The organism is Pseudomonas sp. SF2 (genome assembly GCF_036858055.1).
Classification (GTDB): domain Bacteria; phylum Pseudomonadota; class Gammaproteobacteria; order Pseudomonadales; family Pseudomonadaceae; genus Aquipseudomonas.
Genome location: NZ_JAMBDI010000031.1, coordinates 1 through 55,798 on the forward strand (window position 1 = coordinate 1; position 55,798 = coordinate 55,798).

The following is a 55,798-nucleotide window of genomic DNA, read 5'->3' on the forward strand; positions in this document are numbered from 1 at the left end:
GCGGGCAAGCCCGCTCCCACACGGACCGCGCAGGATCAGAAGTCGTCTTCGACTTCGCCATCCTTGACCTTGAACTCGCGGTTCTGCAGGTAGGCATTGCGAATGAAGATGTACTTGTCACCCTGGATCAGCTTCTCGGCCGACAGCAGGTCGGCGCGGGTGTCGATGATGTCCAGGGCGAAGATCGAGTTGCGCGTCGGCACATGGTCGATGTAGCGGTAGGGTTCGGTGTAGGTGTCCGGGTACTTGGCCACGCCGTCACGCACGGTGCTCGGCCCCAGCAGCGGGATGACCACGTACGGGCCGCTCGGCACGCCCCAGTAGCCGAGGGTCTGGCCGAAGTCCTCGTCGTTGCGCTGCAGGCCCATCTTGGTGCCCACGTCGAAGAAGCCGCCCAGGCCGAAGGTGGTGTTGACGATCAGCCGCGCCGTGTCCACGCCCGCCGCATGGGGCTTGAACTGCAGCAGGTCGTTGGCCAGGTTGGTCACGTCACCCAGGTTGCGGAAGATGTTGTGGATGCCATCTTCGAGGAACTGCGGGGTGACCGCCTGGTAGCCCTTGGCCAATGGCTTGAGGGCATAGGTGTCGAGGGTATCGTTGAACCGGAAGATCGGGCGGTTGACCGCTTCCCAGGGATCTTCCTCGGTGGCGGCCTGGGTGGCTGCCACGGGCGCCAGCAGCATGCTGGCGCAGACACAGGCCTGGGTGACTCGTTCGATCACACTGGCACCGATCCTACGCATAGGTGTTTCTCCATCGAATTTCTCGGCCGCAAGCGCAAACGGGTCGCGCTGCTGTACGGCGGCAGTATAGAGGCTTGCGGGCTGATAAACAGCTTTACACATCTCTGCTCAATATTTTGTGAACAACTGTTGCGCGGCGCCCGCTGTCACAGGGTGGTAACAATCGCCGAATAGCCTGCGGACTATTTGAGGGAAGTTGCCATGGACGCTGCACCCGCCTTCACCGCTGTGCTGTTCGGCTTGCGCGGCTGCCTTGTGCAAGCCGCCAATGGTGGCGCCCCCTCCCCCGCACCCGGCGCCCTGGCCACCCTTGCCAGCCTGCGCCAGCGCCAGGTGCCGTGCATCTGGCTGGATGACCTCGACGCCAGCCAAAGCAGGCGCCTGGCCCACGTTTTGCCTGCCTGGCTGCCGGGGCATTCGGTGAACGGCGTGCGCTGGCCGGCGCCGCACGCCTGCTGGCAGGCCCTGATGACGCTGGACAGCGAACGCCTGGACGGCTGTGTGCTGGTCAGCGGCGACCCACGCCTGCTGCAATCTGGCCTCAATGCGGGGTTGTGGACGGTAGGGCTGGCCGCCTGCAGCCCGTTCTGCGACCGCAGCTCGCGGCAGTGGCAAGCCATGACCCCGCAGGAACAGGACCTGGCCCGTGGCAAGGCGACGCTGGAACTGTTCAGCCTGGGCGTGCACTCGGTGATCGACCACCTCGAAGCGCTGGACACCTGTCTGCAGGACATCGCCCAGCGCCGGCGCAAGGGTGAAAAACCCTGATACAGCACCTTTGACACGGATCATGCAAAGCAACGGCAGGTGGATTACGCTGAAGACAGGCCAGAACCTTTGCCGCTTCGCTGAGGTCCATGGCTTGCCAAGCCATTGATGGAGAACTGCCAATGCCTGCCCGCGAATTGCAAGAGCGCCTGAACAGCTTGCGCGAGCAACTGGAACGCAACGTGCCGCTTTCGGACGAGGAGATGGCCGCGCTGCACGAAGAAGCGCGCCAGATCGAGGCGCAACTGAAGCTTGAGGAAGCCACGCCAGACCATAATCTGGTGGACGGCGTGAACCTGGCGATCGAACGCTTCGAGGCCGACCACCCCGACCTCACCGCCACCCTGCGCAGCATTGCCAACTCGCTGCACAGCATGGGGATCTAGAAGTACCGGGGCCGCTTTGCGGCCCTATCGCGACACAAGGCCGCTCCCACAGGTACAGCGCAAGCCTCGGATCTTGCGCTGTACCTGTGGGAGCGGCCTTGTGTCGCGATAGGGGCGCGAAGCGCCCCCAGCGTACTTGAACCTTACTGGCGAACCAGGCGCTGGTTCTCCGGGCTGATCGCCCCAGTGCTGCGATACGGGTTGATATCCAGCCCACCCCGGCGCACATAGCGCGCATACACCGTCAAATGCTCCGGCTGCAGCAGGTTCTTCAGGTCCAGGTAGATCCGCTCCACACACTGCTCATGGAAGTCGGCATGCTGGCGGAAGCTGATCAGGTAGGTCAGCAGGCTGGCATGGTCCAGCGCCCTGCCCTTGTACTCGACCACCACGCTACCCCAGTCCGGCTGGCCGGTGACCGGGCAGTTGGACTTCAGCAGGTGGCTGTGCAGGGTTTCTTCCACCTGCCGCTGCGGGTTGCAGTGCAGCAGCTCTGGCTGCGGCTGTTCGTAGTTGCTGATGGCAACGTCCAGCACATCGATGCACTGCCCTGGCAAGGCCACCACGCCTTGGGCCTCGACCTCACCCAGGGTGCGCACCTTCACGCCAACCGGCTTGCCGGCGGCGGCGGACAGGTCTTTTTCCAGGCACGCCTGCAGCTCGCCAGGCGAGGCGAACACCGTCTGGTTCAGCGAGTTCAGGTACAGCTTGAACGACTTGGACTCGATGATGTTCGGCGAATCGGCGGGGATGGCGAACTCGCCGATCGCCACCACCGGCTTGCCCGATGGCAACAACCAGCTCAGCTCGAAGCAGTTCCAGTAATCCACACCCTGCCAGGGCAAGGTCTGGGCGGTAACGCCCAGCTCGGCCCACTTGGCGGCACGCGGAATCGGGAACAGCAGCTCCGGGGAGTAAGTGGCAATGTATTCGCTGGACTTGCCCAGCGGGGAATGTTCGGCAGCGGGATGCATGGAAACTGACCTGAAGGTTCGAAATTGCCCCTAGTCTACCGGTTTTGCCCCCTGCCTTGCAGCGCAAGTCAGCGGGATTACAACTTCGTCAGTTTGGGGCGAGCAGGTGCATCGTCACGTATCATCTCAGCATCACCCGGTCCCTGTGGGAGCGGGTTCACCCGCGAACACCGGCAAAGCCGGTGCCATGCACCGTGTTGAATTCTTCGCGGGTAAACCCGCTCCCACAGGGCTTTGCGCCGCTTGCTGGAGTCAATTCACCCAATGAAACTGCTGATCGTCGAAGACCAGGCCCGTACCGGCCAGTACCTGAGCCAGGGCCTGAACGAGGCCGGCTTCGCCACCGAACTGGCCACAGATGGCGAGACCGGCCAGTTCCTCGCCCTGACCGGCGACCACGACCTGCTGATTCTCGATGTGATGCTGCCCGGCCGTGACGGCTGGCAGATCCTCCAGGCCGTGCGCCAGGCCGGCCTGGACACCCCGGTGCTGTTCCTCACCGCCCGCGATGCCGTGGAAGACCGGGTACACGGCCTGGAGCTGGGCGCCGATGATTACCTGGTCAAGCCGTTCGCCTTCTCCGAACTGCTGGCCCGGGTGCGCAGCCTGCTGCGCCGGGGCACCAGCCCCAGCCAGGACACCACCCTGGGCCTGGCCGACCTGCGCCTGGACCTGATCCGCCGCCGCGCCGAGCGCGCCGGCCAGCGCATCGACCTGACCGCCAAGGAGTTCGCCCTGCTTGAACTGCTGCTGCGCCGCCAGGGCGAGGTACTGCCCAAATCGCTGATCGCCTCGCAGGTGTGGGACATGAATTTCGACAGCGACACCAATGTGATCGAAGTGGCAATCCGCCGCCTGCGTCTGAAGATCGACGACCCGCACCCCAACAAGCTGATCCACACCGTACGCGGCATGGGCTACGTACTCGAAGAGCGCGCGGAGTGATGCGCCGGGTCTCCCTCGGCAACCGCCTGGCCCTGCTGTTCGCCGCCTGCACCGCCGCTGTCTCGCTCGGCGCCGGCCTGATATTCAGCCGGGCCAGCGAGCAGCACTTCGTCGAACTGGACCAGCAACTGCTGGACTCGCGCCTGTCGCTGTTCCGCACCCAGCTGGCCGGTATCACCACCCCGGCCGAACTGCAGGCGCGCCTGCCTGAACTGCGCGATGAACTGGGCCACCAGGCCGACCTGGCCCTGCGCATCAACGGCAGCGACGGCGCCACCTGGTTCGAAAGCCGCACAGGCCTGCCCCTGGCACCGCTGCCCGACGGACTGGCAACCCTGCACGCGCAAGGCACCGACTACCGCAGCCTGGCCGTGCACCTGGCGCAAGGCGCCCCGCAGTCGCCACAGCTGACCCTGTACCTCGACATCACCCACCACCAGCATTTCCTGCAGGGCATGCAACGGTTGATCTGGCTGACGGTAGGGCTGTCGGCGCTGGCCACCGCGCTGCTCGGTGCCTGGGCTGCACGCCGCGGGCTGCGCCCGTTGCGGCAGATGGGCCAGGTGGCCGCCAGCGTATCGGCGCGCTCGCTCACCACCCGCCTGCCGGTGGCACAGATGCCCGAAGAGCTGGCCGAGCTGGCCGGCAGCATGAACGCGATGCTGCAGCGCCTGGACGATGCCTTCCAGCGCCTCTCGGCATTCTCCGCCGACATCGCCCACGAACTGCGCACGCCGCTGTCCAACCTGCTGACCCACACCCAGGTCACCCTCACCCGCCCGCGCAGCCTCGAAGAGTACCGCGAGGCCCTGCACGGCAACCTCGAGGAGTTGCAATGGATGGCGCAGATGATCAACGACATGCTGTTCCTGGCCAAGGCCGACCACGGCCTGCTGGTGCCGGGGCAAACACCGCTGGTGCTGCATGACGAGGTGGATGCGTTGATGGAGTACTACGCGCCGCTGGCAGAGGACAGCGGTGTGCAGATGCTGCGCGAGGGTCAGGCGCTGCTGCAGGGCGACCGGCATATGCTGCGCCGGGCGCTGTCCAACTTGCTGGACAACGCCTTGCGCTTTACCCCGGCGGGAGGGCAGATACGAGTGACCTTGGGGCCAGGGCTGAGGATTAGCGTGGCCAATACCGGAGCGGCTATCGAACCGGCTGCGTTACCGCGGTTGTTCGACCGCTTCTACCGGGTGGACCCGGCACGGCGGGAAGGCAGTAGCGAGCATGCCGGGTTGGGGTTGGCGATTACCCGGTCGATCGTGCAGGCCCATGGCGGACACATCAGGGCGGAGTGTGCGGACGGATGGACGCGATTCGTGATCGACTTCACTGAAGATCGGTGACATCAGGGCTGGCACGCCACCCTGTGGGAGCGGGTTTACCCGCGAACACCGGCGCAGCCGGTGCCATGCACCGTGCTGGAATCTTCACGGGTAAACCCGCTCCCACAGAGCCGCTCGATAAGCTGAAGTAGACATTAAACCGCCAGGCCAATCGCCGGCTGCACCTGCGATGCCCGATAAGCCGGGTAAATGGTCGCCAGGAAGCTCATCACCAACCCGGCCGTGCAGATGATCGCCACATCGCCCCACTGCAACTGCGACGGCAAGCTGCTGACGAAGTACACATCCGAAGTAAAGATGTGCTGCCCGCTCACCCGCTCCAGCCAACCGACGATCTGGCTGACGTTGAACGCCGCGATCACCCCCAGCACGCCACCGATCAGCGTACCGACAATGCCGATCAGGCTGCCCTGGACCATGAACGTACCCATGATCTGCGCCGGCGTGGCGCCCAGGGTGCGCAGGATGGCGATGTCCGGCCCCTTGTCGTTCACCACCATCACCAGGGTGGCGATGATGTTGAACGCGGCCACCGCAATGATCATCATCAGCAGCAGGCCGATCATGGTCTTTTCCATCTTCATGGCGCTGAACAGGCTACCCTGGGTATGCGACCAGTCATCGGCGCGGTAGGCGTCGCCGAGCCCGGCAGCGATGGCCTTGGACACCTGTGGCGCGGCATACAGGTCGTGCAGTTTCAGGCGCACGCCCTGCACCTGGCCCGGCGCCCAGCGCTGCATGGCGCCAGCATCGGCCACGTGAATGTAAGCCTGCGAGCCATCCAGCTCGGCACCGACCTTGAAGATGCCGACTACGGTCAGGCGCTGCATGCGCGGGGTGATGCCGCCCGGCTCCTTGCTGATTTCCGGCACGATCAGGGTCAGTTTGTCGCCGGTGTTCAGGCGGAAGCGCCGCGCAGTCAACTCACCGATGACCACGCCGAACTCACCCGGCTGCAAATCCTGCAAGCGGCCCTGGACGATGTGCTGGCCGACGATCGAGACCTTGCCCTCTTCGGCCGGGTCGATACCGCCGACCTGGATCGGCTGCATCGCGCCCTTGTACGACAGCATGCCTTCCATTTCGGTAATCGGCGCCGCCGCCATCACCGCCGGGTCGCGCATGGCCGCGTCGGCCACCTTGTGCCAGTCGTCCAGCGGCTGCGCGCCGAGGATGGCAGCATGCGGCACCAGGCCGAGGATGCGCGAGCTCATTTCGCGCTGGAAGCCGTTCATCACCGACAGCACCACGATCATCGCCAGCACGCCCAGCGACAGGCCGATCATCGAGGTCATCGAGATGAACGAGATGAAGTGGTTGCGGCGCTTGGCTCGGGTGTAGCGCGCGCCGATGAAGATGGGCAAGGGTCTGAACATGTACGAAAACACCCAATGAAAACAGGAAAACGGGGCGGCACCGGCCACCCCGTGCAGTCGATCAGATCGCCACCAGGTGGCCGTCGTCGAGCTTCAATACACGGTCCATCTGGCGCGCCAGGTTGAGGTCGTGGGTAACCACCAGGAACGCCGTGCGCGACGCGCTGGACAGTTCCTGCATCAACTCCTGGATGCCCTGGGCCGTGTGGTGGTCGAGGTTGCCGGTCGGCTCGTCGAGCATGACCAGGCCAGGGCGGTTGACCAGTGCCCGGGCAATCGCCACCCGCTGGCGCTCACCACCGGACAGCTCGGCCGGCTTGTGGTTGAAGCGGTGCGCCAGGCCCACGCGCTTGAGCAGCGCCTCGGCACGCTCACGGGCCTCGGGGATGGGCGTGCGACCGATCAGCAACGGCATGCACACGTTCTCGATGGCCGTGAATTCCGGCAGCAGGTGGTGGAACTGGTAGACAAAGCCCAGCTCGCGGTTGCGCAGCAGGCCACGGGCACGCTCGCCCAGTGCCGACAGCTCCTCGCCGGCCAGCCAGACGCTGCCCTGGGTCGGCCGGTCGAGGCCACCCAGCAGGTTGAGCAAGGTACTCTTGCCCGAGCCGGAGCTACCCACGATAGCCACCCGCTCACCGGCGTGCAGTTCGAGGTTGAGCCCGGACAGCACCTGCACCGACTCCGGGCCCTCGTCGTAGGACTTGCCCAGGTTGCGGCAACTCAGAACGGCTTTATCACTCATGCGCGACTCACTCATAACGTAGCGCCTCCGCCGGCTGGGTGCGGGCCGCACGCCAGGCCGGGTACAGGGTGGCGAAGAAACTCAGGACCAGCGCCGCACCACAGACCATGTAAACGTCCTGGGCCTGGATCTGCGACGGCAGGTAATCGATGAAGTACACGTCGGCGTTGAGGAACTTGTGCCCGATCAGTTTCTCGATGCCGGCGATCACCGCGCTTACATTCAGCGCGGCGACGATCCCGACCACGGCGCCGATCAGGGTACCGATCACCCCGATCACCGTGCCCTGGACCATGAAGATGAGCATGATCTGCCCGGGCGTGGCGCCCAGGGTACGCAGGATGGCGATGTCGCCACGCTTGTCGTTGACCACCATCACCAGGGTGGAAATGATGTTGAACGCCGCCACCGCCACGATCAGCAGCAACAGCAGGCCGATCATGGCCTTCTCCATGCGGATTGCCTGGTACAGGTTGCCGTGGGTACGGGTCCAGTCACGGCTGTAGAACTCCTGGTCGCCCAGGCGCTGGGCGATGTCCCAGGCCACCCGCGGCGCCTGGAACAGGTCGTCGAACTTCAGGCGCAGGCCCTGGACCTGGTCGGGCTTCCAGCGGTGCAGGCGGGACAGGTCGCTGATGTTGGTCAGGCCCAGGTAGCCGTCGATCTCGCCCGCACCTACGTGGAAGGTGCCGACCACGGTGAAGCGCTTCATGCGCGGGAACATGCCGGCCGGGGTCACACTGACCTCGGGGGCGACGAAAGTGAGCTTGTCGCCGATGCCCACGCCCAGCTTGGCCGCGGCCTTGTCGCCGATCATGATGCCCCACTCGCCCGGCGCCAGCTGGTCGAGGCGGCCTTGCAGGACGAACTTGTCGATGATCGACACCTCGCGCTCGCGGGCCGGGTCGATGCCGTTGAGCAGCACCTTCTGCACCTTGCCTTCATGGGTCAGCAGGCCCTGCATCTGGGTGAAGGGCGCAACCGCCACCACCTGCGGATTCTGCTTTACTTGTTGGGCAAGGGCCGGCCAGTCGGCAATGGGCTGGCCGCTCTCCAGCGTGGCATGGGGGATCATGCCCAACACGCGGGTACGCATCTCGTGGTCGAAACCGTTCATGACCGACAGCACCACGATCATCACCACCACGCCCAGGGCGAGGCCGATCATCGAGGTCAGGGAAATGAACGAGACGAAGTGATTGCGACGTTTGGCACGGGTATAACGCGTGCCGATGAATGCGAAAAGAGGTCTGAACATGTCGGGGCTTGTTCGGATGAAAGGGAACGTCCTTGTGGCGAGGCGCCTACGGCGGCTTTACACTCGGACCACCGCCGCTACCTTGGGTTCGCCATGACGACATTAGACGAAGAAGATCGCCGCGAATACTACCGCATCGAAGATCGGATCGCACTTCAAATCAGCCCCCTTAGCGCGGCCGAAGCCCTTGACCCAGATGTGTTGCAAGATGATTCACCACTATTCAACCTGCTCAGCGAACTGCACCTGTCCGACTTCGAGTCGCAGCACCTGCTGCGCCAGCTGAGCGAAAAGGACCGCACCCTCGCCGCCTTCCTGCGCGCGCAGAACAAACGCCTCGACCTGCTTAGCGCGGTGGTTGCCCAGACCCTGATCGGCGAAGTTGGCCAGCCCCAGCCGGTGATCATCTCCGAGGGCGGCATCGAATTCGCGCAAGCTACAGCGGTTGCCCCCGGCACCCGGGTGAAGGTGAAGATGGTGCTGATGCCGCGCGCCCATGGCCTGCTGCTGCGCGGCAAGGTCACCCACTGCGACCCGCACCCGGAGGGCGGCTTCGAAGTCGGCACCGAATTCACCGACATGACCGACGCCCAACGGCAACTGCTGGCCCGCTACATCCTGCAGCGCCAGCAGCAGCAACGTCGCCAGCAGCTGGAACAGAACGCCCCTGCCTCCTGAGCCCATTTTTCTCTGATTTGAAGGAACGAACGTGACCCTGATCTACGGCCATCGTGGCGCCAAGGGCGAAGCGCCCGAGAATACCCTGAAGAGCTTCCAGCAATGCCTCGCCCATGGCGTGACCCGCTGCGAGCTGGACCTGCACCTGTCGGCCGACAACGAGCTGATGGTGATCCACGACCCCACCCTCAAGCGCACCACCGGCAAACGCGGCAAGGTGGTCGAGCACCCGGCCGCCGACCTGGTCAAGATCGATGCCCGCAAAGGCGGCCCGGGCCACGTACAGCCCTGCCCGATCCCGAAACTGGAAGAACTGTTCCAGAAGTGCCCGTTCGAGCACTGGCAGCTGGAAGTGAAAAGCGCCTCGCGCACCCGTGCCGCAACCACCGTGCTGGCGATCCGCGAACTGGCCCAGCAATATGGCCTGCTGGACAAGGTGACCATCACCTCCAGCTCACGCGAAGTGCTGGGCGCTGCCCTGGAACTGGTACCGGATGTCAAACGCGGGCTGGTGGCCGAATACGCCTGGCTCGACCCGTTGAAGGTAGCTCAGAACTACGGCTGCGAGCTGCTGGCATTGAACTGGACACTGTGCACCCCCGAGCGCCTGCTGAAAGCTCAGGCCCAGGGTTTGCACGTGTCGGTGTGGACGGTCAACGAACCGGCACTGATGCGCCGGCTCGCTGACTTTGGCGTGGACAGCCTGATTACAGACTTTCCCGGTTTGGCCAAGACCACCCTCGGGTAGGGTTGAAATCGGTCTCTCCGACCGGCTCAGGCCACCGGTCGGAGCCGCTCAAAAAAGCCGGTTCAGGCCGTCGTAGGCAGCTACCCGATAGGCTTCGGCCATGGTCGGGTAGTTGAATGTGGTGTTGACGAAGTACTTCAGGTTGTTCAGCTCGCCCGGCTGGTTCATCACCGCCTGGCCGATGTGAACGATTTCCGAAGCCTGGTAGCCGAAGCAGTGTACGCCCAGTACTTCCAACGTTTCGCGGTGGAACAGGATCTTCAGCATGCCTTGCGGCTCGCCGGCGATCTGCGCACGGGCCATGCTCTTGAAGAAGGCTTTGCCCACTTCGTACGGCACCTTGGCCTGGGTCAGTTCCTGCTCGTTCTTGCCGATCGAGCTGATCTCCGGAATGGTGTAGATGCCGGTCGGCACGTCGTTGACGAAGCGCCAGCTGCCATTATCCACGATACTGCCAGCGGCAGAGCGGCCCTGGTCATGGGCGGCACTGGCCAGGCTCGGCCAGCCGATCACATCGCCGGCACCGTAGATGTTCGGCACGCTGGTGCGGTAGGCCTCGTCGACCTCGATCTGGCCACGGCTGTTGACCTTGATACCGATGTTTTCCAGGCCCAGCTTGTCGGTGTTGCCGGTACGGCCGTTGCACCACAGCAAGGCATCGGCCTTGATCTTCTTGCCCGACTTCAGGTGCAGGATCACCCCGTTATCCAGGCCTTCGACGCGCTCATACTCTTCGTTGTGGCGCACGGTGATGTTGTTGTTGCTGAAGTGGTAGCTCAGCGCCTGGGAAATTTCCGAGTCGAGGAAGCTCAGCAACTGGCCACGGTTGTCTACCAGCTCTACCAATACACCCAGGCCGCTGAAGATCGAGGCGTATTCGCAACCGATCACGCCGGCACCGTACACGATCAGCTTGCGCGGGGTGTGGCTGAGGCTGAGGATGGTGTCGCTGTCGTAGACACGCGGGTGGTGGAAGTCGATGTCGGCCGGGCGATACGGGCGCGAGCCGGTGGCGATGATGATGTGCTTGGCGTTGAGCTTTTCCACCACACCGTTCGGGCAGACCACTTCGACGGTTTGCTCGTCGGCGAAGCTGCCGGTGCCGACGAATACGTCGACGCGGTTACGGGCGTAGTAGCCGGTGCGCGATGCTACCTGCTTGGCGATGACTTTCTCGGCGCTTTTCAGCACGTCCGGGAACGAGAACCAGCGCGGCTCACCGATGGCACGGAACATCGGGTTGGTGTTGAACTGCATGATCTGCCGCACCGAGTGACGCAGTGCCTTGGACGGGATGGTGCCCAGGTGGGTGCAGTTGCCCCCGACCTGACGACGGCTATCGACCATCGCCACCTTGCGCCCTGCTTTGGCGGCGTTCATTGCCGCACCTTCTCCGGCCGGGCCGGAACCCAACACCACTACGTCGTAGTTGTAGACAGCCATGCGTACTCCTTCAGAACTGGCCCGCAAGCCACGGTCGCTCGCGGGGCGCGATCATGCCGCCAGGGCGTCATGAGAAAATTCGGGTGCAGTCTAATCAAGCGTGAACGCCGCGCACATTAACCCTTGGTCGCGTCGTAGGCCAATTTTGCCCGCACTACATGTATGAACCATTCCCTGGCGGCGATCATCCCTGCTTGTGCTTTCACTCGCCTTTCACTGCCCGTTCGAATGCGGGCGTAGCTCGGGAGACGAAGCCACCCTCGGCCCGAGTCACCAATACTGCGGCCAGGCCATGCGCCACGGCAAAATCCCAGCCACGTTCCGGGCCGAGGATCAACAGCAGCGTCGAATAGCCGTCGGCCTGCAGCGCCGAGGCATCGAGCACGGTGACCGCGGCCAGGTCGTGCTCTACCGGGCGCCCGAGGCGGGCATCGAAGGCGTGCGAATAGCGCCGGCCATTCTCCTCGAAATAGTGCCGATAGTCACCCGAGGTTGATACTGAAAGGCCATTGACCGGGATGATATGGCGAGCGATCTGGCGGTCTTCGCGGGGCAGCTCCAGGGCGATGCGCCAAGGGCTGCCATCGGGCTTGCGGCCGACGGCCTTGAGCTCGCCGGTGGCTTCAGCGACAAAGCTGGACACGCCCATGGCCTGCAGGCGCGCGGCAACCAGGTCGACGGCGTGGCCGGCGGCGAGGCTGTTGAAGTCGAGTTGTACCGGGGCGTCCTTGCACAGGGCCTGGCCGTCGATGTGCAAGTGTCGGTAACCCACGCGTTGACGCACCTGGGCCAGGGCCAACGGGTCAGGTACCTGCTCGTGGCGGGCCTGGGGGCCGAAACCCCACAGGTCGAGCAAGGGCTCGACGGTGAGGTCGAAGACGCCATCACTCTGCTCGGCCAACTGCTGACCAAGGCTGACCAGTTCGAGCATGTCGGGCGGCAGGGCCAGGCACTGGTTGGCGGGCAACTGGTTGAAACTGCTGACGGTGGAGTCGCCGCGGTAGGTCGAGTAGTGCTGGTCGATGTCATGCAGGATGGTTTCGACCGCAGCCTGCACCTGGGCCGGCGCCGGGCCACCGGGCTCGCGCACGTACTGGATGCTGTAGCTGCTGCCCATGGTCGGGCCGCCCAGGCGCTCCAGGGTGGGGCCCTGGTCGCAGGCGGTGAGCAGCATGAGGATGAACAGCAAGGCTGTGCGCAAGGTTCGGGCTCTCGGTTGCCTGTGACGCCCTCTTCGCGGGTAAACCCGCTCCCACAGGTATACCACTGCCCTCACGGACGACGCGCCCCTGTGGGAGCGGGTTCACCCGCGAAGAGGCCGGCACAGGCAACACAAATTCTGGATAAAAAAACGGGAACCCGAAGGTTCCCGTTTTTTCATTGCCTTACAAGCGGATCAGCGCGGAAACGCTGGCGGGTTCACACCGGCCATCTCTTCCATCACACGAACCACCTGGCAGCTGTAACCGAATTCGTTGTCGTACCACACGTACAGAACAACGCGGTTGTCGTTGCAGATGGTCGCTTCGGCGTCAACCACACCGGCGTGGCGGGAACCTACGAAGTCGGTCGAAACCACTTCCTGCGAGCTGACGTAATCGATCTGCTTGTGCAGTTCCGAGTGCATGGCGGTCTGGCGCAGGTACTCGTTGATCTCGTCGCGGCTGGTGGCCTTCTCGAGGTTCAGGTTGAGGATGGCCATCGAAACGTTCGGCGTCGGTACGCGAATGGCGTTGCCGGTCAGCTTGCCCTTCAGCACTGGCAGTGCCTTGGCGGCAGCAGTGGCGGCGCCGGTTTCGGTGATGACCATGTTCAGCGGCGCGGCACGGCCACGGCGGCTGCCCTTGTGGAAGTTGTCGATCAGGTTCTGGTCGTTGGTGAACGAGTGAACGGTTTCGACGTGGCCGTTGACGATGCCGTACTGGTCGTTGATGGCCTTGAGCACCGGCACGATGGCGTTGGTGGTGCAGGAAGCGGCCGAGATGATCTTGTCATCGGCAGCGATGTCACCGTGGTTGATGCCGTGCACGATGTTCTTCAGCGCGCCCTTGCCAGGTGCGGTAAGGATCACGCGAGCAGCGCCCGGGCAGGCCAGGTGCTGGCCCAGGCCGTCGGCATCACGCCATACGCCGGTGTTGTCGACGATCAGCGCGTTTTCGATGCCGTACTGGGTGTAGTCGACTTCGCTCGGGCTCTTGGCGTAGATAACCTGGATCAGGTTGCCGTTGGCGGTGATGGTGTTGTTGGCTTCGTCGATGGTGATGGTGCCATCGAACGGGCCGTGCACCGAGTCACGGCGCAGCAGGCTGGCACGCTTGACCAGGTCGTTCTCGGCGCCTTTGCGCACGACGATGGCGCGCAGGCGCAGGCCGTCGCCACCACCGGTCTTCTCGATCAGGATACGCGCCAGCAGGCGGCCGATGCGGCCGAAGCCGTACAGGACAACGTCGGTGCCTTTGCGCGCCGAAGCGTTCTGCTGGCCAACCACCTCGGCCAGCTCTTCACGGACGAACTGCTCGGCAGTACGGCCATTGCCTTCCTGCTTGAACTTGTTGGCCAGCTTGCCCAGGTCGACCGAAGCGGCGCCCAGTTTCAGCTCGCTCATGGCCTTGAGCAGGGGGAATGTCTCGTGGACGGACAGTTCGGTTTCGTCGGCTTGACGATGACGCGCAAAGCGGTGCGCCTTGAGGATCGAGATAACCGAACGGTTGATCAGGCTACGGCCATAAATCGAGCTCACCACATTGTTGTTGCGGTAGAGCTGACCGATAAGCGGGATCATCGCTTCAGCCAGGGCTTCACGATCGATCCACTCACCAAGACACTGGTCGGGCTTCTGAGTCACGGGAACCTTCCACATGTAGGGACAGAAAAAAGGGGCTACATTATGACGCCCCAACGCGTTGCGGGCAATGAGCGCCTGTCGCGACCACGCAAGCCAGCGTTCATGCCCTTTCGAGCCTGACAGCCGGCATCGTCACCGGTACAATCGATCTCTTTGCCGCAACGCTTGGAGTGCGATCTCCCGTGTCAGTTCTGCGCCTACCGCAAATGTCGGCCACGGCCGGCAAACAAACCTGGGGCAATCTACCCGGTGCCGCCCTCAGCCTGGCCATCGCCGAGGCCGCCAGCAGCGCGGGCCGCTTCACTCTGCTGCTGACTGCCGACAGCCAGGCTGCCGATCGTCTGGAACAGGAACTTCGCTTCTTTGCCCCGGACCTGCCGGTGCTGCCGTTCCCCGATTGGGAAACCCTGCCCTACGACCTGTTCTCGCCGCACCAGGACATCATTTCCCAGCGCATCGCCAGCCTCTACCGCCTGCCGGAGCTGAGCCACGGCATCCTCGTGGTGCCGGTCACCACCGCCCTTCACCGCCTGGCGCCGACCCGTTTCCTGCTGGGCAGCAGCCTGGTGCTGGACGTGGGCCAGACCATCGACGTGGAACAGATGCGCCTGCGCCTGGAGGCCAGCGGCTACCGCTGCGTCGACACGGTCTACGAGCATGGCGAGTTCGCCGTACGTGGCGCATTGATCGACCTGTTCCCGATGGGCAGCAAGCTGCCCTACCGCATCGACCTGTTCGATGACGAAATCGAGACGCTGCGCACCTTCGACCCCGAGACCCAGCGCTCGATCGACAAGGTGGATTCGGTACGCCTGCTGCCGGCGCGCGAGTTCCCGATGCAGAAAGAAGAAGTGACCCGCTTCAAGGCGCGCTTCCGTGAACGCTTCGACGTCGACTTCCGCCGCAGCGCGATCTTCCAGGACCTGGCCAGCGGCATCATCCCCGCTGGCATCGAGTACTACCTGCCGCTGTTCTTCGAAGAAACCTCGACCCTGTTCGACTACCTGCCGGCCGACACCCAGGTGTTTTCGCTGCCTGGCGTGGAACAGGCCGCCGAACACTTCTGGAACGACGTGCGCGGGCGTTATGAAGACCGCCGTGGCGACCTGAGCCGGCCGCTGCTGCCGCCGGCCGAGCTGTTCCTGCCGGTGGAAGACTGTTTCGCCCGGCTCAAGCAATGGCCACGGGTAGTGGTCAGCACTGAAGACCTCGACCCGGGCGCGGGCCGCGAGCGCTTCCCGGCCCGCGCGCTGCCCAACCTGGCAATCGAGGCCAAGGCCAACCAGCCCTTGGCCGAACTGGCCAATTTCCTCGACCAGTTCCCCGGCCGCGTGCTGTTCACCGCCGAATCGGCGGGCCGCCGCGAAGTGCTGCTGGAGCTGCTCGAACGGCTGAAACTGCGCCCACACAGCGTCGACGGCTGGGCCGACTTCATCACCGGCAGCGAGCGCCTGGCGATCACCATCGCCCCGCTGGACGACGGCCTGCTGCTGGACGACCCAGGCCTGGCCCTGGTCGCCGAAAGCCCGCTGTTCGGCCAGCGGGTGATGCAGCGCCGCCGCCGCGACAAGCGCGGCGAAACTGCCAACGACGCGGTGATCAAGAACCTTACCGAGCTGCGCGAAGGCGCACCGGTGGTGCACATCGACCATGGCGTGGGCCGCTACCTGGGCCTGGCCACCCTGGAAATCGACGGCCAGGCCGCCGAATTCCTCACCCTGGAATACGCCGAGGGCGCCAAGCTGTACGTGCCGGTGGCCAACCTGCACCTGATCGCCCGCTACACCGGCAGCGACGATGCCCTGGCACCGCTGCACCGGCTGGGCTCGGAGGCCTGGCAGAAGGCCAAGCGCAAGGCCGCTGAACAGGTGCGCGACGTGGCTGCCGAACTGCTCGACATCTATGCCCGCCGCGCCGCGCGCAAGGGCTATGCGTTTGCCGACCCGTCCGCCGACTACGCCACCTTCAGCGCCGGCTTCCCGTTCGAGGAAACCCCGGACCAGCAAGCTGCCATCGAAGCCGTGCGCGCCGACATGCTGGCGCCCAAGCCGATGGACCGCCTGGTGTGCGGCGACGTCGGCTTCGGCAAGACCGAAGTGGCCATGCGCGCGGCGTTCATCGCCGTGCACAGCGGCCGCCAGGTGGCCGTGCTGGTACCCACCACCCTGCTCGCCCAACAGCACTACAACAGCTTCCGCGACCGCTTCGCCGACTGGCCTGTGACCGTGGAAGTGATGAGCCGCTTCAAGTCGGCCAAGGAAGTGGCCAACGCCGCCGCCGACCTGGCCGAAGGCAAGATCGACATCCTCATCGGCACCCACAAGCTGCTGCAGGACGATGTGCGCTTCAAGGACCTGGGCCTGGCCATCATCGACGAAGAACACCGCTTTGGCGTGCGCCAGAAGGAACAGCTCAAGGCCCTGCGCAGCGAGGTGGACATCCTCACCCTCACCGCCACGCCGATCCCGCGCACGCTGAACATGGCGGTGGCGGGCATGCGCGACCTGTCGATCATCGCCACGCCGCCGGCGCGCCGCCTGTCGGTACGCACCTTCGTCATGGAACAGAACAAGAGCACGGTCAAGGAGGCGCTGCTGCGTGAGCTGCTGCGCGGTGGCCAGGTGTACTACCTGCACAACGATGTGAAAACCATCGAGAAATGCGCCGCCGACCTTGCCGAACTGGTGCCCGAGGCGCGCATCGGCATCGGCCACGGGCAAATGCGCGAGCGCGAGCTGGAACAGGTGATGAGCGACTTCTACCACAAGCGCTTCAACGTGCTGGTGGCCTCGACCATCATCGAAACCGGCATCGACGTGCCCAGCGCCAACACCATCGTCATCGAGCGCGCCGACAAGTTCGGCCTGGCCCAGCTACACCAGCTGCGCGGCCGGGTGGGCCGCAGCCACCACCAGGCCTACGCCTACCTGCTGACGCCAACCCGGCAGAAGGTCAGTGCCGACGCCGAAAAACGCCTGGAGGCGATTGCCAACACCCAGGACCTGGGCGCCGGCTTCGTGCTGGCCACCAACGACCTGGAAATTCGCGGCGCCGGCGAGCTGCTGGGCGAAGGCCAGAGCGGGCAGATCCAGGCGGTGGGCTTTACCCTGTACATGGAAATGCTCGAACGCGCGGTCAAGGCGATCCGCAAGGGCACCCAGCCAAACCTTGAGCAGCCGCTGGGCGGCGGCCCGGAAATCAACCTGCGCCTGCCGGCACTGATCCCCGAGGACTACCTGCCCGACGTGCATGCGCGGCTGATCCTGTACAAGCGCATTGCCTCGGCCGCCGACGAAGAAGGCCTCAAGGACCTGCAAGTGGAAATGATCGACCGCTTCGGCCTGCTGCCCGAGCCGACCAAGAACCTGATGCGTCTGACCTCGCTCAAGCTGCACGCGGAAAAGCTCGGCATCAAGAAAGTCGACGCCGGCCCCAACGGCGGCAAGCTCGAGTTCGAGGCCGAGACCCCGGTCGACCCGCTGACCCTGATCAAGCTGATCCAGGGCCAGCCCAAACGCTACAAGTTCGAAGGCGCCACCCAGTTCCGCTTCCTGGTGCCGATGGAACGCCCCGACGAACGCTTCAATACCCTGGAGGCGCTGTTCGAGCGCCTGACCCCACAGCCTGCTTAAGGAAGACCCATGCGTGCCATCCGTTGCCTGACCCTGCTGCTGGCGTTGTTCGCCCCGGCCGCCTTCGCCGAAGGCCTGTATCAGGTAGAAATGATCCTGGTGCGGCAGAACAGCGTGCCCGCCTTTACCAGCCCGTTCGCCCCCGAAGACTGGAGCGCCGGCGCTCCACGCCTGGAGAAGGACGCCGAGCGCCGCCTGGCGCTGGAAGACGAAGCCACCCGCCTGGAAGCCACCGCCGACTACACCGTGCTGCTGCACAAGGCCTGGCAGCAGCACGTGGGCAGCGAGCCCAGCCGCATCGCCCTGGGCGAAGGCGCCGAGCAGTTCGGCCACTTCCCTATCGAAGGTAATCTGAGCATCGCCGAGGGCCGCTTCATCGCGGTCGAGGCCAACTTCTGGGTCAACCAGCTGGACGGCAACGGCAGCGTGCTGCAAAGCGAACAGTTCAAGCAGAGCAACAGCAACGTCAAGGGCGGCCAGCTGACCTTCCTCGACGGCGGGCACCTGGCGGTGCTGCTGAAGGTGACGCCACCGGGTACGCCGAAAATGCCGGTGATGGACCCGGAGATGATGGAGCAGTGATGCAATGAGTCGTGACGCTCTCCAGTTGCTGCGCGAGTACCCGAACTGGACCCAGTCGTTCACCGACCCGGTTCTGCAGCGCGGTGAGCGTTACGCCCGGGAAGACCGGGTAAAAATCGAAAAATGCAGTGGCCCGCTCATCGAAGCCACCTGCTGCGGAAGCGAAGGCAGCCCGTATCGCCAGAAGATCACGCTCAGCGCCATGGCTGGCCGCTGCCACGTACGCGGCCAGTGCAGCTGCCCCGTAGGACACAATTGCAAGCATTGCGCCGCTGCCTTGTTCGTTTTGAGCGAGCCGCAGGCCGCGTGGGACAATGGCGGTGAGACACTGCCGGCCAACCTCCAACGCTGGCTCAAGGGCCTGGAACAGCCAGCTCAGCAACCCGCCGAAGCGCAAGACAAACGCGGCCGCATGGTCTGCTATCAGCTCAGGCTGACCGACGAGCCTGGCTGCGCCTTGCGAGTGCGCAAAGGCATCCGCGAAGAAAACGGCATACGCTACAGCCGCGTGCAGTCACTGTATGAATTTCTGTACGAGCCCCCTCGCTTCGTCAGGGAAGAGGATATCCGCATCCTGCGCCTGCTTTCGGCCCTGAATCAGGTCGGCAGCCAGGACCGTGGTTACCAGCTCAAGGGCCGTGAAGGCGGCGAATTGTTCCAGCGCGCCCTGGATACCGGCCGCATGCTTTACGACGAATACAAGCCAATGCTGCGCGAGGGTGCGACGCTTGCGGCGGAATTCCGCTGGGTACGCCTGGACAACGGCCACTATCGCGGCATCTGGTATCACGGCGAAACGCCCCTGAACTGCGTGATTCCGCTACTGCCCCTTTATTATTTCAATTTCGCCACCAGTGAAGTGGGCAAGATCGAACACTCACTCGATTCACACATTGCCCTGCAACTGACAATCGCCCCCGATGTCCCGGAACACCTCGTAGTCCCCCTCAGCCACAAGCTCAACGCCTTGAACCACCAACTCCCGACGCCGACAACGCTGAACGAACAACTCATCGACGATCTACCACCCAGGCCGCACCTGACCCTCGGCAGCCTCGAATTCAGCGCCTACATGCCCAAGACCGGGCGGATGCAACGGCAGATGCAACACCGTGCAGCGCTGGCATTCGACTACGACGGGCTGCGCGCCAGCGGCAGCGACGACAAACCGCTGACCCGCCTGGTCGGCGACACCAGCCAGCGCATCCGCCGCCAGCCCCAGGCTGAGCAGGCGCTGCGCAAGGTGCTACGCGACCTCGGATTCAAGGCCGCGACCCGTCAGAGCAAGGCCCTGCCTGACAGCGCCGGCGAGATGCTCCAGCTGCCCGATGACGAAGCCTGGCTGCGCTTTGCCCGCGAAGGCCTGCCGCACCTGCGCGAAGCCGGTTGGGACATCGATATCCACCGCGACTTCGCCTTCAACCTGCAGGAGGTGGACGACTGGTACGCGACCATCGACGAAGCGCCCGGCCATGAATGGTTCGACCTGGAGCTGGGCATCGTGGTCGATGGCCAGCGTCACAGCCTGCTGCCGATCGTGCTGCAACTGCTGCGCAGCAACCCGGAACTGCTGCGCCCCAGCGAACTGGCCCGGCGCAGTGACGACGAGCACCTGCTGATCGACCTCAACCGCGGCCGCCTCGATGCCCCGGCCCTGCGCGTTGCCTTGCCCTATGGCCGTATCAAGGCAGTGATGGGCACCCTGGGCGAGCTGTACCTGCACGAAGACGCCGCAGGCCCGTCCCTGCGCCTGGACCGTGCCGATGCCGCACGCCTGAACGACATCGAAGGCCTGCCCCTGCACTGGGAGGGTGGCGAGCATGTGCGCGACCTGGGCCGCCGCCTGCGCGATGCCCGAGACCTGCAGGTAGAACCGCCGACGGGGCTACAGGCCAGCCTGCGCCCGTACCAGCAACAAGGCCTGAACTGGCTGCAGGCGCTGCGCGAGATGGGTACTGGCGGCATCCTTGGCGACGACATGGGCCTGGGCAAGACCCTGCAGGCCTTGGCACACCTGCTACTGGAGAAACAGGCCGGGCGCCTGAACGCACCGGCCCTGGCGGTAATGCCGACCAGCCTGGTGCCCAACTGGCTGGACGAAGCCCAGCGCTTCGCCCCCGAGCTGCGCGTGCTGGCCCTGCAAGGCCCGGGGCGCAGCAAGCATTTCACCAAGCTGCACGAATACGACCTGGTCCTGACCACCTACGCCCTGGTGCCGCGCGACCTCGAGCACCTGCGCGCCCAGGCCTGGCATGTGCTGGTGCTGGACGAGGCGCAGAACATCAAGAGCAGCACCAGCAAGGCCGCCCTCGCCGTCTGCGAGCTGCAGGCCAATCAGCGCGTCTGCCTGACCGGCACGCCAATGGAAAACAACCTGGGCGAGCTGTGGTCGATTTTCCACTTCCTCATGCCTGGCTGGCTGGGTGACCTGAAGCGCTTCAACCAGGACTACCGCACACCGATCGAGCGCCACGGCGACAGCGAGCGCATGGCCCACCTGGCCAGCCGCATCCGCCCGTTCCTGCTGCGCCGCACCAAGGAACAGGTGGCCACCGAGCTGCCGGCCAAGACCGAGATGGTGCACTGGGTCGAGCTCAGCGATGCCCAGCGTGACACCTACGAGGCCGTGCGGGTGGCCATGGACAAGAAAGTCCGCGATGAAATCGCCCGCAATGGCGCCGCGCGCAGCCAGATCATCATCCTCGACGCCCTGCTCAAGCTGCGCCAGGTCTGCTGCGACTTGCGCCTGGTCAAGGGAGTGGAAAGCAAAGGCAACCAGGCCGACAAGGGCAAACTGGGCGCGCTGCTGGAAATGCTCGAAGAGCTGCTCAGCGAAGGGCGCCGGGTGCTTTTGTTCTCGCAGTTCACCTCGATGCTGGCGTTGATCGAGCAAGAGCTGGAGAAACGCAAGATCCGCTACAGCCTGCTGACCGGCGACACCCGCGACCGGCGTACACCGGTGCAACAGTTCCAGCAGGGGGATAGCGAAGTGTTCCTGATCAGCCTCAAGGCGGGCGGCGTGGGCTTGAACCTGACGGCCGCAGACACGGTGATCCACTTCGACCCTTGGTGGAACCCGGCCAGCGAGAACCAGGCTACCGACCGCGCCTACCGCATAGGCCAGGACAAGCCGGTGTTCGTGTTCAAGCTGATCACCCGGGGCACGGTGGAAGAAAAGATCCAGCTGTTGCAGCAGGAGAAGGCAGCGCTGGCAGCGAGCCTGCTCGATGGCGGGCAGGCCGGGCAATGGCGGCTGGGGGATGAAGAGATCGAAGCGCTGTTTGCGCCGCTGCCCGGGAAGCGCGGGCGGTAGGCCAGAATCGTCTGCTGCCGGTACCGGCCTCTTCGCGGGCGTGCCCGCTCCCACAGGGATATCAGTGCCCTCAAGGGCGGTGCCGTACCTGTGGGAGCGGGTTCACCCGCGAAGAGGCCAGCACAGGTACAACACCAATATCAAACCAGCGCCGCACCTGTGGGAGCGGGCGCGCCCGCGAAGAGGCCGGCGCGGTCAATCGACCAACTGCGCCTCCCGCAACGCCCCCAACGCCTCCAGCCACCGTGGCTGCTGGCGATAATCCGTCCGCGCAAACCCTTGCCCGCGCATCCGGGCAATCCGTGGCGACGGCTTGACCTTCATCCGCTGCGCCGCACTCAACGCCAGCTCCGCCGCCGCCCGGTCATTGCACACCAGGCCCATGTCACAACCGGCGCTCAACGCCGCCTCGATGCGGCTGGCCGCGTCCCCGACCACATGCGCGCCGGCCATCGACAAATCGTCACTGAAAATAACCCCGTCGAAACCCAGCTCGCCACGCAGGATGTCCTGCAACCAGCGCCGCGAGAAGCCAGCCGGCTGGTTATCGACCTGCGGGTAGATGACATGCGCCGGCATCACCGCCGCCAGCTGCCCGCTCAGGCGGCTGAACGGCACCAGGTCGGCCTGGCGCAGCTGCTCGAGGCTGCGCTCATCGGTGGGGATGGCCACATGCGAGTCCGCTTCGGCCCAGCCATGCCCCGGGAAGTGCTTGCCACAGGCCGCCATGCCCGCCGCATTCATGCCACGGATGAACGCGCCAGCCAGTTGCGTGGCGCGCAACGGGTCACCCTCGAAGGCACGGCTGCCAACCACGGCGCTGCGCTGGTGGTCCAGGTCGAGTACCGGGGCAAAGCTGAGGTCCAGGCCAACTGCCAGCACCTCGGTCGCCATCAACCAACCACACTGCTCGGCCAGGTACTCGGCGTTGTCATTGTCGGCCAGCGCACGCATGGCCGGCAGGCGCACAAAGCCCTGGCGCAAGCGCTGCACGCGGCCGCCCTCCTGGTCCACCGCCAGGATCAGGTCGGGGCGGATGGCGCGGATCGATGCGCACAGCTCACGCACCTGGCGCGGGCTGTCGATGTTGCGGGCAAAGATGATCAGGCCGGCCACTTCAGGCTGGCGCAGCAGGTGACGGTCTTCGGCGGTCAGCCATTTACCGGCGATATCCACCATCAGGGAGCCTTGCAGGCTGACAGTCATGGGTAATCCTTCATTGAAGACTGAGAGAAGCCCACTGGGGGCAGGCGGCCTGCTCGATGCGTACCGGGCAATGTGCCGGCACCTGCTCGAACAGGCTTAGCAAATCGGTGTTGCGCAGGCGTATGCAACCATGGGACAGCGCTACGCCCATGGGTTCCGTATCCGGAGTGCCGTGCAAGTAGATATAACGGCGAAAGGTGTCAACAGCGCCCAGGCGGTTGATACCCGGCTCACAGCCACTGAGCCAGAGGATGCGGGTAAGGATCCAGTCCCGGCCGGGATATTGCGCATGCAAGGCTGGCGACCACACCTCGCCGGTCCAGCGCCGCCCGGCCAATACCGCATTCAGCGGCAGGCCCGCACCGACCTTCGCCCGCACCTGGTGCAAGCCACACGGCGTGCAACCCGAGCCGTTGCGCTCGCCGGCACCGTTGCGCGCCGTGGAAACCGGCAGGCGCACGCGCAGCTGGCCATGGGCAAAGCCATAAAGGCGCTGGTCGGCGAGGGAAATGTGCAGGAAGTCGAGGTCAGGCATGAGCGCTAGCTTAGCCGAAGCGCCCCGCCCCGCCCAGCCTTCAGGCCTTGGCGGTGGTGGCGCTTGCGCTGGTCTTGATGCGCGGGCGCAGCTGCGCGGTGGCCATGGCGTCGTCGGTAACACCGCTATCGGCTCGCATGCCTGCAGCCAGGAACGGCACCATCAGGCGCATCACCTGCTCGATCGAGGTGTTGATGCCGAAATCGGTCTCGGCAATTGCCCGCAGGGCCTTGATGCCAGACATGCTGAAGGCGGCAGCACCGAGCATGAAGTGCACGCGCCAGAACAGTTCCAGCGGCGGGATGCGCGGCGCGGCCTCGTTGACCAGCAGCATGTAGCGGCGGAACACCTTGCCATACATGTCTTCCAGGTAACGCCGCAGGTGGCCCTGGCTCTGGCTGAAGGCCAGGCCCAGCAGGCGCATGAAGATCGACAGGTCGTTGTTGCTGCGCGGCTGCACAGCCAACGCCTGCTCTACCAGCATTTCCAGCAGCTCTTCGAGGCTGGGCTTTTGCTCCGGCTTGGCCTGGCGCCGCTCCAGCTCACGTTCGAGGCTGGCGCAGAACGGCCCGAGGAAGCGCGAGAACACCGCCTGGATCAGGGCCTTCTTGGAGCCGAAGTGATAGTTGACCGCCGCCAGGTTGACCCCGGCCTTGCTGGTAATCAGCCGCAACGAGGTTTCTGCGAACCCCCTTTCCGCGAACAGCTGCTCGGCAGCATCGAGAATGCGTTCAACGGTTTCCGATTGGGCCATGACTACTCCGACTACTCCGCCAGACAAACAGGTGTTTGAAACATACGTTTCAGCCCTGCTTCTGTCAAGGCTCGGTGACCGGTCGGTCGCCATTTAAAAGCGCCAGGCGGGCTGCTGCAAGCGCCATTCCTGCTGTTTATTGCAGGTTTTGGCTTGCAGCGCATCCAGTACTGTATATAATTCCAGTCACTGTACAAAAAGACAGAGCGCTCATCATGTTGAAACTGACGCCACGCCAAGCCGAAATTCTCGCGTTCATCAAGCGCTGCCTGGAAGACAACGGCTTCCCGCCGACGCGCGCCGAGATCGCTCAGGAGCTGGGCTTCAAGTCGCCCAACGCCGCCGAGGAACACCTCAAGGCCCTCGCCCGCAAGGGGGCGATCGAGATGACCCCGGGCGCCTCCCGTGGCATTCGCATCCCCGGCCTGGAAGCCAAGGCCGAAGAAAGCGGCCTGCCCATCATCGGCCGGGTTGCCGCCGGTGCACCGATCCTTGCCGAACAGCACATCGAGCAATCCTGCAACATCAACCCCGACTTCTTCCACCCCCAGGCCGACTACCTGCTGCGCGTACACGGCATGAGCATGAAGGACGTCGGCATCTTCGATGGCGACCTGCTGGCAGTACATACCTGTCGCGAAGCCCGCAACGGCCAGATCGTCGTGGCCCGTATCGGCGATGAAGTCACCGTCAAGCGCTTCAAACGCGAAGGCAGCAAAGTCTGGCTGCTTGCCGAGAACCCCGAATTCGCCCCTATCGAAGTTGACCTGAAAGAACAGGAACTGGTGATCGAGGGCTTGAGCGTCGGCGTCATTCGCCGCTGATCCAGGAGGCGTCATGCAGCAGTTCATTCACGCACCCGAGCAAGCCCAGTTGCCATTGTTCGAAGCATTCCTCGCCCAGCCCGTACTGCCTGGCCTGAAAGTCAGCGAAGTGGCGCGCAAGAGCAACCAGCCCGAGCTGTTCAGCGAACTGTCGCTACGCGGAGCCCCCGGGCACTGCCAAAGCCTGCTGGCACCGGTGCTGCGCGAACTGAGCGAAGAGGACGAGACCCGCTGGCTGACCCTGATCGCCCCGCCGTCGAGCCTGACCCAGGCCTGGCTGCGCGATGCCGGGCTCAACCGTGAACGTATCCTGCTGCTGCAACCTCGCGGCAATCAAAGCCCGCTTCAACTGGCCTGCGAAGCCTTGCGCCTGGGGCTCAGCCACACCGTGGTCAGCTGGCTGGGCAACGTCAACGCCACTGCACGCCAGCAATTGCTGCGCGCTGCCAGTGCCGGAAACGCACAAAGCCTGAACATCCGCCTCGGCTGATGTTCAGGCTTCGCCTGTCACTGCATAAAGCCTGATGCCCCTGCTGCACCTCAGTGCAGCACGCGTGGCCCTTCGTCATGCTCAAGCTCGCCATCCATCAGGCGACCGGCCATCTGTACACCCACACTGAGCATGGCCTTGGCCACCTCCACATGCTGGCCCTGCAGGAACGCCTTGGCGTCTTCCGAGAAATCCAGGGTTACCAGAGAGCCCTCATCCTCGGCGCGACGCAGTTCGATGCGGCCATCAGGCAACTCGACAATTTCCAGAAACGACGTAGACATAAATGGCAGTTCTCCGCGAAAGGCCGGCATTGTACCAGCCGTAGCTGCTATCAGCACTCACTCAACGCGTCACGGAAACGTCTCACCAGGCCCTTGAGGTTGTTGCGCCAGCTTTCCAGTTCGGCACGCGACAACGCCGGATGCTCGGGCTCATCGAGATTGACGGCCTGGATCAGTGGCTGGGTGACGTCGGTTTTCGGCGCTTTTTTCGCGACCGGTGGTCGGAACAAATCGGCATAAGCACCGAGCATTTGCGCCAACCAGGTTTCGCGCTGGCGGGCCAGCTCCAGCAGTTCGGCCACTTCCGGAATAGCGATGCCGTTCAGGGCGTCGTCAGCCAGTGCTTGCTCAACCGTTGCAACCACAGGCAGGCGGTAGAAGCCACCAATTTCATGACACAGGCCCAGCAGTGCGCCGTACAGGTGGAACAGCGCCGACTCGCGTTCGGCCTGGACCAGGCCTTGGGCATTCATGGCCTGGCTTTGTTCGGCCTTGGCCATGGATTCCAGGGCGAGGCCGGCAAAGAACAGTTTCTGGTTGGTGCGGGTGTAGAGTTCCTGGGCCATTTCTGTGCCCTCCCATGAGGCTGCAAGGCGGATAGCTGCATCATAAATGATTGGGGCCGCTTTGCGCCCCTTCGCGGGCTTGCCCGCTCCCACAGGAATTGCATCAAGCCCAAGGCCTGCGCTGTACCTGTAGGAGCGAGCAAGCCCGCGAAGGGGCGCAAAGCGGCCCCAATTACAGCACTGACAGATCAGCGCTTGTCTTCAACCTTCCACGCGTTGCCGTCGTAGAACGCCTTCCAGCCGGTCGGCTTGCCATCAACCTCGGACTGCACGTACTGCTCCTTGGTCTTGCGGCTGTAACGGATCACCGCCGGGCGGCCATCCGGGTCTTTCTGCGGCGCATCGCACAGGAAGTGGTACTTCGGGTCGATCTCATGCTTGTGCGGCACGATCTCCAGCACCAGCGGCGCACGGGTTTCGCGGTTCTTGGGGAACTGGCTGGCGGCCAGGAACAACCCCGAAGCGCCATCACGCAGCACGTAGGTATCGTCGACCTTCTCGCACTTGAGCTCCGGCATGTCCACCTTGTCCATCTTCGGTGGCGCCGCCTCGCCGCTCTTGAGCAGCTTGCGGGTGTTCTTGCACGCCGGGTTGGTGCAACCGAAGAACTTGCCGAAGCGGCCAGTCTTCAACTGCATCTCGCTGCCGCACTTGTCGCACTCCAGGCTCGGCCCTTCGTAGCCCTTGATGCGGTAGTTGCCTTCTTCGATCTCGTAGCCGGTGCAATCCGGGTTGTTACCGCAGATGTGCAGCTTGTGCTTCTCGTCCAGCAGGTAGGCATCCATCGCCGTGGCGCAGATAGGGCAGCGGTGCTTGCCCAGCAGCACGCGGGATTCCGATTCACCCTCGTCGTCGGCGGCAATCTCGTCGCCCGGCACCAGGTTGACGGTGGCCTTGCAGCGCTCTTTTGGCGGCAGGCTATAGCCCGAGCAGCCGAGGAACACGCCGGTAGAGGCGGTGCGGATCATCATCGGCCGGCCACATTCCTTGCACGGAATGTTGGTCATGGTCGGTTGGTTGGCGCGCATGCCGTCTTCGCTGGACTCGGCGGTCTGCAGCTTTTTGCTGAAGTCGCCGTAGAATTCGTCGAGCACGTTCTTCCAGTCACGCTCGCCCTGGGCCACGTCGTCGAGGTTCTCTTCCATGTCGGCGGTAAAGCCGTAGTCCATCAGGTTGGAGAAGCTCTCGGACAGGCGCTCGGTGACGATATCGCCCATCTTCTCGGAATAGAAGCGGCGGTTGTGCAGGGTCACATAGCCTCTGTCCTGAATGGTCGAGATGATCGCCGCATAGGTCGACGGGCGGCCGATGCCGCGCTTTTCCATTTCCTTGACCAGGCTGGCTTCGGTGAAGCGCGCCGGTGGCTTGGTGAAGTGCTGGCTCGGGTCGATCTGGATCAGCTTCAGCGCTTCGCCCTGGACCATTTCCGGCAACACGTCGTCTTCGCCCGGCTTGCTCTGCTGCGGCAGCACACGGGTGTAACCGTCGAACTTGAGGATGCGGCCCTTGGCACGCAGCTCGAAATCGCCCGCAGCCACGGTGACGCTGGTGGACAGGTACTGCGCTGGCGGCATCTGGCAGGCCAGGAACTGGCGCCAGATCAGCTCGTACAGGCGCTCGGCGTCGCGCTCCATGCCACTGAGCTTGGTCGGGTGGGTATTCACGTCAGAAGGACGAATCGCTTCGTGCGCCTCCTGGGCGCCCTCCTTGCTGCCGTACACCAGCGGTGCCTCGGGAAGGTACTGCTTGCCGAACTCACGCTCGATGTAGCTGCGTGCCATGTCCAGGGCGTCGGCCGACAGGTTGGTCGAGTCGGTACGCATGTAGGTGATGTAACCCGCTTCGTACAAACGCTGAGCCATCATCATGGTTTTCTTCACACCGAAGCCCAGGCGGTTGCTGGCCGCCTGCTGCAGGGTGGAGGTAATGAACGGTGCCGACGGCTTGCTGCTGGTCGGGCGATCTTCGCGCTTGACCACGCTGTAGCTGGAAGCCTTGAGCTTCTCCAGCGCTGCCATGGCCTGCGCTTCGTTCAACGGCTTGAAGGCCTCACCCTTTTCGCGCGCCACTTCGAAACGCACCTTGGCGTTCTTGGCGGTGCCGAGGTCGGCGTGGATTTCCCAGTACTCTTCCGGGATGAACGCACGGATTTCACGTTCGCGCTCCACTACCAGCTTCACCGCTACCGACTGTACACGGCCGGCGGACAGGCCACGGGCAATCTTGGCCCACAGCAGCGGCGAAACCATGTAGCCGACCACGCGGTCGAGGAAGCGTCGTGCCTGCTGGGCGTTGACCCGGTCGATATCCAGCTCGCCTGGCTGCGAGAAGGCATCCTGGATGGCCTTCTTGGTAATTTCGTTGAACACCACGCGCTTGTAGCGGGTGTCGTCGCCGCCGATGGCCTCGCGCAGGTGCCAGGCAATGGCCTCCCCTTCGCGGTCCAAGTCGGTTGCGAGATAGATGGTGTCGGCATCCTTGGCCAGGCGGCGCAGTTCTTCGATCACCTTTTCCTTGCCAGGCAGGATCTCGTACTTGGCCTTCCAGCCATGATCGGGGTCGACGCCCATGCGTGCCACCAGCTGGCGGCGGGCCTTTTCCTTCGGCGACAGGGCCGGAGCCTCACCCGCGGCCTTGCCACGCTTGGCGGCCGGCTCTTTGCTGGCGCTGGCCGAACCGCTGGTGGGGAGGTCTCGGATATGGCCGATACTCGACTTCACCACGTACTGGTTGCCCAGGTACTTGTTGATGGTCTTGGCCTTGGCCGGGGATTCCACAATGACCAGCGATTTGCCCATGGATCGGAGTATTCCTGAATCTGAAGATAAAAAACGCGTCAGGTGCCAGACGCGGCACCGCTATATATAGTGGCAAAAGTGTGAGGTCAAGTTCGGACTATCACTCGTGCGACTTGCCCAGCAACCCGGGCAGCCCCTCTTCGGCCTTGACCAAAGCAAAGCGTGGCACCTGCTCGCCGTCAACCTCGACGGACTCCTGGAACATGGAAAGTGGCCGTACCCAGAAGCTGTAATCACCATACAGGCATTGGTAGAACACCATCCACTCTTCGCTCTCGGAATGCCGTGCAACACTGAAGACACGGTACTCAGGCCCTTTGTAATGCCGGTATACGCCTGGTTGTATCTGCATGTTGCCCACCCTCTTGAATAAAACCTGTAAAAAACAAAACCGGGGCGCAAGGCCCCGGTCGCTGTCCCGCTACGCGATCAGACGCGTTCGAAGACAGTGGTGATACCTTGGCCGAGGCCGACGCACATGGTCGCCACCCCCAGAGTGCCGCCATTCTGCTTCATGACATTGAGCAGGGTGCCGGAAATCCGGGCCCCGGAGCAACCGAACGGGTGGCCCAAGGCAATAGCGCCGCCGTGCAGGTTAACCTTCTCATCCATCTTGTCGAGCACTTTCAAGTCCTTCAGCACTGGCAAGGCCTGTGCGGCAAAGGCTTCGTTGAGCTCGATGAAGTCGATGTCGGCCATGGTCAGGCCGGCACGCTTGAGGGCTTTCTGGGTCGACGGCACCGGGCCATAGCCCATGATCGCCGGGTCGACACCGGCCACCGCCATGGAGCGGATGACCGCCAATGGCTGGATCCCCAGGTCCATGGCGCGCTGGCCGGACATGACGATCATGCACGACGCACCGTCGGTGATCTGCGACGAAGTACCGGCAGTGACGGTACCGCCTTTCGGGTTGAACGCCGGCTTCAGCGACGCCAGGCCTTCGAGGGTGGTTTCCGGGCGAATGGTTTCGTCGAAATCGAACACCTTCAGGAAACCGTTCTCGTCATAGCCCTGCATCGGGATGATTTCGTCCTTGAACTTGCCTTCGACCGTGGCCTTGTGGGCCAGCTGGTGCGAACGCAGGCCGAACAGGTCCTGCTGCTCACGGGTGATGCCGTGCATCTTGCCGAGCATTTCCGCGGTCAGGCCCATCATCCCGGAAGCCTTAGCGGCATGCAAGGACAGGTGCGGGTTGGGGTCGACGCCATGCATCATGCTGACGTGGCCCATGTGCTCCACGCCGCCGACCACGAACACATCACCGTTGCCGGTCATGATCGCCTGAGCGGCGGTGTGCAGCGCGCTCATCGACGAGCCGCACAGGCGGCTGACGGTCTGCGCTGCGGAGGTATGCGGGATCTGGGTCATCAACGAGGCCATGCGGGCGATGTTCCAGCCCTGCTCGAGGGTCTGGTTGACGCAGCCCCAGATCACATCCTCGACCTCTTTCGGGTCGACCTTGTCGTTGCGCTCCAGCAGCTTGCTGATCAGGTGCGCCGACATGTCTTCGGCGCGGGTATTGCGGTGCATGCCACCCTTGGAGCGGCCCATCGGCGTGCGACCGAAGTCGACAATCACCACGTCTCTTGGATTCAGGCTCATATCAAATCTCTCGCTCTAGCTCGTTGACCGCTCAGTTGAAGAAGCGCTGGCCGTTCTTGGCCATTTCACGCAGCTTGGCGGTCGGGTGGTACAGCGGCCCCAGGTCGGCGTACTGATCGGCCAGGGCAACGAATTCAGCCACACCGATCGAGTCGATGTAGCGCAGCGCACCACCGCGGAAGGGAGGGAAACCAATGCCGTAGACCAGGCCCATGTCGGCTTCGGCGGCAGTTTCGACAATGCCGTCTTCCAGGCAGCGCACGGTCTCCAGGCACAGCGGGACCATCATCCAGTTGATGATGTCTTCGTCGGTGACTTCACGCTGTTCGAAGACGATCGGCTTGAGCACGTCGAGCACGCTGGCGTCGGCGACCTTCTTCGGCTTGCCGCGCTTGTCGGTTTCGTAGGCGTAGAAGCCCTTGCCGTTCTTCTGGCCCAGGCGGTTGGCCTCGTACAGTGCGTCAACGGCCGAGCGGCGCTCGTCCTTCATGCGGTCCGGGAAGCCTTCGGCCATCACATCGCGGCCGTGGTGGCCGGTGTCGATGCCGACCACGTCCATCAGGTACGCCGGGCCCATCGGCCAGCCGAACTTTTCCATGACCTTGTCGATACGCACGAAGTCGACACCGGCGCTGACCAGCTTGGCAAAGCCGCCGAAGTACGGGAACAGCACGCGGTTGACCAAAAAGCCCGGGCAGTCGTTGACCACGATCGGGTTCTTGCCCATTTTCTTGGCGTAGGCCACGGTGGTGGCGACCGCCACTTCACTGGACTTCTCGCCACGGATGACTTCCACCAGCGGCATCATGTGCACCGGGTTGAAGAAGTGCATGCCGACGAAGTTTTCCGGGCGCTTGAGCGCCTTGGCCAGCAGGTTGATGGAGATGGTCGAGGTGTTGGAAGCGAGGATCGCATCGTCCTTCACCTGGCCTTCCACTTCGGCCAGCACGGCCTGCTTGACTTTCGGGTTCTCGACCACGGCCTCGACGACGATGTCGACATTGGCGAAATCGCCATAGGACAGGGTCGGGCGAATGGCGTTGAGTGCCTCGGCCATCTTGGCCGGGGTCAGGCGGCCCTTCTCGACGCGGTTGCCGAGCAGCTTGGAGGCCTCGTTCAGGCCCAGCTGGATGGCTTCCTCGCGGATGTCCTTCATCAGGATCGGGGTGCCCTTGACCGCCGACTGGTAGGCGATGCCGCCACCCATGATGCCAGCGCCGAGCACGGCGGCCTGCTTCACGTCGTGGGCGATTTCGTCATGCGCCTTGGCCTTGCGCTTGAGTTCCTGGTCGTTGAGGAACAGGCCGATCAGGCTTTCGGCAACCGAAGTCCTGGCCAGCTTGGCGAAGCCTGCGGCCTCGACTTCCAGGGCCTTGTCACGGCCGAAGTTGGCGGCCTTCTGAATGGTCTTGATGGCTTCGACCGGGGCCGGGTAGTTCGGGCCGGCCTGGCCGGCGACGAAGCCCTTGGCGGTCTCGAAGGCCATCATCTGCTCGATGGCGTTGAGCTTGAGCTTTTCCAGCTTGGGCTGGCGCTTGGCCTTGTAGTCCAGCTCGCCACTGATGGCGCGCTTGACCAGGTCAAGGGCACCGGCCATCAGCAGTTCCGGCGCGACCACGGCATCGACGGCACCCACCTTCAGGGCGTCTTCGGCACGGTTTTCCTTGCCGGCGGCAATCCACTCGATGGCATTGTCCGAACCGATCAGGCGCGGCAGGCGCACGGTACCGCCGAAGCCCGGGTAGATACCCAGCTTGACTTCCGGCAGGCCGATCTTGGCGCTGCTGGACATGACCCGGTAGTCGGCGGCCAGGCACATTTCCAGCCCGCCGCCCAGGGCGATGCCGTTGATGGCGGCGACGGTCGGCACTTCGAGGTCTTCGAAGGCGTTGAAGATGCGGTTGGCTTCCAGGTTGCCGGCGACCAGTTCGGCCTCGGGCAGCTTGAAGTTGTCGACGAACTCGGTGATGTCGGCGCCGACGATGAACACGTCCTTGCCACTGCTGACGATCACGCCCTTGACCGAGGCGTCGGCCTGGATGGCATCGACGGCCTGGCGCAGCTCGTTCAGGGTCAGGCGGTTGAACTTGTTGACGGACTCACCCTTGAGGTCGAACTTGAGCTCGACGATGCCACTTTCAAGAGCCTTAACCGTGATGGCTTTACCTTCGTAAATCATCAACTGATCTCCACGATATGGAAGCTGAACTGTACACGCCGATCGCTGCAGCAAAAGCAGGTTTAGCTGCCCTGCCCCAGGCACACCCGTCAGCGCGCTAGTCGGAAGTATGGCTTGGCGTCATGACATACAAACGCTCAATTCATACGCCCGTTTGATTTGGGTGTGCACACATTCTCCGAAAAGATCGGCGTTGTCAAATGCTCGCAAGCAAGGTGAAAACACGACTTTCCGGTCATTTTGTAGCGTCCAGGTACTAAACATGCTGACGGTGATTGCTGACTATTCATGTCGGAGATTGACCATCAACCGCAGGAAAATGCTTAAGCTTTTGCCTTGCGCGGCGACTTCGAACGGCTACACTGGCACTTGCTTGAATGCATACCCGGCCTGCCTGGCCTTTTCTGCGCAGCAGAACGCAAAGCGGCGACTTGGCACCCCACCCCTTCAGGGTTCTGCCAAGCCGCCGCTTTGTCGTTCATAGCTATTGAAACCTCCGCATTCCCTGTGGGAGCGGGCGTGCCCGCGAAGAATTCAACGCGGTGGCTGGCACCGGCTGCGCCGGTGTTCGCGGGCATGCCCGCTCCCACAATGACCGTGCCAGACAGGTATCAGGCGAGTGCTTCGAGGACGTAGGCAACATCCTGCAATACACCCGTATCGCCCCGCTCGGTCCAGTAAAGCGCGATCATCCGGGCATCGGCCTCGACCTTGTAGACACTTGCCGGCAAGCGCGCCAGGGGCTCCATGAAGCGCGGGTCCTCGCAGGGTTCACGCCACTGGTTCAACCACACCCCCGGGGTGATCTGCCAGAAACTGAAGCTATCCTCATGCCCGCGACGACGTGCCCGATGGTATTGCGGGCACGGGCTTGGCGGCTCCTTTTCCAGCCAGTGCGGCCACTGCTGCGGCGCCAGCTGCATGGCCAGGCCCATGCGCCGCGCCTCCAGGCGCAGCTTCATCTGCTCGCTCTGCTTGCGCGAGGTGCGCAGCCAGGAAAGCGGGCTGAGAATCAGCGCAAGGATTGACACCACCAGCAATACCGTCATATCAGTAGTTCCCATAAAACGTTGCAAATGAGCTGGTTAGCCATTTTTCACGGAAGACCCGCCCGAAAGCGACCATACTTCTTCTATCGCGATTGTCAGGAGTTCCGCTCATGCAATACGAACATTTGTTGGTCGCCGTCGACCTGACCGAAGAATGCGACCCGGTGATCAAACGTGCCATGGCGCTCGCCGCGCCGTCGAATGCCAAGGTTTCGCTGGTACACATCGTCGAGCCGATGGCCATGGCGTTCGGCGGTGACGTGCCGATGGACCTGTCGCAGCTGCAACAGCAGCAGTTCGACCAGGCCAAGGAGCGCATGGAGCGCCTGTTCAACAAATACCCGGACATCCACCGCGGCGACTCGCACCTGACCTATGGCCAGCCGCGCCAGGAAATCCACCAGCTGGCCAAGGACCAGAAGTGCGACCTGATCGTGGTCGGCAGCCATGGCCGTCACGGCCTGGCGTTGCTGCTGGGCTCCACGGCCAATGACGTGCTGCATGGCGCGCCGTGCGATGTACTGGCGGTGCGGTTGCAGAAGAAGGAATGATTCAACCGGGCCGGCCTCTTCGCGGGTGAACCCGCTCCCACAGGGACCGCGCCGCTGCTGAATGCGGTGCAGTACCTGTGGGAGCGGGTTCACCCGCGAAGAGGCCGGATCAGGCTAACGCCAATCAGCCTTCCAGCTCGGCCCAGCGCTCTACCAATACATCCAGCTCGCCCTGCAGCTTCTCGATTTTCGCCAGCACCGCCGAGGTTTCCGCAATCGGCCGCTGATAGAAGCCCGCCGCATTCACTTCTTCCTGGGCCTCGGCCATGCGCTGCTCCAACTCGTCAATCTGCCCCGGCAGCATTTCCAGCTCACGCTGCAGCTTGTAGCTGAGCTTCTTCTTCGAACCATCGGCCACCGCTGCAACAGGCGCAGGCGCTGGCTTGGCCTCGACCTTTTCAACCACCGCGCTGTTGAGCTCGGACTTGCCGCCCTTGCTCTCGGTCACGCCCAGCAGCTTTGGCGAGCCACCCTGGCGAATCCAGTCCTCGTAACCACCGACGTACTCACGCACCTTGCCCTCGCCTTCGAACACCAGGGTGCTGGTGACGACGTTGTCGAGGAAGGCCCGGTCGTGGCTGACCATCAGCACGGTGCCCTTGTAGTTGGACAGCACCTCCTCGAGCAGTTCGAGGGTTTCCACGTCCAGGTCGTTGGTCGGTTCGTCAAGCACCAGCAGGTTGGCCGGTTTGCTGAACAGCTTGGCCAGCAACAGCCGTGCACGCTCGCCACCCGACAGCGCCTTGACCGGCGTGCGGGCACGCTGAGGGCTGAACAGGAAGTCGCCCAGGTAGCTCAACACGTGGCGGTTCTGGCCGTCGATCTCGATGAAATCGCGGCCTTCGGCCAGGTTGTCGATAACGGTCTTTTCCAGGTCGAGCTGGTGGCGCATCTGGTCGAAATAGGCCACCTCCAGCTTGGTGCCGCGCTCGACCTTGCCTGCGGTCGGCTCCAGGTCGCCGAGCATCAGCTTGAGCAGGGTGGTCTTGCCAGTACCGTTGGCGCCCAGCAGGCCGATGCGGTCCTCACGTTGCAGGACCATGGAGAAGTCCTTGACCAGTACAGGCCCTTCGGGGTGATGGAAGCTGACATTCTCCAGCACCATCACCTGCTTGCCGGACTTTTCCGCCGCCTCGATCTGGATGTTGGCCTTGCCCTGGCGCTCGCGGCGTTCGCTGCGCTCCACGCGCAGGGCCTTCAGCGCGCGCACGCGCCCTTCGTTGCGGGTACGGCGGGCCTTGATGCCCTGGCGGATCCACACTTCTTCCTGGGCCAGGCGCTTGTCGAACAGCGCGTTGGCGGTTTCCTCGGCGGCCAGCGCGGCCTCCTTGTGCACCAGGAAGCTGGCATAGTCGCCGTTCCAGTCGATCAGGCCGCCGCGGTCCAGTTCGAGGATGCGGGTGGCCAGGTTCTGCAGGAAGGAACGGTCGTGGGTGATGAACAGCACCGCGCCGTTGAAGCCGCGCAGTGCCTCTTCGAGCCAGGCGATGGCACCGATGTCCAGGTGGTTGGTCGGCTCGTCGAGCAGCAGCAGGTCGGGCTCCGACACCAGCGCCTGGGCCAGCAGCACGCGGCGGCGCCAGCCACCGGACAGCTCGGCCAGGGTCTTGTCGGCCGGCAGCTGCAGGCGGCTGAGGGTGCTTTCCACCACCTGCTGCAGGCGCCAGCCGTCACGGGCTTCCAGCTCGTGCTGGACGTGCATGAGTTTTTCCAGGTCTTCATCGCCCTGGATGTTCAGGCTCAGGTGGTGGAACTGCGCCAGCAACTCGCCCACGCCGTCGAGGCCTGCGGCCACCACATCGAACACCGTGCGCTCGTCGGCCACCGGCAGCTCCTGTGGCAGCTCGCCGATCTTCAGGCCCGGGGCACGCCAGATTTCGCCGTCGTCGCCCTTCTGCTCGCCCTTGACCAGGCGCAGCATGCTCGACTTGCCGGTGCCGTTGCGGCCGATGATGCACACCCGCTCGCCACGAGCGATCTGCCAGGACACGTTGTCCAGCAGCGGCATGGCGCCGAATGCGAGGGACACATCGCTGAATTTGAGCAGGGTCATGTTGGTCTCCATAAATCGGGCGCGCATTCTACCTGACTTGGCCCCCGACGGCATCCGCCTGGCCACCCGGCGAGGGTATTGCGACATCTGGTCGAACTTAATATCCCGATACAAGCACAGTGCTTTCACCCGCCGCCGGCAAACAGCTAAGCTAAGGCAATAGCTTCCAACAGTGCTGGCTCCGCCGTCACTTTCCCATGGTTCAACTGCCCGGACGTATCATGCGCAGCCGCCTGTTACATATTGCTTCCTGCCTGCTGCTTACCGCCGCCACCTGCGCGGCGCAGGCCGCCGACCTTACCCTGCAACGCCAGTACTATGACGAAGCCAAGCGCGCGCTGGCCAAAGGCGACAAAGGCCCGTACCTGCGCTATGCCCAGGCCCTCAGCGACTACCCGCTGACGCCCTACCTGGCCTACGACGAGCTCACCGCCCGCCTGAAAACCGCCAGCAACCAGGAAATCGAAGGCTTCCTCGCCAAGCATGGCGACCTGCCCCAGGCCAACTGGATGAAACTGCGCTGGTTGCGCTGGCTGGCCGAGCGCGGCGAATGGAACACTTTCGTCAAGTACTACGACCCCAAGCTCAACTTCACCGAACTGGACTGCCTCAACGGCCAGTACCAGATCAGCCACGGCCTGCGCGCCGAGGGCTACGCCACGGCCGACAAACTGTGGAACGTCGGCAAGTCGCAGCCGGCCACCTGCGACACGCTGTTCGGCATGTGGGCGGCCGAAGGCCAGCTGACCGAGGCCAAGCGCTGGCAACGCACCAAACTGGCGGCCCAGGCACGCAACTACAGCCTGGCCAACAACCTGGTCAACACCCTGACTACGCTCGGCCCGCAGGGGCGCCTGCTGGTCGATGTGGCCCAGAAGCCCGAGCTGCTCAACCAGCCGTCGCGTTTCACCCCGGTCAACGAAGCCATGTCCGACGTGGTCAGCCTCGGCCTGCGCCGCCTGGCCCGGCAGGACCCGGAGCGGGCCATGGCGCTGCTCGACGACTACGCCCAGCGCATGCACTTTTCCCGTGACGAGAAGGTGGCCATCGCCCGCGAAATCGGCCTGACCCTGGCGCGCCGCTACGACCCGCGCGCGCTCGACCTGATGACCCGCTACGACCCCGAGCTGCGTGACAACACCGTCAGCGAATGGCGCCTGCGCCTGCTGCTGCGCCTGGGCCGCTGGGAAGACGCCTACGAGCTGACCCGCCGCCTGCCCCAGGACCTGGCCAGCAGCAGCCGCTGGAAGTACTGGCAGGCGCGCAGCCTGGAGCTGGCGCAGCCGAACAACCCGCAGATCCCGCTGCTGTACAAGACCGTGGCGCGTGAGCGTGACTTTTACGGCTTCCTCGCCGCCGACCGGGCACAGACGCCTTACCAGTTGAACAACAAGCCGCTGGTACTCAGCCCGCAGCTGGTCAACAAGGTACGCAACACCCCGGGCATCCGCCGTGCCCTGGAGTTCCACGCCCGTGGCCAGATCGTCGAAGGCCGCCGCGAGTGGTACCACGTCAGCCGCCACTTCAGCCGCGACGAAATGGTCGCCCAGGCGCGCCTGGGCTACGACCTGCGCTGGTACTTCCCGGCCATTCGCACCATCAGCCAGGCGCAGTACTGGGACGACCTGGACATCCGCTTCCCGATGGCCCACCGCGACACCCTGGTGCGCGAGGCCAAGGTCCGCGGCCTGCATTCGAGCTGGGTATTTGCCATCACTCGTCAGGAAAGTGCCTTCATGGAAGATGCCCGTTCGCCGGTGGGCGCCAGCGGCCTGATGCAGCTGATGCCGGCCACGGCCAAGGAAACCGCCCGCAAGTTCAGCATTCCGCTGGCGTCACCGGCGCAGGTGCTCAACCCGGACAAGAACATCCAGCTGGGCGCTGCCTACCTGAGCCAGGTGCACAGCCAGTTCAACGGCAACCGGGTGCTGGCTTCAGCGGCCTACAACGCGGGGCCGGGGCGTGTGCGCCAGTGGCTGAAAGGCGCCAAGCACCTGAGCTTCGATGTGTGGGTGGAGTCGATCCCGTTCGACGAAACGCGCCAGTACGTGCAGAACGTGCTGTCGTATTCGGTGATCTACGGGCAGAAACTGAACTCGCCGCAGCCGCTGGTGGATTGGCATGAGCGGTACTTCGATGACATGTGATTGTCGCTGAGCCTGTGCCGGCCTCTTCGCGGGCTTGCCCGCTCCCACAGGTATTGCACCACTCCTGAATGCGGTGCAGTACCTGTGGGAGCGGGTTTACCCGCGAAGAGGCCGGCACAGGCAACACAGCTACTCCAGAATTTCGACCTGCATCCCTGCCTCCAGCCACCCACTACCATCCACCGCCAGGTTCTGCCCGAACAGCACATCCCCCTCCTTCTCGCGGAAAGTCCTGAGCGTGGCCATCGGCTCGCGATCCTCACTGCGCTCGCCGGTAGCCGGGTCGATGGTGGTAAAGATGCAGCGCACACTGGGCTTGAGCACGCGAAACTCCAGGCTGCCGATACGAATCCGCTTCCAGCCATCCTCGGCAAACGGTTCCGCGCCCCGCACCACCAGGTTGGGCCGGAAGCGCAGCATCTCCATGGGCCGGCCGATACGCCGGTTGAGCTCGTCCAGCGAACCCTGGCCGATCAGCAACAAGGGGAAGCCGTCCGGGAACGCCGCCCGGTCACTGTTGAGGCCATAGCCATTGGGCAGATAACGCGCGCGCTGCTCCGGGCAATGCACCAGGCGCACGGCCTTGCCCAACAGCTCGCTCAGCCAGGCCGCCGCCGCATCGCCCGCATCCGGCACGCGCAGGGTATCGCGCCAGATGGTCACGCCGCGCAGGGCGTCATCGGCAGGTGGCACAGGCACCCGCAACGGTGCCTGCCCAGGTGTTTCCAGCAGCAACTGGCCGTGATCATCATCGCTCGCCTTGATCAGGCCAAGCCGTGGCCAGGCGCGCTGGGTCAGGAAGCGTCCGTTTTCTTCCTCCACCACCATCCAGCGCCGGTCGCCCTGCAACCCTAGCAAACCCACCGGTGAAGCCTGCAGGCTTTGCGCCTGCCCCGACTTCACCGGGTACCGATACAGCTCACTGAGAAACATCCCTGCCGCCTCGCGCCATGCCAAAACGCCAAGCTTATACCCGGCAGGGGCCGGGATCACGCAGTGGCAATATCCAGCAACAGGCGTTGCTTGACCACGTCGACCAGGCGATCAGGCTGGAATTTGGAAAGGAAGTTGTCGCAGCCCACCTTCTTTACCATCGACTCGTTGAAACTGCCGGACAGCGAGGTATGCAGCACCACGTAAAGCTGGCGCAAACGGGCATCACCACGGATCTCGGTGGTCAGCCGGTAGCCGTCCATTTCCGGCATCTCGGCATCGGTGAACACCATCAGCAGTTTCTCGCACACATCTTCGCCTGCGTCGGCCCAGCCCTTGAGCATGCGCAAAGCCTTCAAGCCATCACTGGCCACGTGCAGCTTCACGCCCAGCTGGGACAGAGTGTCGCGCAATTGCGCCAGAGCCACGCTGGAGTCGTCCACCAGCAGTACTTCGCGGCCGCGGGCCCGGGCCAGCACCGGGTCGGCGAGCTTGTCGCCGGAAACCCGCGCGTTGTACGGCACGATCTCGGCCAGCACCTTCTCCACGTCGATCACTTCCACCAGCTTGTCATCGACCTTGGTGATGGCGGTCAGGTAATGCTGGCGTCCGGCGCTGGACGGCGGCGGCATGATCGCCTCCCAGTTCATGTTGACGATGCGGTCGACACCGCCGACCAGGAAGGCCTGCACAGAGCGGTTGTATTCAGTGACGATGATGGTGCTGTCCGGCCCCGGCTGCAGCGGGCGCATGCCGATCGCCTGGGAAAGGTCGATCACCGGCAGGGTCTGGCCGCGCAGGTTGACCACCCCGCAGACGAAAGCGTGGCGCTGGGGCATCAGGGTCAGCTTGGGCAGCTGCAGCACTTCCTGCACCTTGAACACGTTGATCGCGAACAGCTGGCGGCCAGCCAGGCGAAACATCAGGATTTCCAGGCGGTTCTCACCCACCAGTTGCGTGCGTTGGTCTACCGTGTCGAGAATGCCAGCCATTGGAAAACCCCCAGCCTTGAGTCGGAAAAAGTGAAATCATCCACCCTGTATCGGCGGCTTCACGCACACCTTGACCCTTGCGGGAAAATGCCGTGAAGGCAATTGATATCACTTTACCATCATGCTTTACTGCGAGCAGCTTGGGCTGAGCCAGCGGGACTGCAAAAGTTCCCCACCTGAGCCGAGCATCAGGGAAACCCTTAGCCACAATCGGGTGCAACCTGATGTTCGCGATATCCTTTAGCCATTAATGTGACGCCATTCTCATTGCATGAATGGAGTCAGGCTTTTGCTAGCTATCGTTTTGGCGTGCCCGCCACCTGCGCCTGCCCCACGCGCGGGAGCATCATGATGGACAGCGCCTTATCGTTCGATGACGCCCTGCAGGGGTTTCTGCTGGATGCCCAGGTGCTGCTGACCCAGGCCCAGGAATGCCTGCAGCACCTGGAACTGATCGATAACGACCCGGATGCCTGCCACTGCCTGGACAATACCCTCGGCAACCTCGCTCGACAGGCCACACACCTGGGCCTGCGCGAAGTCGCCCATTACACCACCGCCCTGCAGCAGTTGCTGGCCCCGGCCTGCCATGGTGGTTGCCTGCAGCGCGAAGCCCTGCCCGCAGTAGGGGCCTGCCTGACCCTGCTGGCCTGGCAACTGGAACTGGTCGATCCGTGTACCGGGCGGCTTAACCTGGACATTGGCGAGCAACTGGTGCTGCTGGGTGAACTGGCCAAGGTCGTGCGGCAACCTTTTACACGAGCCTGCATACCCTGCGACGACCAAGGCAACGTATGCATCCACCCGCACACCGAGATGGCCGACGGCACGCAGCCAGGCCGCTCATCTCCCAGATATTGACCCGACACGAAGTGCAACCAGGCACGTTGCGCGATCAAGCCGGGTGGCACTTTGCTACCCGCCAGCGCCCGTCTGGCAGGCGTTTCAAAGCGCTACCCGACCGCGACCGATGCAGTGCAAAGTGGTAATATGCGCCCCCACAAACGCTTGCAACCTGCAGCAAGGTCGCAAGGTCTCGTGTACGAAAAAAACAATCGAAAGTACTGCACCAAAGCCTCTGACAAGGATTGTGCAAGGCCTCCATCAGCAATACTTCAGTGGCTTCCCTACTTATGTTCCCACGCTTGAAGACTCCTTTGCGTTGCGGCTCCCGCACTCCCCTGCTGCGCTGGGCGACGGTCGGGCTGTGCGTGGCCTCGCTGGTCGCCAACCTGTTGCTGTACCTGGCCGACCAGTCGATCCCGGCCAGCCTGCTGGTGCTGCAGTTGGCCGCCACGCTGGGCGCCGCCGTGCAGCTGGGCCTGCGCGCCAGGTCGATCAGCCTGCGCCCGGCGGAACTGGCCGAGCGCATGCTCAAGGTCCAGGAAGACGAGCGCCAGCACCTGAGCCGGGAACTGCACGACGACATCGGCCAGCTGCTCACCGCCGCCAAGCTGCAGCTGCAGTGGCTGCAAAGGCGCATGCCCGATGAGCTGCAAGGCCACTGCGACGCCCTGCGCAGCACGCTGGATGACACCCTGGGTAACGTGCGCGATGTCTCCGCCCTGCTCAACCCGCGGCAGTTGGCCAGCCTTGGCCTGGAAGCCAGCCTGCGGGCACACCTGATGCGCACCCTGGGCAACAGCGGAGTGAACTGGAGCCTGGCGTGCAACCAGCGCCTGGGCGGCATCGACGAGGCCGTGGCCATGGCGGTGTTCCGCATTACCCAGGAAGCCGTGACCAACATGCTGCGCCATGCACAGGCACACAACCTGGTCGTCCGTCTGCAGCGCATCCCCGAGGGGTTGGCGTTGTCGATCCACGACGATGGCCGTGGTTTCGTACCCGCCAGGCAACCGGCCGAAGCTGGCCAGCGCGGCTTGGCCGGCATGCAGGAGCGGGTAACCGCGTTGCAGGGCAGCCTCGACATCACCAGCCAGCTCGGCCTGGGCACGCGCATCGAGGCGGTGTTCCCATGGCCACCGCGCACCCAGCAACGCGCCAGGAGTACTGCCACCCATGACCTGTAGACTGCTGCTGGTGGACGACCACTCGCTGATCCGTGCCGGGGTGCGCGCACTGGTCTGCGACATCCCTGGCTATGATGTAATCGGTGAAGCCGACGATGGCAGCCAGTTGCTCGAACAGGTACGCAAACTGGCGCCGGACATCGTCTTGCTGGACATCTCCATGCGTTCGACCAGCGGCCTGGATGCTCTCACCCAACTGCGCGCCAGCGGCAGCACCTGCAAGGTGCTGATCCTGTCGATGCACACCGACCCGGACCTGATCATGCGGGCCCTGGAAAGCGGCGCCCACGGCTACCTGCTCAAGGACACCAGCGCCACCGAACTGGAGCAGGCCCTGGCCGCGGTGCGCAACGGCGAGCGCTACCTCAGCCCAGCCATCGCCCATACGGTCATCAACCAGGCGCTGCAGCGCGCCAGGCAGGGCAAGCAACCCGCTGGCGAGCGGCATAACCTCACGGCGCGACAGCTGGAGATCCTGCGCCTGATCGTGCGCGGCAAGGCCACCCGGGAAATCGCCACCGGCCTGGGCCTGTCGATCAAGACCGTGGAAACCCACCGCTCGCAAATCATGAAACGCCTGCAGATCCATGACGTGGCCGGCCTGGTGCTGTTCGCCGTGCGCGAGAAAATCATCAGCCTGGACGACTGAGCAACGGCGACCCGGCCGGCAGGTGCAGGCGCAGTGCAGCGGGCCTGGCCTGGAAGCGCAACGTGTCTGCCTGCGCCGGCTCACCATCGAGGTTGATGTCCAGCCCCTGCGAGCACTTGATCTCGACCCAGGGCAACCGGGCCCGGACGAACAGCCCGTTACCGGCCAACAGGTCACGCAGCGCCCCGACCATCTCCTGTGGTGCCGGCAGGATGGCGATGTCGAGCAAGCCATCGTCCACCAGCGCCTCAGGGCACAGCTCCTGCCCGCCCCCGGCCTGGCGGCCGTTGCCGATCCCCAGCGCCAGCAGGTCACCCTGCCAGTGGAAGTCCGGCCCTTGCAGCGCCACCGAGGCCGCCTGCAGTTCGCTGAAGCGCGACAACCCGGTGAACAGGTAGGCGGCGGCGCCCAGCACTTTCTTCAGGTCTTCGGAGGTGTTGGCCGTGACCTGGCTGCCAAAACCGCCCGTGGCCATGTTGAGGAACAACTGGTCGCCGGCCTGGCCCAGGTCTATTGGCTGTGCAGGTATGTTCAGCAAGGCCAGCGCCGTGGCGGGCTCCAGGGGTATGCCGGCAGCCCTGGCAAAATCGTTGGCCGTGCCGAGTGGCAACAACGCCAGGCTGGCCTGGGTACCCGCCAGGCCCATGGCCTCGGCAACATCGCGCAGCGTGCCATCCCCGCCTCCGGCAACGATATGGCCGTAACCGGCAGCCAGCGCCTCGTTGACCAGGCGCTGAGCGTCACCGGCCTCCCAGGTGACCCGCACATCCAGCACCCAGCCGCTATCGCGCAGGCCGTGCACGGCGCTGCGCAAGTCTTCGTTCATGGCCTGCTTGCCGTGCAGGATCAGCATTGCCTTGCGCCCTTGCATATACGCGCCTCCGTGAAGTGATCACCCCAGATCTCGACCCTCTGCAATCCCGGATCGTTGCATGCCCACAGAAAATAATGGGCCAACGCGGTCAATTTTGTGGGAGCGGCCATTGCCGGGGCCGCTCTGCGGCCCTATCGCGACACAAGGCCGCTCCCACAAGTGACCGCGTTGGCCGGCCATTAACCGACAAGCGTTGGCCTGTCTTTTTCCCAAGTGTGGCAATGCACGGCTATGCTCAGCAGATACACCTTTCTTGCCATGGACGCGCCCCGGCAGTGGTTTTTATCACTGCCGCCTAAGGGCGCGTCTTGCTATCCGCAACCTTTAGCGAGGATTCCGGGTCATGCGCATTCTCTGGACACTGCCGTACCTGCCCTGGCCGACCACCAGCGGCAGCAAGACCCGGCAATACCACCTGATACGCGCACTGGCACAACGGGGCCACCGGATTACCCTGCTGGTGCAATCGAAGAACCCCCTCGGCGATGCTGCCCGCGAGGCCCTGGAACCCTTGCTCGAACGCCTGATCGTGCTGCCCCGTCGACCCCTGCACAGCCCGCTGAACCTGCTGGCCTCGCCGATCCTGGACTACCCCATGCGGGCAATCATCAATGGCCTGGCCCCTCGCCTGCGGCACCGCTTCGAGCAATTGCTGGACGAGCCCTGGGACGTGATCCAGATCGAACACAGCTACAGCTTCCAGCCGTTCGAGAAGGCCCTGCAGGCACGCGGACTGCCGTACATGCTCTGCGAGCACACCCTGGAATCGGTGATGGGTGGCGCCAGCCACGATCGCCTGCCGCTGTGGTTGCGCCCGCTCAACGCCTTCGACCGCTGGCGCTATCGACGCTGGGAACAGCGGGTATTGCGCCAACCCACCGAACTGGTGGCGGTCAGCGCCCACGATGCCGAGCTGATCGCGCAAATCAGCGGGCGCCCGGTGAACGTGGTGGTCAATGGCGTGGACTGTGATTTCTACCAGCACGTGCAACCTGCGCTGCACAGCCAGCGCCTGCTGTTCGTAGGTAACTTCGAGTGTGGCGCCAACCTGGAGGCCATCGAATGGGCGCTGGAAGACATCATGCCGCAGGTGTGGATGAGCAATCCGGCGGTGCGCCTGGCGATTGCCGGGCATGCCATGCCGGCCAGCTGGAAACTGCACTGGAACGACCCGCGTATCGAATGGTTCGGCTACCGCCCCGACCTGCGTGAACTGCAGCGGCGTTCGGCACTGTTCTTCGCACCGCTGCGCTATGCCGGTGGTTCCAAGGTGAAAATCCTCGAAGCGATGGCCGCCGGCTTGCCAGTGATCACCACCGGCAAAGGCGTTTCAGGCCTGGCCGCGAACAACGGCGAGCACTACCTGGGCAGTGAGGATGGCGACCAGCTGGCCCTGCTGATCACCCAGTTGCTCAACCAGCCCTGGCGCATGAGCCAGTTGAGCGATGCCGGGCGCCAGTTCGCCCGCCAGCGCCACGACTGGAGCGTGGCCGCCCAGCAACTGGAGAACGTGCACATGCGCCTGGCCCAGGCGGCACCGGCCGAGGCCGCGCCGCTGGCCAGTGCCTGGCTGGGCCGCTCAGCCAAGTAGCTCGCTGAAGGGAATGAACGGCACGCTGTCACCCTGCTTCGGCGTGCTGCCTTCGCGCACTTCCACCAGCCCCTCGGCCCAGGCCGCGCTGCGCAGCACGCCAGAGCTCTGGTTCTTGTAGATGCGCACCTGGCCCTGTTCGATGCGGGCGCGCAGGTACTCGCGGCGCGTGCCGGGCTTGGGCCAGTCAAAACCGGCCGGCATGTCGAAACGCAGCGGCGTGACATCGGCCACGCCCTGGCGCCGCAACAGGTAGGGCCGGGTCAGCAGGCCGAAGGTGACCAGGGTCGAGGCCGGGTTGCCCGGCAGGCCGATTACCGGCACGCCCTGGAAGTGGCCGAAGGTCAGCGGCTTGCCGGGCTTGATCGCCAGCTTCCACAGGGCCAGCTCGCCGGCTTCGCGCAGGGCGGCGCCGAGGTAGTCGGCTTCCCCCACCGAGACACCGCCGGTGGACAGGATCAGGTCGACATCACCCAGCTCGGCCAGGCAGGTGCGGGTGCGTGCCAGGTCATCCGGCAGGATGCCCGCATCGACCACGTCGCAGCCCAGCCGCTGCAACCAGCTGACCAGCAGCCGGCGGTTGCTGTTGTAGATCTGCCCCGGCCCCAGCGGCAGGCCGGGCTCGACCAGTTCGTCACCGGTGGACAGCACCGCCACCCGCACCTTGCGCACCACATCCAGGCGGCCGTGGCCCAAGGTCGCAGCCAGGCCCAGCTCAATCGGCCCCAGCCGGGTGCCAGCGCTCATCACCTGTTCGCCCTTGCGGGTTTCCTGGCCCTGGGGACGAATGTTCTGCCCGGCTTTCAACGGCTCGAGAAAGCGTACCCGGCCATCCTCTGCCACTTCGGTGTTTTCCTGCATCTCGACGCAGTCGGCACCTTCGGGCAGCGGTGCCCCGGTGAAGATGCGCGCGCAGGTGCCCGCTTGCAGCGGCTGCGGCGCATGGCCGGCGAAAATCCGCTGGCTGACCGGCAGTGGTTCGCCCTGCCAGTCAGCCAGGCGCAGGGCGTAACCGTCCATGGCACTGTTCGGCCAAGGCGGCAGGTCGAGCGAGGCCACCAGGTCAGCGGCCAGCACACGGCCCTCGGCCTCGGCCAGTGGCAGGTTCTCGGTGTCGCGGATCGGAGCCGCGTCGGCCAATGCCAGCAGTTGCTCCAGGGCCTGTTCCACCGGCATCAGCGGCCGGGCCTGGCTGACCTCAGCCACGGCTGTCACAGGCTGCTGCCTGTTTCAGGTGCGGCACGAAGTTGCAAGGGCGATGGCGGGCATCCAGCTGCTCGGCGAGGATACCGTCCCAACCAGTGCGCACCGCATTGGTCGAGCCTGGCAGGCAGCACACCAAGGTACCGTTAGCCAGCCCGGCCAGGGCGCGCGACTGCACGGTGGAGGTGCCAATGTCGGCCACGGAAATCTGCCGGAACAGCTCACCAAAGCCTTCTACCTGCTTGTCCAACAAGCAGGCCACAGCCTCGGGCGTGCTGTCGCGGCCGGTAAAGCCGGTGCCGCCGGTGATCAGCACCACCTGCACGCTGTCATCGGCAATCCAGGTGGCAACCTGGGCGCGAATCTTGTACAGGTCGTCTTTCAGCAGCACGCGCTCGGCAAGGCGATGGCCGGCCGCGCTCAGGCGGTCGACGAACAGCTGGCCGGAGGTATCGGTGTCGAAGGTGCGGGTGTCGCTGACGGTGAGCACGGCGATGTTCAGCGGCACGAAGGGGGTATCTGCCTTGGCTTTCATGGGGGTCCGTCACAAGAAGATGGGATGGCCGCAGTTATAACACAGCACGCGCCCATCACAGCGTGACGCCCGTGGCCCTTGCCTTCGATCAATGCCCCGGGTTTGCCGCTATGCTGCACTGTAGACGGAACTTGCGTGGACGCCCTGCGTCTTAATGTCATCTAGCACCATCGCACTGGAGAAACACGATGATTCAACGGACCCTACCCGCCTTCCTGCTCGTCTTGGGCCTGGGCGCCCTCGCTGGCTGCGCATCGCCAACCGTCATTACCCTGAATGACGGTCGCGAAATCCAGGCCACCGACACACCGAAGTACGATGAAGACTCGGGCTTCTACGAATTCGAGCAACTGGACGGCAAGCGCACGCGCTTGAACAAGGACCAGATCCGCACCGTCAAAGAGCTCTGATCGCACCCTGTTTTTTGCAAAGGCCCTTTCAACAACAAGGGCTTGCGTGCAAAAAAAGGATGCAGTAGGATTTCCTTCATCGGAGTGTAGCGCAGCCAGGTAGCGCGTCTCGTTCGGGACGAGAAGGCCGCAGGTTCGAATCCTGTCTCTCCGACCAAATCCTTATCAAAAAGCCCGCCTTGTGCGGGCTTTTTGTTATGCCCTGGAAGGTGTCCCAGCCCCAGCGCGGCCCCTCTTGTGGGAGCGGCCCTGGGCCGCTCCCACATGTGTCAGTGCGCCACCTCAGCCTCCACCGGCACATACAGCAACTGCAGGCGCTCGCTGCTCCACTCACGGGTCTGGTTGGTCAGCGCCAGGTTGTTGTTCAGCTTCTGCCCATAGCTCGGCACGATTTCCTTGAGCCTGGCCTGCCAGGCTGGCGACTGGATACGGTCCTTGAAGGTCTTTTCCAGCACGGTCAGCATGATCGGCGCCGCGGTCGAGGCACCCGGCGAAGCGCCCAGCAACGCAGCGATGCTGCCGTCCTCCGCCGCCACCACTTCAGTACCGAACTGCAGCACACCGCCCAGTACCGGGTCCTTCTTGATCACCTGCACCCGCTGGCCGGCCTGCAGCAGCTTCCAGTCCTCGTTCTTGGCGTTGGGGAAATACTCGCGCAGGGCGTTCATGCGGTCATCGAAACTGAGCATCAACTGCCCCATCAGGTAGGTGCTGAGGTCGATGTTGTCGATGCCGGCATTGACCATTGGCAGCACGTTGTGGCTGTTCAGCGAGGCGAACATGTCCAGCAGCGAGCCATGCTTGAGGTACTTGGTGGAGAAGGTGGCGAACGGGCCGAACAGCAGCACCTGCTTGCCATCGATCATCCGCGTGTCCAGGTGCGGTACCGACATCGGCGGCGCGCCGACCGAGGCCTTGCCGTACAGCTTGGCCTGGTGGCGGGCGACCAGGTCGGGGTTGTCAGTCATCAGGAACTGGCCACCGACCGGGAAGCCGGCATAGCCTTCGGCTTCGGGGATCCCCGACTTCTGCAGCAGCTTCAGCGCGCCACCACCGGCACCAATGAACACGAAGCGGGCGTTGACGGCCTTTTCCTTGCCACCGTTGGCCAGGTCGGCCACCCGCACCTGCCAGGTGCCGTCGTCGTTGCGTACGATGTCGCGCACTTCATGACGCAGGTTCAGCGACACGTTGGGGTTGCGGGTCATCGCGGCGAACAGCTGGCGAGTGATTTCGCCAAAGTTCACGTCGGTGCCGATGGCCATGCGCGTGGCGGCGACCTTCTGCCCCGGGTCACGGCCTTCCATCACCAGGGGTGCCCACTTACGGATCTGCTCGTGGTCTTCGGAGATTTCCATGCCGCGGAACAGCGAACTGTGCTGCAGGGCGTCGACGCGCTTGTGCAGGAAGGCGACATTGTCGTCACCCCAGACAAAGCTCATGTGCGGCACGTTGTTGATGAACGACTTCGGGTTGCTCAGCACGCCCTGCTCGACCTGGTAGGCCCAGAACTGCTTGGATACCTCGAACTGCTCGTTGACCCCCACAGCCTTGCTGATATCGATGCTGCCGTCCTTGCCGACGCTGGTGTAGTTCAGCTCGCAGAACGCAGAGTGACCGGTACCGGCGTTGTTCCAGGCGTTGGAGCTTTCTTCGGCCACCTGGTCCAGGCGTTCGTAGACGTCGACCTTCCAGGAGGGCTCCAGCTCGGTGAGGTAGGTGCCCAGGCTGGCACTCATGATGCCACCGCCGATCAGCAGCACGTCGACAGTCTTTTCCGGTTCCGCGGGTTTGGAGCAGCCGATGACGCCCAGGCAGAGGAACGTCAGCAGGAATTTCTTCATTGATGTTATCCAGTTGTTGTGTACACGCGCGCCGCCTTGAGCAGGGAATGTGCCAACTGGGTATCGAGCAATGAATACGGGGGCTCGCGACGGGGAGCGTGGCGACAATCCGCCACAGGGCATAGGATGAAGCAGTGAAAGTGGCGGGTTTCCCCAGCAGCCAGCCCGGCGCAGCGTATTTGTGGGAGCGGCCTTTCGCGACACAAGGCCACCCCCACAAGGACTGCGTCAGGCAGAGAGACGGGAGGTGACTTCGCCCAGTTGCCCCGACAACCCATGCAGGCGCTGCCCCGCCTGCTCGGTATGCTGTACGGCCTCCTGGTTGGCCGTGGCGATGCGGGTGATTTCGATCAGGTTGCGCGAGATGTCCTCGGCCACGCTGGTCTGCTCTTCGGCCGCCGTGGCGATCTGCCGGTTCATGTCGCGGATTGCCTCCACCGCCAGGGTGATGCGCTGCAGCATCTGCCCGGCCTGCTGCACCTGTTCGGCACCCTCCTCGCTGCGCTGCTGGCCGCTTTCGATGGCCTTGACCGCTTCCACCGCCCCCGACTGCACTGCTTCGATGATCTGGTGGATCTCGGCAATCGAAGCCGCCGTGCGCTGGGCCAGGCTGCGCACCTCATCGGCGACTACCGCAAAACCACGCCCGGCCTCGCCGGCACGGGCCGCTTCAATGGCCGCGTTGAGCGCCAGCAGGTTAGTCTGCTCGGCAATGCCACGGATCACTTCGAGGACTTTGCCAATGCGCGTGCTGTCATGCTCCAGGTCGCGAATCACCGCCGCCGTACCGGCAATTTCGCGGTTGACCACGCCGATGATATCGATGGTCTGCTGCATCACCTGCTCGCCCGCCTGGGCACTGTGGTCGGCGTCGTCCGCCGCGCGGGCGGCCTCGGCGGCGTGGCGCGCGACTTCCTGGGCGGTGGCAGACATCTCATGCATGGCCGTGGCCACCTGGTCGGTGCGCTGGAACTGGTCATGGGTGCCACGGGCCATGTCGCCGGCGATGCTGCGCAACCGGCCGCTGGCGCCTTCCAGTTCCTGGGCGTTGTCCTGCAGCCGGCCGACCGTGTCGGCGAGGAAGTCGCGCAGGGTGTTGGCGGCCCGCGCCAGGCGGCCCAGTTCGTCCTCACGGCGGCTTTCTACCCGGGCGGCAAAGCGGCCCTGGCTAAGCTGCGCGACATACTCGATCAATTGACGAATCGGCTCGATCAGGCTGCGGTTGACCAGCCACAGGCTGAGCAGCCCCACCAACACCGCCGAGGCCAACATCACCAGCAAGCCCAGCCATACCGTGCGCTCCGCACCGGCACTGAGGCTGGCGGCTTGCTGATGGGCATCGGCACGCAGTTGCTCGACCAGTTCGCTCATCTGTTCACTGGCGGCGCGGTCCACGCCCTTGACCGCCTGGTCGCCGGCAACCGGGTCACCGCCCGCCGCCAGGAATGCCTGGCGCCCCTGTGCATAGGCCAGGCCTAGCTGCCGGTGGCTGTCACGCAGTTGCTGCAACGGCGCCTTGAGCCTGGCGTCGCTGCTATCGATCAATTGCCCGAGCAGTTGCTGCACCTGCTGCTCGCGAGCCTGGAACTGCTGCCAGTACTTGTCCATGTCAGCCGGCTGGCGCCCGCGCAACAGTACGTTCTTCCATTCCTGCACCTGGATCTTGAACTGCAGGTTGGCTTCGTCGATCAATTGCGAGGCCCGCAGCGGCCCGTCGACCAGCTCGGCGTAGCCGCGCACGCTGGACGAGAGGAACTGGAAGCACACCAGGGCGATCAGCAACATCGCCACCAGACTGCCGCCGAGCAGGGAGAGAATTTGCACTCTGAGGGATTTACGCAACATCTTGGATCTCGGAAAGCAGGAGGAAGACCGGGGGGCCGCGCAAGCTGGCAATGGGGTGCAACGCAGCCCGGTTACTGGCAGGCCAAAAAAAGGCTGCCATCAAGCAATGGCAGCCAGGTCGAGCACTTACGCAACAGTTGAGCTAGATACTCTCAGGCAAATACTACAGAAATGTTACAAGGCCACTACAAGCTACCCCGTAGTGAACTGCAAGGCCGCCAGCCGCGCATACAACGGGCTCTCTTCGATCAACTGGCGATGGGTCCCCACCGCCACCAGACGGCCCTTGTCGATGACCGCGATACGGTCGGCATGCTGTACCGTAGCCAGCCGATGGGCGATCACCAGGGTAGTGCGCCCGGCCATCAGGCGGGGCAACGCCTGCTGGATCAGGTGTTCGCTTTGCGCGTCGAGGGCGCTGGTGGCTTCGTCCAGCAACAGGATCGGTGCATCGACCAGCAACGCACGGGCGATGGCCAGGCGTTGCCGCTGCCCGCCGGACAGGCCGATGCCGCCCTCGCCCAGCGGTGTCTGGTAGCCCTGCGGCAGTTGCCGGATGAATGCGTCGGCATGGGCACCACGGGCCGCTGCCTCGACCTCGGCCTGGGTCGCCTCGGGCCGGCCATAGCGGATGTTGGCCTCGACCGTGCCGCGAAACAGCGAAGGGTTTTGTGCCACCAGGGCGAACTGCTGGCGCAGTTGAGCGGGGTCGAGTTCGGTAATCGCCCGGCCATCGAGCAGGATGCGCCCTTGCTGGGGGTCGTAGAAGCGCAACAACAAATCGAACAAGGTCGACTTGCCCGCCCCCGATGGCCCAACCAGCGCCACGGTCTGCCCCGGCTCGATGGCCAGGCTCAGGCCATCGACAGCCGCCACCGAGGGCCGTGACGGATAAGCGAACACCAACTGCTGCAACTCGATACGCCCACTGGCCCGCTGCTGCGGCAGCACCTGCGCCACGGCGGGCGGCAGGATTGCACTGCGCGCCGCCAACAGTTCGGCAATGCGCTCGGCCGCGCCCGCCGCCCGCTGCAGCTCGCCGATCACCTCGCTGAGGGTACCGAAGGCACTGCCGACGATCAGGCTGTAGAACACGAAGGCGGCCAGTTCGCCCGCAGAAATGCGCCCGGCGATCACGTCCATGCCGCCAACCCACAACATCACCCCCACCGCTCCCAGCACCAGCACGATCACCAGGGTGATAAGCCAGGCACGCTGGGCAATCCGCTGCCGGGCCACGGCAAACGCCGCTTCGACCGTGCCGGCGAACAGCTCGCGGTCGTGCGCCTGATGGTTGTAGGCCTGCACGGTCTTGATCTGCCCGAGGGCCTCGGCCACATAGCTGCCCACATCGGCCACCCGGTCCTGGCTCTGCCGCGACAGGCTACGTACCCGGCGGCCGAACAGCAGGATCGGCGCCAGCACCAGCGGCAGCGCTACCACCACGATGCTGGTGAGCTTGGGGTTGGTGATGAACAGCAAAGCCACGCCACCGATGACCATCAGCGCGTTGCGCAGGAACATCGACAGCGATGAACCGATTACCGATTGCAGCAAGGTGGTATCAGCGGTCAGCCGCGACTGGATCTCGGAGCTGCGATTGTCTTCGAAAAACCCAGGGTGCAAGCCGATCAGGTGGTCGAACACGGCCCGACGGATATCGGCCACGCAGCGCTCGCCGATCCACGACACCAGGTAGAAGCGGCTGAAGGTACCCACCGCCAGGGCCAGCACCAGCAGCAGGAACAGCCCGATGGTCTGGTTGAGCTGATGCGCGGAGCGGGTCATGAAGCCCTGGTCCACCAGCAGGCGGATGCCCTGGCCCATGGACAAGGTGATGGCGGCGGTGACAACCAGTGCCAGCAAGGCCAGCAGCACCTGGCGACGGTACGGGCGAACGAACTGCCAACCCAGGCGCAAGGCGCGGCGTTGACGCGAGGAAACCGATTCGGGCATGGCGCGGACCACTATGGTGGGGAATCCGCAGCCTACCACTCATCCAGGCCTGGGGAACCCTTGCAAGGTTGCTATAGCCTATCGGTCTAACCAGGCTATGGAGCTTTGTGGCCGTTTCTGCTGGACTGTGGCTGCCGTGATCCTGCAGGCACTGTCACAGGCCGGTCACGGCACAGGGTTACCCTGCGCTTGAACCTGATGAGGAGACAATACATGAGCTTGCAGCATGGCAGCGACAACCAGAAGCCCCGGACCACCCCGCAACCGCAGGTGTGCGGTTCGATCATCGACGCCCAGGGGCGCGAAGTACCGATCACCGAGCAGATGATCCAGCAGGCCTGCAAGGCCCTGGAAGAAAGCCGGGTAGAGCGCGTACGCAAAGGTTGATCGGCGAATTTCTTGCAACCCGGCGCTTGCGCCGGGTTTTTATTTGCCTGAATCCTGTGCTGGCCCTTTCGCGGGTAAACCCGCTCCCACAGGGACCACACCAGCCTTGAGATCAGCGGGGCACCTGTGGGAGCGGGTTTACCCGCGAAAAGGCCGGTACTGCGCTCAACATACCGTCAGACCAGCACCCCACCCAAGGCACTGACCAGCTGCGCCAACTGCGGCGACTCCCCACGCAAGCGCACCCCTAGCCCCTCGATCTCGCGCCGTGGCGGGTACTGCTTGCGCAACTGGTCGAATGCTGCACGCTGTTGCTGCGGGTCGTCGCTGAGGCTGCGGCGGAAATCGGCATCGTCGCGGCGTGGGTCGTACACCGCGCGGCACAGGGTGGCCATGGCCCAGGCCGGGTCGGTGCTGGCATCCAGTTCGATCTGCGCAAGCGGCGGCCGAGGCAGCAGGTCGGCCAGTTGCACCTGTTCATCCACACCGAGGAAGCGGCACAGCGCCTGGTAGATCTGCGCTGTACCACGCTGGCGACCGTCGAGGCTGTAGCCGGCAATGTGCGGCGAAGCCAGCGTGCACAGGTCGGCCAGTTGCAAGTCGACCTGCGGCTCACCCTCCCACACATCCAGCACCGCATGCACGTCTTCGCGGTCCAGCAGCAGTTCGCGCAGGGCCGCGTTATCCACCACCGGGCCACGGCTGGCGTTGACCAGCCACGCACCCGGGCGCAACTGGGCCAGCTGCGCCTGGCCCAGCAGGTGCCAGGTCGGGTGCTCGCCGCCACGCTGCAAGGGGGTGTGCAGGCTTATAACATCGCACTGTTGCAGGATGGTCTCGAGGCTGACGTAGTCGCCGCCCTCGGCGGCCTGGCGCAGCGGGTCGCATACCAGTACCTTCCAGCCCAGGCCGTGCAGCACCCGCACCAGGCGCCCACCCACTTCACCCGCGCCCACCACGCCATACACGCGCTCGGGCAGTGCCACGCCATCCAGCTCGGCCAGGGTCAGCAGGCTGCCCAGCACGTAATCGACCACGCCGCGGGCATTGCAGCCCGGCGCGCTACTCCAGCGGATACCGGCCTCGGCAAAGTAGTTCAGGTCGAGGTGGTCGGTGCCGATGGTGCAGGTACCGACAAAGCGCACACGGCTGCCTTCGAGCAACTGGCGGTCGACCTTGGTCACCGAGCGCACCAGCAGGATGTCGGCGTCCTTGACGCTGGCGGCATCGAGGCTTCGGCCCGGGTAACGGCGGATTTCGCCGAAACCCTGGAAGAAGGCATCGAGCAGCGGGATGTTCTCGTCGGCAACTATCAGCATGGCGCTCTCCTGTCTGGGGAACGCAGTGTAGGCGCAACGCCGGGCGTGTTCCAGAGCGCTTCAGTCGGCTTTCTTGCGGATCCAGTACAGGAAGGTACCGGCGTCCTCCTGCTGCTGCAGCAGTTCGTGGCCGAGGAAGTTGCAGAACTTGGGGATGTCGCGGCGGGTCGAGGGGTCGGTGGCGATGACCTTTAGCAGGCCGCCAGCGGCCAGGTCACGCACGTGCTGGTGCAGCATCATCACCGGTTCCGGGCAGTTCAGGCCAGTGGCGTCGAGGATGGCGTCGGGGGTGAAATCGGTCATGGGGGGCTCCGCAAATGATCGTCATTGTCGCGCATCGCGCGACGTGGTCCAAGCACCGCCTGCGAACACGCTGAGCCAGCTCTTGATCTTGATCTTGATCT

Annotated in this window: 48 protein-coding genes, 1 tRNA gene and 1 pseudogene; 20 read left to right on the forward strand and 30 right to left on the reverse strand. The window is 64.2% G+C overall.

Going from position 1 to position 55,798, the window contains the following annotated elements:
* Positions 1 to 35 precede the first annotated feature (35 nt).
* A complete protein-coding gene (locus tag M2S36_RS18755) occupies positions 36 to 743 on the reverse strand; it encodes an MlaA family lipoprotein (protein ID WP_137163349.1) in 708 nt (235 codons plus the stop codon).
* Positions 744 to 944: 201 nt separating this feature from the next.
* Between M2S36_RS18755 and M2S36_RS18760 the strand changes: the two genes are divergently transcribed.
* Together M2S36_RS18760 and M2S36_RS18765 are read left to right on the forward strand one after the other, a co-directional pair.
* Entirely contained in the window at positions 945 to 1,511 is a 567-nt protein-coding gene (locus tag M2S36_RS18760; protein WP_207831672.1) for a phosphonoacetaldehyde phosphonohydrolase-related protein, read from the forward strand.
* Between the two features lie 122 nt (positions 1,512 to 1,633).
* Positions 1,634 to 1,897: a DUF4404 family protein gene (locus tag M2S36_RS18765; protein ID WP_207831674.1), complete on the forward strand. Its 264-nt coding sequence runs from the start codon at positions 1,634 to 1,636 to the stop codon at positions 1,895 to 1,897.
* A gap of 143 nt (positions 1,898 to 2,040) precedes the next feature.
* Here the strand turns inward: M2S36_RS18765 and queF are convergent, their stop codons facing one another.
* On the reverse strand, positions 2,041 to 2,871 hold the full coding sequence (queF, locus tag M2S36_RS18770; protein WP_333957616.1) for an NADPH-dependent 7-cyano-7-deazaguanine reductase QueF: 831 nt from the start codon (positions 2,869 to 2,871) through the stop codon (positions 2,041 to 2,043).
* A 264-nt stretch (positions 2,872 to 3,135) separates the two neighbouring features.
* On the opposite strand from queF, the gene cinR reads away from it, so the two are divergent.
* Both cinR and M2S36_RS18780 read left to right on the forward strand, forming a co-directional pair.
* Positions 3,136 to 3,816, forward strand: a complete 681-nt coding sequence (gene cinR, locus M2S36_RS18775) for a two-component system response regulator CinR (protein ID WP_015269546.1) — start codon at positions 3,136 to 3,138, stop codon at positions 3,814 to 3,816.
* Positions 3,813 to 5,165 (forward strand): heavy metal sensor histidine kinase, encoded by a 1,353-nt coding sequence (locus M2S36_RS18780; protein WP_207831679.1) that lies wholly within the window; start codon positions 3,813 to 3,815, stop codon positions 5,163 to 5,165. Before cinR ends, M2S36_RS18780 begins: the two co-directional genes overlap by 4 nt.
* A 134-nt stretch (positions 5,166 to 5,299) precedes the next feature.
* On the opposite strand, the gene M2S36_RS18785 is transcribed toward M2S36_RS18780, so the two are convergent.
* From M2S36_RS18785 to M2S36_RS18795, 3 genes are all read right to left on the reverse strand, one after another.
* Positions 5,300 to 6,541, reverse strand: a complete 1,242-nt coding sequence (locus M2S36_RS18785; protein ID WP_207831681.1) for a lipoprotein-releasing ABC transporter permease subunit — start codon at positions 6,539 to 6,541, stop codon at positions 5,300 to 5,302.
* A gap of 61 nt (positions 6,542 to 6,602) precedes the next feature.
* The gene (gene lolD, locus M2S36_RS18790) at positions 6,603 to 7,286 is read right to left on the reverse strand and encodes a lipoprotein-releasing ABC transporter ATP-binding protein LolD (protein ID WP_169774647.1); all 684 of its coding nucleotides are present in this window, start codon (positions 7,284 to 7,286) and stop codon (positions 6,603 to 6,605) included.
* Between the two features lie 7 nt (positions 7,287 to 7,293).
* Entirely contained in the window at positions 7,294 to 8,544 is a 1,251-nt protein-coding gene (locus M2S36_RS18795; RefSeq protein ID WP_015269543.1) for a lipoprotein-releasing ABC transporter permease subunit, read from the reverse strand.
* A 93-nt stretch (positions 8,545 to 8,637) separates the two neighbouring features.
* Between M2S36_RS18795 and M2S36_RS18800 the strand changes: the two genes are divergently transcribed.
* Both M2S36_RS18800 and M2S36_RS18805 read left to right on the forward strand, forming a co-directional pair.
* Positions 8,638 to 9,222, forward strand: coding sequence for a PilZ domain-containing protein (locus M2S36_RS18800; protein ID WP_333957619.1), 585 nt, complete (start codon positions 8,638 to 8,640; stop codon positions 9,220 to 9,222).
* A 31-nt stretch (positions 9,223 to 9,253) separates the two neighbouring features.
* Positions 9,254 to 9,970, forward strand: coding sequence for a glycerophosphodiester phosphodiesterase (locus M2S36_RS18805; protein ID WP_063913907.1), 717 nt, complete (start codon positions 9,254 to 9,256; stop codon positions 9,968 to 9,970).
* A gap of 48 nt (positions 9,971 to 10,018) precedes the next feature.
* Here the strand turns inward: M2S36_RS18805 and sthA are convergent, their stop codons facing one another.
* The 3 genes from sthA to M2S36_RS18820 form a co-directional block, all read right to left on the reverse strand.
* Positions 10,019 to 11,413 (reverse strand): Si-specific NAD(P)(+) transhydrogenase, encoded by a 1,395-nt coding sequence (gene sthA / locus M2S36_RS18810; RefSeq protein ID WP_063913906.1) that lies wholly within the window; start codon positions 11,411 to 11,413, stop codon positions 10,019 to 10,021.
* A 202-nt stretch (positions 11,414 to 11,615) separates the two neighbouring features.
* Positions 11,616 to 12,614 (reverse strand): FAD:protein FMN transferase, encoded by a 999-nt coding sequence (locus M2S36_RS18815; RefSeq protein WP_333957621.1) that lies wholly within the window; start codon positions 12,612 to 12,614, stop codon positions 11,616 to 11,618.
* Between the two features lie 195 nt (positions 12,615 to 12,809).
* Positions 12,810 to 14,273, reverse strand: a complete 1,464-nt coding sequence (locus tag M2S36_RS18820) for a glyceraldehyde-3-phosphate dehydrogenase (protein WP_207831686.1) — start codon at positions 14,271 to 14,273, stop codon at positions 12,810 to 12,812.
* Positions 14,274 to 14,440: 167 nt separating this feature from the next.
* Here M2S36_RS18820 and mfd point away from each other — a divergent pair, with 167 nt between their 5' ends.
* The 3 genes from mfd to M2S36_RS18835 are packed head-to-tail and all read left to right on the forward strand — an operon-like array spanning position 14,441 to position 21,785.
* Positions 14,441 to 17,890 carry a transcription-repair coupling factor gene (gene mfd, locus M2S36_RS18825; protein WP_207831688.1) on the forward strand — a complete coding sequence of 1,150 codons (3,450 nt, stop codon included), beginning with the start codon at positions 14,441 to 14,443 and terminating at the stop codon, positions 17,888 to 17,890.
* A gap of 9 nt (positions 17,891 to 17,899) precedes the next feature.
* Positions 17,900 to 18,472 (forward strand): CsiV family protein, encoded by a 573-nt coding sequence (locus M2S36_RS18830; RefSeq protein ID WP_207831690.1) that lies wholly within the window; start codon positions 17,900 to 17,902, stop codon positions 18,470 to 18,472.
* Between the two features lie 4 nt (positions 18,473 to 18,476).
* Positions 18,477 to 21,785, forward strand: a complete 3,309-nt coding sequence (locus M2S36_RS18835; protein WP_233694885.1) for a DEAD/DEAH box helicase — start codon at positions 18,477 to 18,479, stop codon at positions 21,783 to 21,785.
* Positions 21,786 to 21,980: 195 nt separating this feature from the next.
* Here the strand turns inward: M2S36_RS18835 and nagZ are convergent, their stop codons facing one another.
* The 3 genes from nagZ to M2S36_RS18850 are packed head-to-tail and all read right to left on the reverse strand — an operon-like array spanning position 21,981 to position 24,280.
* Positions 21,981 to 22,979 (reverse strand): beta-N-acetylhexosaminidase, encoded by a 999-nt coding sequence (nagZ, locus tag M2S36_RS18840; RefSeq protein WP_207831813.1) that lies wholly within the window; start codon positions 22,977 to 22,979, stop codon positions 21,981 to 21,983.
* Positions 22,980 to 23,001: 22 nt separating this feature from the next.
* Positions 23,002 to 23,526 (reverse strand): L,D-transpeptidase, encoded by a 525-nt coding sequence (locus M2S36_RS18845; protein ID WP_207831694.1) that lies wholly within the window; start codon positions 23,524 to 23,526, stop codon positions 23,002 to 23,004.
* Between the two features lie 40 nt (positions 23,527 to 23,566).
* Positions 23,567 to 24,280, reverse strand: a complete 714-nt coding sequence (locus M2S36_RS18850) for a TetR/AcrR family transcriptional regulator (protein WP_207831696.1) — start codon at positions 24,278 to 24,280, stop codon at positions 23,567 to 23,569.
* A 215-nt stretch (positions 24,281 to 24,495) separates the two neighbouring features.
* Between M2S36_RS18850 and lexA the strand changes: the two genes are divergently transcribed.
* The gene (lexA, locus tag M2S36_RS18855) at positions 24,496 to 25,104 is read left to right on the forward strand and encodes a transcriptional repressor LexA (protein WP_004376420.1); all 609 of its coding nucleotides are present in this window, start codon (positions 24,496 to 24,498) and stop codon (positions 25,102 to 25,104) included.
* 13 nt (positions 25,105 to 25,117) lie between these two features.
* Positions 25,118 to 25,594, forward strand: coding sequence for an SOS-induced cell division inhibitor SulA (gene sulA, locus M2S36_RS18860; RefSeq protein WP_207831698.1), 477 nt, complete (start codon positions 25,118 to 25,120; stop codon positions 25,592 to 25,594).
* Positions 25,595 to 25,644: 50 nt separating this feature from the next.
* On the opposite strand, the gene M2S36_RS18865 is transcribed toward sulA, so the two are convergent.
* The 7 genes from M2S36_RS18865 to M2S36_RS18895 form a co-directional block, all read right to left on the reverse strand.
* On the reverse strand, positions 25,645 to 25,878 hold the full coding sequence (locus tag M2S36_RS18865) for a hypothetical protein (protein WP_085625656.1): 234 nt from the start codon (positions 25,876 to 25,878) through the stop codon (positions 25,645 to 25,647).
* 50 nt (positions 25,879 to 25,928) lie between these two features.
* Positions 25,929 to 26,444: a DUF6586 family protein gene (locus M2S36_RS18870; RefSeq protein ID WP_063913897.1), complete on the reverse strand. Its 516-nt coding sequence runs from the start codon at positions 26,442 to 26,444 to the stop codon at positions 25,929 to 25,931.
* A 188-nt stretch (positions 26,445 to 26,632) separates the two neighbouring features.
* Positions 26,633 to 29,242, reverse strand: a complete 2,610-nt coding sequence (gene topA, locus M2S36_RS18875; RefSeq protein ID WP_063913896.1) for a type I DNA topoisomerase — start codon at positions 29,240 to 29,242, stop codon at positions 26,633 to 26,635.
* 100 nt (positions 29,243 to 29,342) lie between these two features.
* Positions 29,343 to 29,594 (reverse strand): DUF1653 domain-containing protein, encoded by a 252-nt coding sequence (locus M2S36_RS18880; RefSeq protein ID WP_023661154.1) that lies wholly within the window; start codon positions 29,592 to 29,594, stop codon positions 29,343 to 29,345.
* Positions 29,595 to 29,671: 77 nt separating this feature from the next.
* Positions 29,672 to 30,847, reverse strand: a complete 1,176-nt coding sequence (fadA, locus tag M2S36_RS18885) for an acetyl-CoA C-acyltransferase FadA (RefSeq protein WP_013971712.1) — start codon at positions 30,845 to 30,847, stop codon at positions 29,672 to 29,674.
* Positions 30,848 to 30,878: 31 nt separating this feature from the next.
* Positions 30,879 to 33,026: a fatty acid oxidation complex subunit alpha FadB gene (gene fadB / locus M2S36_RS18890; protein WP_207831700.1), complete on the reverse strand. Its 2,148-nt coding sequence runs from the start codon at positions 33,024 to 33,026 to the stop codon at positions 30,879 to 30,881.
* 611 nt (positions 33,027 to 33,637) lie between these two features.
* A complete protein-coding gene (locus M2S36_RS18895; protein ID WP_207831702.1) occupies positions 33,638 to 34,075 on the reverse strand; it encodes a hypothetical protein in 438 nt (145 codons plus the stop codon).
* Positions 34,076 to 34,185: 110 nt separating this feature from the next.
* On the opposite strand from M2S36_RS18895, the gene M2S36_RS18900 reads away from it, so the two are divergent.
* Positions 34,186 to 34,626, forward strand: a complete 441-nt coding sequence (locus M2S36_RS18900) for a universal stress protein (RefSeq protein ID WP_056806485.1) — start codon at positions 34,186 to 34,188, stop codon at positions 34,624 to 34,626.
* Positions 34,627 to 34,750: 124 nt separating this feature from the next.
* Here the strand turns inward: M2S36_RS18900 and M2S36_RS18905 are convergent, their stop codons facing one another.
* Complete coding sequence (locus tag M2S36_RS18905; RefSeq protein ID WP_063913893.1) at positions 34,751 to 36,679, reverse strand: ATP-binding cassette domain-containing protein; 1,929 nt, start codon at positions 36,677 to 36,679, stop codon at positions 34,751 to 34,753.
* A gap of 221 nt (positions 36,680 to 36,900) precedes the next feature.
* On the opposite strand from M2S36_RS18905, the gene M2S36_RS18910 reads away from it, so the two are divergent.
* On the forward strand, positions 36,901 to 38,826 hold the full coding sequence (locus M2S36_RS18910) for a transglycosylase SLT domain-containing protein (RefSeq protein ID WP_233694883.1): 1,926 nt from the start codon (positions 36,901 to 36,903) through the stop codon (positions 38,824 to 38,826).
* 129 nt (positions 38,827 to 38,955) lie between these two features.
* Here M2S36_RS18910 and M2S36_RS18915 read toward each other — a convergent pair whose 3' ends face one another.
* Positions 38,956 to 39,759: an MOSC domain-containing protein gene (locus M2S36_RS18915; RefSeq protein WP_333957626.1), complete on the reverse strand. Its 804-nt coding sequence runs from the start codon at positions 39,757 to 39,759 to the stop codon at positions 38,956 to 38,958.
* Positions 39,760 to 39,815: 56 nt separating this feature from the next.
* The gene (locus M2S36_RS18920; RefSeq protein WP_207831707.1) at positions 39,816 to 40,751 is read right to left on the reverse strand and encodes a chemotaxis protein CheV; all 936 of its coding nucleotides are present in this window, start codon (positions 40,749 to 40,751) and stop codon (positions 39,816 to 39,818) included.
* A 351-nt stretch (positions 40,752 to 41,102) separates the two neighbouring features.
* Here M2S36_RS18920 and M2S36_RS18925 point away from each other — a divergent pair, with 351 nt between their 5' ends.
* The 3 genes from M2S36_RS18925 to M2S36_RS18935 all read left to right on the forward strand — a co-directional run bounded on the left by M2S36_RS18925 (position 41,103) and on the right by M2S36_RS18935 (position 43,430).
* Entirely contained in the window at positions 41,103 to 41,612 is a 510-nt protein-coding gene (locus tag M2S36_RS18925; RefSeq protein WP_207831709.1) for a histidine kinase, read from the forward strand.
* Between the two features lie 272 nt (positions 41,613 to 41,884).
* Positions 41,885 to 42,781 (forward strand): sensor histidine kinase, encoded by an 897-nt coding sequence (locus M2S36_RS18930; RefSeq protein ID WP_233687108.1) that lies wholly within the window; start codon positions 41,885 to 41,887, stop codon positions 42,779 to 42,781.
* Positions 42,771 to 43,430 (forward strand): response regulator, encoded by a 660-nt coding sequence (locus M2S36_RS18935; RefSeq protein ID WP_063913887.1) that lies wholly within the window; start codon positions 42,771 to 42,773, stop codon positions 43,428 to 43,430. Before M2S36_RS18930 ends, M2S36_RS18935 begins: the two co-directional genes overlap by 11 nt.
* Here M2S36_RS18935 and yegS read toward each other — a convergent pair.
* On the reverse strand, positions 43,414 to 44,301 hold the full coding sequence (yegS, locus tag M2S36_RS18940; protein ID WP_333957628.1) for a lipid kinase YegS: 888 nt from the start codon (positions 44,299 to 44,301) through the stop codon (positions 43,414 to 43,416). The genes M2S36_RS18935 and yegS overlap by 17 nt on opposite strands.
* A gap of 346 nt (positions 44,302 to 44,647) precedes the next feature.
* On the opposite strand from yegS, the gene M2S36_RS18945 reads away from it, so the two are divergent.
* The gene (locus M2S36_RS18945) at positions 44,648 to 45,895 is read left to right on the forward strand and encodes a glycosyltransferase family 4 protein (protein ID WP_207831712.1); all 1,248 of its coding nucleotides are present in this window, start codon (positions 44,648 to 44,650) and stop codon (positions 45,893 to 45,895) included.
* Here M2S36_RS18945 and M2S36_RS18950 read toward each other — a convergent pair.
* Together M2S36_RS18950 and moaB are read right to left on the reverse strand one after the other, a co-directional pair.
* Positions 45,884 to 47,071: a molybdopterin molybdotransferase MoeA gene (locus M2S36_RS18950; protein ID WP_333957671.1), complete on the reverse strand. Its 1,188-nt coding sequence runs from the start codon at positions 47,069 to 47,071 to the stop codon at positions 45,884 to 45,886. The two genes, M2S36_RS18945 and M2S36_RS18950, sit on opposite strands and share 12 nt — an antisense overlap.
* A gap of 22 nt (positions 47,072 to 47,093) precedes the next feature.
* Positions 47,094 to 47,633 carry a molybdenum cofactor biosynthesis protein B gene (gene moaB, locus M2S36_RS18955; protein ID WP_025338313.1) on the reverse strand — a complete coding sequence of 180 codons (540 nt, stop codon included), beginning with the start codon at positions 47,631 to 47,633 and terminating at the stop codon, positions 47,094 to 47,096.
* A gap of 188 nt (positions 47,634 to 47,821) precedes the next feature.
* Here moaB and M2S36_RS18960 point away from each other — a divergent pair, with 188 nt between their 5' ends.
* Complete coding sequence (locus tag M2S36_RS18960; protein WP_063913882.1) at positions 47,822 to 48,043, forward strand: YgdI/YgdR family lipoprotein; 222 nt, start codon at positions 47,822 to 47,824, stop codon at positions 48,041 to 48,043.
* Between the two features lie 80 nt (positions 48,044 to 48,123).
* Positions 48,124 to 48,200 (forward strand) — tRNA-Pro (locus M2S36_RS18965).
* A 112-nt stretch (positions 48,201 to 48,312) separates the two neighbouring features.
* On the opposite strand, the gene mqo is transcribed toward M2S36_RS18965, so the two are convergent.
* From mqo to M2S36_RS18980, 4 genes and pseudogenes are all read right to left on the reverse strand, one after another.
* A complete protein-coding gene (gene mqo / locus M2S36_RS18970; protein ID WP_333957629.1) occupies positions 48,313 to 49,887 on the reverse strand; it encodes a malate dehydrogenase (quinone) in 1,575 nt (524 codons plus the stop codon).
* 228 nt (positions 49,888 to 50,115) lie between these two features.
* Positions 50,116 to 50,883, reverse strand: coding sequence for a methyl-accepting chemotaxis protein (locus M2S36_RS25155; RefSeq protein ID WP_391132624.1), 768 nt, complete (start codon positions 50,881 to 50,883; stop codon positions 50,116 to 50,118).
* Positions 50,884 to 51,048: 165 nt separating this feature from the next.
* Positions 51,049 to 51,732, reverse strand: a pseudogene (locus M2S36_RS25160) (methyl-accepting chemotaxis protein); the annotation flags it as partial.
* A 192-nt stretch (positions 51,733 to 51,924) separates the two neighbouring features.
* A complete protein-coding gene (locus M2S36_RS18980; RefSeq protein WP_333957631.1) occupies positions 51,925 to 53,688 on the reverse strand; it encodes an ABC transporter transmembrane domain-containing protein in 1,764 nt (587 codons plus the stop codon).
* A 213-nt stretch (positions 53,689 to 53,901) separates the two neighbouring features.
* Here M2S36_RS18980 and M2S36_RS18985 point away from each other — a divergent pair, with 213 nt between their 5' ends.
* Complete coding sequence (locus M2S36_RS18985) at positions 53,902 to 54,075, forward strand: PA1571 family protein (RefSeq protein WP_170929323.1); 174 nt, start codon at positions 53,902 to 53,904, stop codon at positions 54,073 to 54,075.
* A gap of 176 nt (positions 54,076 to 54,251) precedes the next feature.
* Here the strand turns inward: M2S36_RS18985 and pdxB are convergent, their stop codons facing one another.
* A complete protein-coding gene (gene pdxB, locus M2S36_RS18990) occupies positions 54,252 to 55,394 on the reverse strand; it encodes a 4-phosphoerythronate dehydrogenase PdxB (protein ID WP_063913879.1) in 1,143 nt (380 codons plus the stop codon).
* A 60-nt stretch (positions 55,395 to 55,454) separates the two neighbouring features.
* Positions 55,455 to 55,697 carry a sulfurtransferase TusA gene (gene tusA, locus M2S36_RS18995; RefSeq protein ID WP_016500764.1) on the reverse strand — a complete coding sequence of 81 codons (243 nt, stop codon included), beginning with the start codon at positions 55,695 to 55,697 and terminating at the stop codon, positions 55,455 to 55,457.
* Between the last annotated feature and the right edge of the window lie 101 nt (positions 55,698 to 55,798).

What these genes read in the sequence shown, in the direction of transcription:
- M2S36_RS18755 (WP_137163349.1), bottom strand. Translation starts at nt 743, where the DNA reads ATGCGTAGGATCGGTGCCAGTGTGATCGAACGAGTCACCCAGGCCTGT.
- M2S36_RS18760 (WP_207831672.1), top strand. Translation starts at nt 945, where the DNA reads ATGGACGCTGCACCCGCCTTCACCGCTGTGCTGTTCGGCTTGCGCGGC.
- M2S36_RS18765 (WP_207831674.1), top strand. Translation starts at nt 1,634, where the DNA reads ATGCCTGCCCGCGAATTGCAAGAGCGCCTGAACAGCTTGCGCGAGCAA.
- queF (WP_333957616.1), bottom strand. Translation starts at nt 2,871, where the DNA reads ATGCATCCCGCTGCCGAACATTCCCCGCTGGGCAAGTCCAGCGAATAC.
- cinR (WP_015269546.1), top strand. Translation starts at nt 3,136, where the DNA reads ATGAAACTGCTGATCGTCGAAGACCAGGCCCGTACCGGCCAGTACCTG.
- M2S36_RS18785 (WP_207831681.1), bottom strand. Translation starts at nt 6,541, where the DNA reads ATGTTCAGACCCTTGCCCATCTTCATCGGCGCGCGCTACACCCGAGCC.
- lolD (WP_169774647.1), bottom strand. Translation starts at nt 7,286, where the DNA reads ATGAGTGATAAAGCCGTTCTGAGTTGCCGCAACCTGGGCAAGTCCTAC.
- M2S36_RS18795 (WP_015269543.1), bottom strand. Translation starts at nt 8,544, where the DNA reads ATGTTCAGACCTCTTTTCGCATTCATCGGCACGCGTTATACCCGTGCC.
- M2S36_RS18800 (WP_333957619.1), top strand. Translation starts at nt 8,638, where the DNA reads ATGACGACATTAGACGAAGAAGATCGCCGCGAATACTACCGCATCGAA.
- sthA (WP_063913906.1), bottom strand. Translation starts at nt 11,413, where the DNA reads ATGGCTGTCTACAACTACGACGTAGTGGTGTTGGGTTCCGGCCCGGCC.
- M2S36_RS18820 (WP_207831686.1), bottom strand. Translation starts at nt 14,273, where the DNA reads ATGTGGAAGGTTCCCGTGACTCAGAAGCCCGACCAGTGTCTTGGTGAG.
- M2S36_RS18830 (WP_207831690.1), top strand. Translation starts at nt 17,900, where the DNA reads ATGCGTGCCATCCGTTGCCTGACCCTGCTGCTGGCGTTGTTCGCCCCG.
- M2S36_RS18835 (WP_233694885.1), top strand. Translation starts at nt 18,477, where the DNA reads ATGAGTCGTGACGCTCTCCAGTTGCTGCGCGAGTACCCGAACTGGACC.
- M2S36_RS18845 (WP_207831694.1), bottom strand. Translation starts at nt 23,526, where the DNA reads ATGCCTGACCTCGACTTCCTGCACATTTCCCTCGCCGACCAGCGCCTT.
- M2S36_RS18850 (WP_207831696.1), bottom strand. Translation starts at nt 24,280, where the DNA reads ATGGCCCAATCGGAAACCGTTGAACGCATTCTCGATGCTGCCGAGCAG.
- lexA (WP_004376420.1), top strand. Translation starts at nt 24,496, where the DNA reads ATGTTGAAACTGACGCCACGCCAAGCCGAAATTCTCGCGTTCATCAAG.
- sulA (WP_207831698.1), top strand. Translation starts at nt 25,118, where the DNA reads ATGCAGCAGTTCATTCACGCACCCGAGCAAGCCCAGTTGCCATTGTTC.
- M2S36_RS18865 (WP_085625656.1), bottom strand. Translation starts at nt 25,878, where the DNA reads ATGTCTACGTCGTTTCTGGAAATTGTCGAGTTGCCTGATGGCCGCATC.
- M2S36_RS18870 (WP_063913897.1), bottom strand. Translation starts at nt 26,444, where the DNA reads ATGGCCCAGGAACTCTACACCCGCACCAACCAGAAACTGTTCTTTGCC.
- topA (WP_063913896.1), bottom strand. Translation starts at nt 29,242, where the DNA reads ATGGGCAAATCGCTGGTCATTGTGGAATCCCCGGCCAAGGCCAAGACC.
- M2S36_RS18880 (WP_023661154.1), bottom strand. Translation starts at nt 29,594, where the DNA reads ATGCAGATACAACCAGGCGTATACCGGCATTACAAAGGGCCTGAGTAC.
- fadA (WP_013971712.1), bottom strand. Translation starts at nt 30,847, where the DNA reads ATGAGCCTGAATCCAAGAGACGTGGTGATTGTCGACTTCGGTCGCACG.
- fadB (WP_207831700.1), bottom strand. Translation starts at nt 33,026, where the DNA reads ATGATTTACGAAGGTAAAGCCATCACGGTTAAGGCTCTTGAAAGTGGC.
- M2S36_RS18895 (WP_207831702.1), bottom strand. Translation starts at nt 34,075, where the DNA reads ATGACGGTATTGCTGGTGGTGTCAATCCTTGCGCTGATTCTCAGCCCG.
- M2S36_RS18900 (WP_056806485.1), top strand. Translation starts at nt 34,186, where the DNA reads ATGCAATACGAACATTTGTTGGTCGCCGTCGACCTGACCGAAGAATGC.
- M2S36_RS18905 (WP_063913893.1), bottom strand. Translation starts at nt 36,679, where the DNA reads ATGACCCTGCTCAAATTCAGCGATGTGTCCCTCGCATTCGGCGCCATG.
- M2S36_RS18910 (WP_233694883.1), top strand. Translation starts at nt 36,901, where the DNA reads ATGCGCAGCCGCCTGTTACATATTGCTTCCTGCCTGCTGCTTACCGCC.
- M2S36_RS18915 (WP_333957626.1), bottom strand. Translation starts at nt 39,759, where the DNA reads ATGTTTCTCAGTGAGCTGTATCGGTACCCGGTGAAGTCGGGGCAGGCG.
- M2S36_RS18920 (WP_207831707.1), bottom strand. Translation starts at nt 40,751, where the DNA reads ATGGCTGGCATTCTCGACACGGTAGACCAACGCACGCAACTGGTGGGT.
- M2S36_RS18925 (WP_207831709.1), top strand. Translation starts at nt 41,103, where the DNA reads ATGGACAGCGCCTTATCGTTCGATGACGCCCTGCAGGGGTTTCTGCTG.
- M2S36_RS18930 (WP_233687108.1), top strand. Translation starts at nt 41,885, where the DNA reads ATGTTCCCACGCTTGAAGACTCCTTTGCGTTGCGGCTCCCGCACTCCC.
- M2S36_RS18935 (WP_063913887.1), top strand. Translation starts at nt 42,771, where the DNA reads ATGACCTGTAGACTGCTGCTGGTGGACGACCACTCGCTGATCCGTGCC.
- yegS (WP_333957628.1), bottom strand. Translation starts at nt 44,301, where the DNA reads ATGCAAGGGCGCAAGGCAATGCTGATCCTGCACGGCAAGCAGGCCATG.
- M2S36_RS18945 (WP_207831712.1), top strand. Translation starts at nt 44,648, where the DNA reads ATGCGCATTCTCTGGACACTGCCGTACCTGCCCTGGCCGACCACCAGC.
- M2S36_RS18950 (WP_333957671.1), bottom strand. Translation starts at nt 47,071, where the DNA reads ATGCCGGTGGAACAGGCCCTGGAGCAACTGCTGGCATTGGCCGACGCG.
- moaB (WP_025338313.1), bottom strand. Translation starts at nt 47,633, where the DNA reads ATGAAAGCCAAGGCAGATACCCCCTTCGTGCCGCTGAACATCGCCGTG.
- M2S36_RS18960 (WP_063913882.1), top strand. Translation starts at nt 47,822, where the DNA reads ATGATTCAACGGACCCTACCCGCCTTCCTGCTCGTCTTGGGCCTGGGC.
- mqo (WP_333957629.1), bottom strand. Translation starts at nt 49,887, where the DNA reads ATGAAGAAATTCCTGCTGACGTTCCTCTGCCTGGGCGTCATCGGCTGC.
- M2S36_RS25155 (WP_391132624.1), bottom strand. Translation starts at nt 50,883, where the DNA reads ATGGCCCGTGGCACCCATGACCAGTTCCAGCGCACCGACCAGGTGGCC.
- M2S36_RS18980 (WP_333957631.1), bottom strand. Translation starts at nt 53,688, where the DNA reads ATGCCCGAATCGGTTTCCTCGCGTCAACGCCGCGCCTTGCGCCTGGGT.
- M2S36_RS18985 (WP_170929323.1), top strand. Translation starts at nt 53,902, where the DNA reads ATGAGCTTGCAGCATGGCAGCGACAACCAGAAGCCCCGGACCACCCCG.
- pdxB (WP_063913879.1), bottom strand. Translation starts at nt 55,394, where the DNA reads ATGCTGATAGTTGCCGACGAGAACATCCCGCTGCTCGATGCCTTCTTC.
- tusA (WP_016500764.1), bottom strand. Translation starts at nt 55,697, where the DNA reads ATGACCGATTTCACCCCCGACGCCATCCTCGACGCCACTGGCCTGAAC.